The organism is Candidatus Corynebacterium faecigallinarum (assembly GCF_052264515.1).
In the GTDB taxonomy this organism is placed as follows: domain Bacteria; phylum Actinomycetota; class Actinomycetes; order Mycobacteriales; family Mycobacteriaceae; genus Corynebacterium; species Corynebacterium faecigallinarum.
The window spans coordinates 112387-165758 of record NZ_JBQQOC010000004.1 but is presented as its reverse complement, the minus strand read 5'-3'; the positions used below and the strand labels follow the sequence as shown (position 1 = coordinate 165758).

Annotated in this window: 59 protein-coding genes and 1 pseudogene (1 of these 60 running past the window's edge); 41 read left to right on the top strand and 19 right to left on the bottom strand. The window is 67.1% G+C overall.

The features are described from left to right. Positions 1 to 116 precede the first annotated feature (116 nt). From ACTXPP_RS03605 to guaD, 4 genes are all read left to right on the top strand, one after another. Positions 117 to 689 carry a 2-oxo-4-hydroxy-4-carboxy-5-ureidoimidazoline decarboxylase gene (locus tag ACTXPP_RS03605; protein ID WP_301498843.1) on the top strand — a complete coding sequence of 191 codons (573 nt, stop codon included), beginning with the start codon at positions 117 to 119 and terminating at the stop codon, positions 687 to 689. Then, positions 686 to 1042: a hydroxyisourate hydrolase gene (gene uraH / locus ACTXPP_RS03600; protein ID WP_301498841.1), complete on the top strand. Its 357-nt coding sequence runs from the start codon at positions 686 to 688 to the stop codon at positions 1040 to 1042. The genes ACTXPP_RS03605 and uraH overlap by 4 nt, the downstream gene beginning before the upstream one ends. Before the next feature lie 167 nt (positions 1043 to 1209). Further along, a complete protein-coding gene (locus ACTXPP_RS03595; RefSeq protein ID WP_443340925.1) occupies positions 1210 to 2601 on the top strand; it encodes a nucleobase:cation symporter-2 family protein in 1392 nt (463 codons plus the stop codon). 269 nt (positions 2602 to 2870) lie between these two features. Further along, a complete protein-coding gene (gene guaD, locus ACTXPP_RS03590) occupies positions 2871 to 4229 on the top strand; it encodes a guanine deaminase (RefSeq protein WP_443340923.1) in 1359 nt (452 codons plus the stop codon). 61 nt (positions 4230 to 4290) lie between these two features. Here guaD and ACTXPP_RS03585 read toward each other — a convergent pair whose 3' ends face one another. Next, the gene (locus ACTXPP_RS03585; protein WP_441583291.1) at positions 4291 to 5094 is read right to left on the bottom strand and encodes a hypothetical protein; all 804 of its coding nucleotides are present in this window, start codon (positions 5092 to 5094) and stop codon (positions 4291 to 4293) included. A 160-nt stretch (positions 5095 to 5254) separates the two neighbouring features. Between ACTXPP_RS03585 and ACTXPP_RS03580 the strand changes: the two genes are divergently transcribed. Together ACTXPP_RS03580 and ACTXPP_RS03575 are read left to right on the top strand one after the other, a co-directional pair. Beyond that, positions 5255 to 5722, top strand: a complete 468-nt coding sequence (locus ACTXPP_RS03580) for a pyridoxamine 5'-phosphate oxidase family protein (RefSeq protein ID WP_301498752.1) — start codon at positions 5255 to 5257, stop codon at positions 5720 to 5722. Positions 5723 to 5750: 28 nt separating this feature from the next. Beyond that, positions 5751 to 6815, top strand: a complete 1065-nt coding sequence (locus ACTXPP_RS03575; RefSeq protein WP_443340921.1) for an MBL fold metallo-hydrolase — start codon at positions 5751 to 5753, stop codon at positions 6813 to 6815. Positions 6816 to 6818: 3 nt separating this feature from the next. Here ACTXPP_RS03575 and ACTXPP_RS03570 read toward each other — a convergent pair whose 3' ends face one another. Then, the gene (locus ACTXPP_RS03570) at positions 6819 to 7850 is read right to left on the bottom strand and encodes a hypothetical protein (RefSeq protein ID WP_443340919.1); all 1032 of its coding nucleotides are present in this window, start codon (positions 7848 to 7850) and stop codon (positions 6819 to 6821) included. On the opposite strand from ACTXPP_RS03570, the gene ACTXPP_RS03565 reads away from it, so the two are divergent. Continuing rightward, a complete protein-coding gene (locus ACTXPP_RS03565) occupies positions 7836 to 8078 on the top strand; it encodes a CocE/NonD family hydrolase C-terminal non-catalytic domain-containing protein (RefSeq protein WP_301524765.1) in 243 nt (80 codons plus the stop codon). The genes ACTXPP_RS03570 and ACTXPP_RS03565 overlap by 15 nt on opposite strands. On the opposite strand, the gene ACTXPP_RS03560 is transcribed toward ACTXPP_RS03565, so the two are convergent. Together ACTXPP_RS03560 and ACTXPP_RS03555 are read right to left on the bottom strand one after the other, a co-directional pair. Then, positions 8075 to 8659 (bottom strand): NADPH-dependent FMN reductase, encoded by a 585-nt coding sequence (locus tag ACTXPP_RS03560; protein ID WP_301496561.1) that lies wholly within the window; start codon positions 8657 to 8659, stop codon positions 8075 to 8077. The two genes, ACTXPP_RS03565 and ACTXPP_RS03560, sit on opposite strands and share 4 nt — an antisense overlap. Before the next feature lie 55 nt (positions 8660 to 8714). Next, entirely contained in the window at positions 8715 to 10826 is a 2112-nt protein-coding gene (locus tag ACTXPP_RS03555) for a PhoX family protein (protein ID WP_441583292.1), read from the bottom strand. Between the two features lie 309 nt (positions 10827 to 11135). Here ACTXPP_RS03555 and ACTXPP_RS03550 point away from each other — a divergent pair, with 309 nt between their 5' ends. From ACTXPP_RS03550 to ACTXPP_RS03540, 3 genes are all read left to right on the top strand, one after another. Continuing rightward, positions 11136 to 12692 carry an MFS transporter gene (locus ACTXPP_RS03550; RefSeq protein WP_441583293.1) on the top strand — a complete coding sequence of 519 codons (1557 nt, stop codon included), beginning with the start codon at positions 11136 to 11138 and terminating at the stop codon, positions 12690 to 12692. Beyond that, entirely contained in the window at positions 12670 to 13248 is a 579-nt protein-coding gene (locus tag ACTXPP_RS03545; RefSeq protein ID WP_367618727.1) for a TetR/AcrR family transcriptional regulator, read from the top strand. Before ACTXPP_RS03550 ends, ACTXPP_RS03545 begins: the two co-directional genes overlap by 23 nt. 261 nt (positions 13249 to 13509) lie before the next feature. Continuing rightward, on the top strand, positions 13510 to 14409 hold the full coding sequence (locus tag ACTXPP_RS03540; RefSeq protein ID WP_301496566.1) for a thioredoxin domain-containing protein: 900 nt from the start codon (positions 13510 to 13512) through the stop codon (positions 14407 to 14409). Between the two features lie 7 nt (positions 14410 to 14416). Here the strand turns inward: ACTXPP_RS03540 and ACTXPP_RS03535 are convergent, their stop codons facing one another. Then, a complete protein-coding gene (locus ACTXPP_RS03535; RefSeq protein ID WP_301496568.1) occupies positions 14417 to 15496 on the bottom strand; it encodes a GTP-binding protein in 1080 nt (359 codons plus the stop codon). Then, positions 15493 to 16128, bottom strand: a complete 636-nt coding sequence (locus tag ACTXPP_RS03530) for a metal ABC transporter ATP-binding protein (protein ID WP_301496570.1) — start codon at positions 16126 to 16128, stop codon at positions 15493 to 15495. Before ACTXPP_RS03530 ends, ACTXPP_RS03535 begins: the two co-directional genes overlap by 4 nt. A 30-nt stretch (positions 16129 to 16158) precedes the next feature. Here ACTXPP_RS03530 and aztB point away from each other — a divergent pair, with 30 nt between their 5' ends. The 4 genes from aztB to aztD all read left to right on the top strand — a co-directional run bounded on the left by aztB (position 16159) and on the right by aztD (position 20632). After that, complete coding sequence (gene aztB / locus ACTXPP_RS03525; RefSeq protein ID WP_301525428.1) at positions 16159 to 17010, top strand: zinc ABC transporter permease AztB; 852 nt, start codon at positions 16159 to 16161, stop codon at positions 17008 to 17010. Between the two features lie 8 nt (positions 17011 to 17018). Further along, positions 17019 to 18308, top strand: a complete 1290-nt coding sequence (locus ACTXPP_RS03520; protein WP_443340916.1) for a hypothetical protein — start codon at positions 17019 to 17021, stop codon at positions 18306 to 18308. Then, positions 18308 to 19246: a metal ABC transporter substrate-binding protein gene (locus tag ACTXPP_RS03515; RefSeq protein ID WP_301497151.1), complete on the top strand. Its 939-nt coding sequence runs from the start codon at positions 18308 to 18310 to the stop codon at positions 19244 to 19246. The genes ACTXPP_RS03520 and ACTXPP_RS03515 overlap by 1 nt, the downstream gene beginning before the upstream one ends. 78 nt (positions 19247 to 19324) lie before the next feature. Next, positions 19325 to 20632 carry a zinc metallochaperone AztD gene (aztD, locus tag ACTXPP_RS03510; RefSeq protein WP_301497152.1) on the top strand — a complete coding sequence of 436 codons (1308 nt, stop codon included), beginning with the start codon at positions 19325 to 19327 and terminating at the stop codon, positions 20630 to 20632. Here the strand turns inward: aztD and ACTXPP_RS03505 are convergent. Continuing rightward, positions 20613 to 22068, bottom strand: a pseudogene (locus ACTXPP_RS03505) (PepSY-associated TM helix domain-containing protein). The gene aztD and the pseudogene ACTXPP_RS03505 sit on opposite strands and share 20 nt — an antisense overlap. A 280-nt stretch (positions 22069 to 22348) precedes the next feature. Between ACTXPP_RS03505 and ACTXPP_RS03500 the strand changes: the two are divergent. After that, positions 22349 to 22888: a copper chaperone PCu(A)C gene (locus ACTXPP_RS03500; RefSeq protein WP_443340915.1), complete on the top strand. Its 540-nt coding sequence runs from the start codon at positions 22349 to 22351 to the stop codon at positions 22886 to 22888. On the opposite strand, the gene ACTXPP_RS03495 is transcribed toward ACTXPP_RS03500, so the two are convergent. The 3 genes from ACTXPP_RS03495 to ACTXPP_RS03485 all read right to left on the bottom strand — a co-directional run bounded on the left by ACTXPP_RS03495 (position 22885) and on the right by ACTXPP_RS03485 (position 26043). Continuing rightward, a complete protein-coding gene (locus ACTXPP_RS03495) occupies positions 22885 to 23901 on the bottom strand; it encodes an NAD(P)/FAD-dependent oxidoreductase (protein ID WP_443340913.1) in 1017 nt (338 codons plus the stop codon). The two genes, ACTXPP_RS03500 and ACTXPP_RS03495, sit on opposite strands and share 4 nt — an antisense overlap. 68 nt (positions 23902 to 23969) lie before the next feature. Beyond that, entirely contained in the window at positions 23970 to 24113 is a 144-nt protein-coding gene (locus ACTXPP_RS03490) for a hypothetical protein (protein ID WP_301497162.1), read from the bottom strand. A gap of 529 nt (positions 24114 to 24642) precedes the next feature. Continuing rightward, positions 24643 to 26043, bottom strand: coding sequence for a YibE/F family protein (locus ACTXPP_RS03485; protein ID WP_443340911.1), 1401 nt, complete (start codon positions 26041 to 26043; stop codon positions 24643 to 24645). Positions 26044 to 26439: 396 nt separating this feature from the next. On the opposite strand from ACTXPP_RS03485, the gene ACTXPP_RS03480 reads away from it, so the two are divergent. The 5 genes from ACTXPP_RS03480 (at position 26440) to ACTXPP_RS03460 (ending at position 29808) form a co-directional block, all read left to right on the top strand. Next, positions 26440 to 28077 (top strand): ATP-binding cassette domain-containing protein, encoded by a 1638-nt coding sequence (locus tag ACTXPP_RS03480; RefSeq protein WP_443340910.1) that lies wholly within the window; start codon positions 26440 to 26442, stop codon positions 28075 to 28077. Between the two features lie 123 nt (positions 28078 to 28200). Continuing rightward, positions 28201 to 28554, top strand: a complete 354-nt coding sequence (locus ACTXPP_RS03475) for a Fe-S protein (protein WP_301495227.1) — start codon at positions 28201 to 28203, stop codon at positions 28552 to 28554. Positions 28555 to 28915: 361 nt separating this feature from the next. Beyond that, a complete protein-coding gene (locus ACTXPP_RS03470; RefSeq protein WP_301495229.1) occupies positions 28916 to 29383 on the top strand; it encodes a hypothetical protein in 468 nt (155 codons plus the stop codon). After that, entirely contained in the window at positions 29383 to 29574 is a 192-nt protein-coding gene (locus ACTXPP_RS03465; RefSeq protein WP_301495231.1) for a hypothetical protein, read from the top strand. Before ACTXPP_RS03470 ends, ACTXPP_RS03465 begins: the two co-directional genes overlap by 1 nt. 21 nt (positions 29575 to 29595) lie before the next feature. Then, entirely contained in the window at positions 29596 to 29808 is a 213-nt protein-coding gene (locus ACTXPP_RS03460; RefSeq protein ID WP_301495233.1) for a hypothetical protein, read from the top strand. Here ACTXPP_RS03460 and ACTXPP_RS03455 read toward each other — a convergent pair. Genes ACTXPP_RS03455 through ACTXPP_RS03445 form a run of 3 tightly spaced genes read right to left on the bottom strand, consistent with a single transcriptional unit; the run spans position 29777 to position 32675 of the window. Next, positions 29777 to 30598, bottom strand: a complete 822-nt coding sequence (locus ACTXPP_RS03455) for an ABC transporter ATP-binding protein (protein WP_441583296.1) — start codon at positions 30596 to 30598, stop codon at positions 29777 to 29779. The two genes, ACTXPP_RS03460 and ACTXPP_RS03455, sit on opposite strands and share 32 nt — an antisense overlap. After that, positions 30595 to 31572 carry an ABC transporter substrate-binding protein gene (locus ACTXPP_RS03450; RefSeq protein WP_441583297.1) on the bottom strand — a complete coding sequence of 326 codons (978 nt, stop codon included), beginning with the start codon at positions 31570 to 31572 and terminating at the stop codon, positions 30595 to 30597. Before ACTXPP_RS03450 ends, ACTXPP_RS03455 begins: the two co-directional genes overlap by 4 nt. After that, the gene (locus ACTXPP_RS03445) at positions 31569 to 32675 is read right to left on the bottom strand and encodes a FecCD family ABC transporter permease (protein ID WP_301495239.1); all 1107 of its coding nucleotides are present in this window, start codon (positions 32673 to 32675) and stop codon (positions 31569 to 31571) included. Before ACTXPP_RS03445 ends, ACTXPP_RS03450 begins: the two co-directional genes overlap by 4 nt. A gap of 130 nt (positions 32676 to 32805) precedes the next feature. Between ACTXPP_RS03445 and ACTXPP_RS03440 the strand changes: the two genes are divergently transcribed. The 7 genes from ACTXPP_RS03440 (at position 32806) to ACTXPP_RS03410 (ending at position 39336) form a co-directional block, all read left to right on the top strand. After that, positions 32806 to 33168 (top strand): ArsR/SmtB family transcription factor, encoded by a 363-nt coding sequence (locus ACTXPP_RS03440; protein WP_441583298.1) that lies wholly within the window; start codon positions 32806 to 32808, stop codon positions 33166 to 33168. After that, positions 33165 to 34208 (top strand): calcium/sodium antiporter, encoded by a 1044-nt coding sequence (locus tag ACTXPP_RS03435; protein ID WP_301495242.1) that lies wholly within the window; start codon positions 33165 to 33167, stop codon positions 34206 to 34208. The genes ACTXPP_RS03440 and ACTXPP_RS03435 overlap by 4 nt, the downstream gene beginning before the upstream one ends. Positions 34209 to 34390: 182 nt before the next feature. Beyond that, complete coding sequence (urtA, locus tag ACTXPP_RS03430; protein WP_301495244.1) at positions 34391 to 35743, top strand: urea ABC transporter substrate-binding protein; 1353 nt, start codon at positions 34391 to 34393, stop codon at positions 35741 to 35743. A 3-nt stretch (positions 35744 to 35746) separates the two neighbouring features. Further along, positions 35747 to 36631, top strand: coding sequence for an urea ABC transporter permease subunit UrtB (gene urtB / locus ACTXPP_RS03425; RefSeq protein ID WP_441583299.1), 885 nt, complete (start codon positions 35747 to 35749; stop codon positions 36629 to 36631). After that, positions 36628 to 37848 carry an urea ABC transporter permease subunit UrtC gene (gene urtC, locus ACTXPP_RS03420; RefSeq protein WP_441583300.1) on the top strand — a complete coding sequence of 407 codons (1221 nt, stop codon included), beginning with the start codon at positions 36628 to 36630 and terminating at the stop codon, positions 37846 to 37848. The genes urtB and urtC overlap by 4 nt, the downstream gene beginning before the upstream one ends. After that, positions 37829 to 38617, top strand: coding sequence for an ABC transporter ATP-binding protein (locus ACTXPP_RS03415; protein WP_301495250.1), 789 nt, complete (start codon positions 37829 to 37831; stop codon positions 38615 to 38617). The genes urtC and ACTXPP_RS03415 overlap by 20 nt, the downstream gene beginning before the upstream one ends. A gap of 2 nt (positions 38618 to 38619) precedes the next feature. Next, entirely contained in the window at positions 38620 to 39336 is a 717-nt protein-coding gene (locus tag ACTXPP_RS03410; protein WP_301495252.1) for an ATP-binding cassette domain-containing protein, read from the top strand. 10 nt (positions 39337 to 39346) lie between these two features. On the opposite strand, the gene ACTXPP_RS03405 is transcribed toward ACTXPP_RS03410, so the two are convergent. Both ACTXPP_RS03405 and ACTXPP_RS03400 read right to left on the bottom strand, forming a co-directional pair. Continuing rightward, complete coding sequence (locus ACTXPP_RS03405; RefSeq protein ID WP_301495254.1) at positions 39347 to 39685, bottom strand: HepT-like ribonuclease domain-containing protein; 339 nt, start codon at positions 39683 to 39685, stop codon at positions 39347 to 39349. Between the two features lie 13 nt (positions 39686 to 39698). Further along, entirely contained in the window at positions 39699 to 40142 is a 444-nt protein-coding gene (locus ACTXPP_RS03400; protein ID WP_301495256.1) for a helix-turn-helix domain-containing protein, read from the bottom strand. A gap of 152 nt (positions 40143 to 40294) precedes the next feature. Between ACTXPP_RS03400 and ACTXPP_RS03395 the strand changes: the two genes are divergently transcribed. Genes ACTXPP_RS03395 through ACTXPP_RS03365 form a run of 7 tightly spaced genes read left to right on the top strand, consistent with a single transcriptional unit; the run spans position 40295 to position 45909 of the window. Next, a complete protein-coding gene (locus ACTXPP_RS03395; RefSeq protein WP_301495258.1) occupies positions 40295 to 40600 on the top strand; it encodes an urease subunit gamma in 306 nt (101 codons plus the stop codon). 2 nt (positions 40601 to 40602) lie between these two features. Continuing rightward, positions 40603 to 41349, top strand: a complete 747-nt coding sequence (locus ACTXPP_RS03390) for a sirohydrochlorin chelatase family protein (RefSeq protein ID WP_301520452.1) — start codon at positions 40603 to 40605, stop codon at positions 41347 to 41349. Between the two features lie 17 nt (positions 41350 to 41366). Then, positions 41367 to 41783 (top strand): urease subunit beta, encoded by a 417-nt coding sequence (locus tag ACTXPP_RS03385; RefSeq protein WP_301495262.1) that lies wholly within the window; start codon positions 41367 to 41369, stop codon positions 41781 to 41783. Beyond that, the gene (ureC, locus tag ACTXPP_RS03380) at positions 41783 to 43510 is read left to right on the top strand and encodes an urease subunit alpha (RefSeq protein ID WP_301495264.1); all 1728 of its coding nucleotides are present in this window, start codon (positions 41783 to 41785) and stop codon (positions 43508 to 43510) included. Before ACTXPP_RS03385 ends, ureC begins: the two co-directional genes overlap by 1 nt. Continuing rightward, positions 43510 to 44226 carry an urease accessory protein UreF gene (locus ACTXPP_RS03375; RefSeq protein WP_301524672.1) on the top strand — a complete coding sequence of 239 codons (717 nt, stop codon included), beginning with the start codon at positions 43510 to 43512 and terminating at the stop codon, positions 44224 to 44226. Before ureC ends, ACTXPP_RS03375 begins: the two co-directional genes overlap by 1 nt. A gap of 40 nt (positions 44227 to 44266) precedes the next feature. After that, on the top strand, positions 44267 to 44917 hold the full coding sequence (gene ureG, locus ACTXPP_RS03370) for an urease accessory protein UreG (RefSeq protein ID WP_443340904.1): 651 nt from the start codon (positions 44267 to 44269) through the stop codon (positions 44915 to 44917). Then, complete coding sequence (locus ACTXPP_RS03365) at positions 44914 to 45909, top strand: urease accessory protein UreD (RefSeq protein WP_443340902.1); 996 nt, start codon at positions 44914 to 44916, stop codon at positions 45907 to 45909. The genes ureG and ACTXPP_RS03365 overlap by 4 nt, the downstream gene beginning before the upstream one ends. Here the strand turns inward: ACTXPP_RS03365 and ACTXPP_RS03360 are convergent. Beyond that, on the bottom strand, positions 45869 to 47071 hold the full coding sequence (locus ACTXPP_RS03360) for an aminotransferase class I/II-fold pyridoxal phosphate-dependent enzyme (RefSeq protein WP_443340901.1): 1203 nt from the start codon (positions 47069 to 47071) through the stop codon (positions 45869 to 45871). The genes ACTXPP_RS03365 and ACTXPP_RS03360 overlap by 41 nt on opposite strands. 36 nt (positions 47072 to 47107) lie before the next feature. Between ACTXPP_RS03360 and ACTXPP_RS03355 the strand changes: the two genes are divergently transcribed. The 5 genes from ACTXPP_RS03355 to ACTXPP_RS03335 all read left to right on the top strand — a co-directional run bounded on the left by ACTXPP_RS03355 (position 47108) and on the right by ACTXPP_RS03335 (position 50715). Next, entirely contained in the window at positions 47108 to 48445 is a 1338-nt protein-coding gene (locus ACTXPP_RS03355; protein WP_301498074.1) for an adenosylmethionine--8-amino-7-oxononanoate transaminase, read from the top strand. Further along, positions 48442 to 49116 carry a dethiobiotin synthase gene (gene bioD, locus ACTXPP_RS03350; protein ID WP_441583302.1) on the top strand — a complete coding sequence of 225 codons (675 nt, stop codon included), beginning with the start codon at positions 48442 to 48444 and terminating at the stop codon, positions 49114 to 49116. The genes ACTXPP_RS03355 and bioD overlap by 4 nt, the downstream gene beginning before the upstream one ends. A 72-nt stretch (positions 49117 to 49188) precedes the next feature. Continuing rightward, entirely contained in the window at positions 49189 to 49398 is a 210-nt protein-coding gene (locus ACTXPP_RS03345; protein ID WP_301498080.1) for a helix-turn-helix transcriptional regulator, read from the top strand. A 2-nt stretch (positions 49399 to 49400) separates the two neighbouring features. Further along, positions 49401 to 49880, top strand: coding sequence for a hypothetical protein (locus tag ACTXPP_RS03340; protein ID WP_301498070.1), 480 nt, complete (start codon positions 49401 to 49403; stop codon positions 49878 to 49880). Between the two features lie 55 nt (positions 49881 to 49935). Further along, entirely contained in the window at positions 49936 to 50715 is a 780-nt protein-coding gene (locus ACTXPP_RS03335; RefSeq protein WP_301520659.1) for an NAD-dependent deacylase, read from the top strand. 10 nt (positions 50716 to 50725) lie between these two features. On the opposite strand, the gene ACTXPP_RS03330 is transcribed toward ACTXPP_RS03335, so the two are convergent. Both ACTXPP_RS03330 and ACTXPP_RS03325 read right to left on the bottom strand, forming a co-directional pair. Further along, the gene (locus tag ACTXPP_RS03330; protein ID WP_301520658.1) at positions 50726 to 51304 is read right to left on the bottom strand and encodes a gamma carbonic anhydrase family protein; all 579 of its coding nucleotides are present in this window, start codon (positions 51302 to 51304) and stop codon (positions 50726 to 50728) included. 46 nt (positions 51305 to 51350) lie between these two features. Beyond that, entirely contained in the window at positions 51351 to 52070 is a 720-nt protein-coding gene (locus tag ACTXPP_RS03325) for a glutamine amidotransferase-related protein (protein ID WP_301497917.1), read from the bottom strand. A 28-nt stretch (positions 52071 to 52098) separates the two neighbouring features. Here ACTXPP_RS03325 and ACTXPP_RS03320 point away from each other — a divergent pair, with 28 nt between their 5' ends. Further along, positions 52099 to 52578 (top strand): flavodoxin family protein, encoded by a 480-nt coding sequence (locus ACTXPP_RS03320; RefSeq protein WP_301497915.1) that lies wholly within the window; start codon positions 52099 to 52101, stop codon positions 52576 to 52578. 27 nt (positions 52579 to 52605) lie between these two features. Here the strand turns inward: ACTXPP_RS03320 and ACTXPP_RS03315 are convergent, their stop codons facing one another. Beyond that, entirely contained in the window at positions 52606 to 52926 is a 321-nt protein-coding gene (locus tag ACTXPP_RS03315; protein WP_301497913.1) for a hypothetical protein, read from the bottom strand. Positions 52927 to 53011: 85 nt separating this feature from the next. On the opposite strand from ACTXPP_RS03315, the gene ACTXPP_RS03310 reads away from it, so the two are divergent. Then, positions 53012 to 53372 carry the beginning of an NAD(P)H-dependent flavin oxidoreductase gene (locus tag ACTXPP_RS03310; RefSeq protein ID WP_301497911.1) on the top strand. 632 nt of this gene lie beyond the right edge of the window, so 361 of the gene's 993 nt are visible here — the first part of the coding sequence; its start codon is at positions 53012 to 53014; its stop codon lies off the right edge, out of view.

Genomic DNA, 53372 nt, shown 5'->3' with positions numbered 1-53372 from the left:
GGCTCGTCGAGGGAGAACCTCGGGTTGTTGTCGCTGAAAAGCGGGCCCCAGAGGTTTCGTTGCGGAGAAACCACGGGGTCACTAGCCAGAAACACCCCTCCACCACACTGAGGCCCATGACATCCTCAGTGACCTCAACCCCGGTCGGAGTGACGGTGACGCAGTTCAACGCCATGGAGGCGTCCGAACTTGTCGACCAGCTGACCGGACTCTTCGCCAGCCGCGACCTCGCCACCGCCGTGGCCGCCGCCCGCCCCATCGCCACCATCGACGCTCTCTGTGGTGCGGCATCCGTTCTGCTTCACGAGCAGGACGACGAGACCGTCCTCGAGTCCGTCAACGCCCACCCGCCGATCGGCGGAACGGTCGAGTCCGGCTCCCGCTCGGCAGCGGAACAGGCCACTGCCGCCGAGGACCAGGGTGAGAACGGTGAGATGACCTCCATCCGTAATCTGCAACCCGCCTACCGGGAGAAGTTCGGCTGGAACTTCCTCGTCCGGGCCGCAGGGAAGGACTCCCGGCAGATCCTCGACAACCTCGTCGTGCGCCTGGCCCACGAGCCCGAGGAGGAGTGGCCGTTCGTCCTCCGCCACCTCGACGCCATCAATCAACTGCGTCTGCGCGGATTCGTCACCGAGGACGACGGCACGGTGCGTGAGGCCAGCGGAGTCAGCGAGGTGACGACATGAGCCTGTCCACCCACGTCCTGAACACCACCACCGGTCTGCCCGCCGCCGGGCTGGCGTTCGCGCTGTTCAGCGCAGTCTCCAACGCAGCGTCCGACAGTACGTCCGACACGGCACCCGCCATCGAGACCGGTACCACCGACGCCGACGGCCGCTACCGCTTCACCACTCCGCTGGATCCCGGGACGTACCGGATCCGGTTCGCCACCGCCGACTACTTCGATGGCGCAGCGACGCTGTACCCGTACGTCGACATCACCTTCACCATCAGCGACGAGCGCGGCGGGGCCCATGGGCACCTGCACATCCCACTCCTGCTCTCGCCCTACGGATACTCGACCTACCAAGGGAGCTGACCGGCCATGACCACAGACAACACACCCACCCCAGAAGCATCGGAAACCGGAGACGCAACCTGCCCTCCGGAACCATCGGCGCCGTCGCCGCAGACGGCACCCACCCGGTCGACCAGCGACCACCGCTGTTCCGCACCTTCATCCTCAGACCACAGCATGTCCTGGCGATGTACGCCGGGGCGATCGCCGTGCCGCTCATCGTCGGCGGGGCGCTGGTCGCCGCCGGCGAGTTCGAGGCGGAGCACATGCACCACCTCATCGTCGCCGACCTTTTCGTCGCCGGTATCGCCTCAGTCATCCAGTCCCTCGGCTTCTGGCGATTCGGCTCCCGCCTGCCGCTGATCCAGGGCGTGTCCTTCGTCTCGGTCGCACCGATGATCGCCATCGGCTCGGAGCACGGCATCACCGCGATCTACGGTTCGGTCATCGCCACCGGTATCGTGATGATGCTGGTCGCACCGTTCTTCGCCAAGGTCGTGAAGTACTTCCCGCCGCTGGTCATCGGCACGATCATCACCGTCGTCGGACTGTCGCTGCTGGCCGTGGCGGCCGGTTGGCTGTTCAACCAGAATGGCCCGGAGAGTGAGCAGGGCACCGTCGAGAACTTCCTGCTCGCCCTGGTCACCCTCATCGCCGTGGTCTGCATCCACCGCTTCGCCCCGCTGGCCTGGAAGTCGATGGCGGTGCTGGGTGGCATCGTGATCGGTACAGTCATCGGCCTGGCTGTCGGTGCGTCCGACTTCTCCGCCGTGGGGGACGCCGACTGGTTCGGCGTGCCAGCACCGTTCCAGTTCGGCGTGCCGACCTTCGAGATCATCTCGATCCTCACCATGGTCCTCGTCGGCCTGGTCATCATGACCGAAACCGCGGGCGACATCGTCGCCGTCGGCGACATCACCGGACGCCGCGCCACCGGACGCACCCTCGCCGACGGCCTGCGTGCGGACGGACTGGCCACCATGCTCGGCGGCGTCTTCAACACCTTCCCGTACTCGGCCTTCGCCCAGAACGTCGGCCTGGTGTCGTTGTCCCGTGTCGCCAGCCGCTACGTGGTCACCGCCGCCGGCCTCATTCTCATCGTCCTCGGCCTGCTGCCGAAGGTCGGTGAGATCGCCACCGGTATCCCGCAGCCGGTGTTGGGCGGTATCGCATTGTTCGGCATGGTCGTGGCGTCCGGAATCAGGACGCTGTACACCGTGACCTGGAACGAAACCCGTGCATTGATCGTCGGTGTGTCCATCGCGCTGGCGATGCTGCCGACCGCGTTCGAGGGGATCTACGCGAACCTGCCGACCGAGTTGGAGATGATCCTGGACAGCGGCATCACCGTGGGTGCGGTGGCCGTCATCCTGTTGAACCTGCTGCTGAACCGTGAAGGGAACGGGCACTTGGCTGAGCCTGTGGCCACCGAGGCCGACAGCGGGGCCGACAGTGGCCGGGACGCCGCTGAGGCTGAGCTTGTCGCCGGTCTCGACGCCATGCAGACCGTCGAGGTCGAGGACGTGACCGCCCCTGAGGGTGCCACGGCGTCAGTGGCGGTGAGCGGGCCCCGCGTGTAACCGCACCACTCCGGCCGTCGCTGCCCCTGCCCCGTCGCTGCCCCTGCCCCTGCCCCGTCGCTGTCGCGGTCGCAGGCCAGGGACGGCCCCCTCAGCTCGGCCACCGCTTTTCTGCTTTTGCGCTGCATTTTCGGGACTATCGTGCCACGAAAAGGTCGAAAAGTACGCGCAAATGCAGTTCCAGGCCGTTGACTGGAGTCATCTGCCCCACGTATCCAGGAGCGTCCCCGACCCGTCCCTGACCACCCCACGAGGAGTACCACCCACCCATGACCGAGCAGCCCGGCCCGCGCGACACCGGGTCGACCGGAACGACCGGGTCCACCGGCACGACCGGAACGACCATCGTCCTCGGGCACGTCGTCACCCCGGCGTCGCAGACCTCGTCACAGACCCCGGGCCCGACCCACCTCGACATCCCGGACGGTGCCGTCGCCTACGCCGGGGGCACCATCCAGGCGGTCGGCGCCGCCGACGACGTCCGTGCGTCCTATCCGGACGCCGCCATCGTCGACGAGGGTGACCGGCTGATCGTGCCGGGGTTCGTGGACGCGCACGTCCACTTCCCGCAGGTGGACATGATCGCCTCACCAGGGCTCGAGCTGCTCGACTGGCTCGAGAACTACACTTTCCCCACCGAGGCCCGGTTCGCCGACGCCGCCCACGCCGACGCCACCGCGGATTTCTTCACCGACCAGCTCATCGCCAATGGTGTGACCACCGCCTGCGTCTACTCCACGGTCCACCCGGAAAGCGTGGAGGCATTGTTCCGCCGGGCTCTCGAGAATAACCTGCGGATCATCTCCGGCAAGGTCTGTATGGACCGTAATGCGCCCGAGGCGCTGCTCGACACCCCGGATTCCGCCGTCGCCGACAGCGTCGACCTGCTGGAACGCTGGCACCAGGTGGGGCGGTTGGAGTACGCGATCACCCCGCGTTTCGCCCCGACATCGTCGGACGCCCAGTTGGCCGCCCTCGGTGAGATGGCGACCGCATATCCGGACGTGCTGATCCAGACGCATCTCGCGGAGAACACCGGCGAGATCGCCTGGGTCGGCGACCTGTTTCCGGATGCTGTGGACTACACCGACGTCTACGACCGCGCCGGGCTGGTCCGTCGGCGCAGCGTCTTCGGGCATGCGGTCCACCTGAGCGAGCGCGAGCTCACTCGGCTGGCTGCCGCGGAGGCCTCCATCGCGCACTGCCCGACATCCAACTTCTTTCTCGGTTCGGGAATGTTCAGCCTCGCCCGGGCGCAGGGACTCAGTGGCCTCCGTATCGGACTGGGATCGGACGTCGGCGCCGGAACCAGCCTGTCGCCGCTGGTCACGCTCAACGAGGCGTACAAGGTCTCACGGATGCTGGGTACGCCGATGGATGTTCCGGCACTGCTGCGCCTGGCGACGCTGGGTGGTGCCGAGGCATTGGGAGTGGACGCCACGGTCGGTTCGTTGGAGCCCGGCAAGGACGCCGACCTCGTGGTGCTCGACGCCCACGCGGACGCGAACTCGGCGGTGCTGAAGCGACGGGCGGACAACGCGGTCAACACCGGGGAGCTGCTGTTCGCCCTGATGATCCTGGGCGACGAGCGTGCGGTGACCCGTACCGTCGTCGCCGGGGATGGCTGAGCCGCGCCAGCCGCGCCAGCCGCGCCAGCCGCGTCAGTCGCGTCAGTCGCGTCTACTTTGACTAGCCCTCCAGGGCTGCGTCCAGCGCGATCTCGAGCACATCGGCCTGCGGCAGATTGGCCTGGGCGGTGTCCTCACTGACCGCCAGGGACACATTGCCGAACCCGCGGTCCTGGTACCACTGCGAGCCGTCACGGGCGTCGGCCACGTTGTCGTCGTGCGCGCCGACGACCCAGCTCAACGGCAAGGTGTCGCTCTTGTCCCGGGGGTACGGGTGCCGGGGTGCTTCGAGTGTGACGGGGGCGGCGCCGCCGGCCATCATCACCGCACCGGAGGTGACCAGGGGAGACAGGTGGGTGAGGACGCCACGACTGAGCATGTCCGCCCCTCCGGCGTACCCGGACCACCAGACGTTCTCCGCATCGACATTGCGCCGGGAGAGGACGTCGTCCTGCATGAACGCGGACAACCAGGCGACATTCTCGCCCAGGTTCCGCCACCAGGTCCACCCGTTTCCCTGGTCGGGGGTCTGTGGGGCGACCAGCAGCATATTGCGGTCGCGGGCGACCCGGGCCAGGGAGTTCAGTGTGCCCTCGGGGTCCTCCGGGCCGACGAACTCGCCAGCGCCGTCGCCGTGCAGGTGGACCAGGGCGCCGACCGGACGGGACGCATCGACCCCGCAGGAGTAGATGTGGAAGATGCTCTCGCGGTCCCGGTGGCTGAAGGTGCCGGTGATCGGGTCGCAGGCCTGGATGTCCTCGGAGCTGCGTGTCGTGGCGACGACCAGCAGGGACACACTGAGTACAGCCAGCATCGTGGCGGTGATGGCGATGGGCCATGCTCGGCGAAGTCTGCTCTGCGACACAGCTGAATAGTAACTGGAATGAGCGTCACTTTTTGGAAGAAAAGCTCTTGTCGTGGAAATTGCCAGCAATGCCTAGGCGGATATATATGTTGGAACATATGTGTTCAACAAGACAGCACTGATCAATGCGCCGGAGCCGGAACCGGAGAACAATGGAGTCATGAGCGAAAACACCACCGACAGCAACGACACCAACGACGCAGACATCACCCTCGTGAACGACAAGGACGCCCTGGACCTGATGGGCACCACCAGCCTGGGTCGACTGGTCGTCCGCCGTAGCGACGACATGGACCTCTTCCCGCTGAACTTCGTGGTCAGTGACGGCAAGATCTACTTCCGCACCGCGGAGGGCACGAAGCTGTTCACCCTCGCCGAGATCGACGCGAAGGTCCTCTTCGAGGCCGACCACGTCGACGCCGATGCCGAGGGCAACCCGGCCCATGCCTGGTCCGTCATCGTCAAGGGCACCGCCCGTCTCCTCACCGGCTCAGACGAGATCCACGACGCGGAGAGCCTGCCGCTGAAGCCCTGGCTGCCGACGCTGAAGTACAACTTCGTGGAGATCACCCCGACCGAGGTCTCCGGGCGACGTTTCGACCTCGGCGAGGAGCCGGAGCGCTACTAACGGGGACACCCGGGTACCCTGACAACACATGGTCGTAGCCCCGAACTCCTCAGGCATCACCCCGGCCTTCCGCAGCCAGTACACCGCTGCGGTCAGGGGTAAGCTGTCCGCGCCGGCGCGAATCAGCAGCACCGACGGTGAACTGTGGATGCGTGCGGTACCGATGCCGGGCGCCGGGGTGATGTCCAGCGTGATGTCGGTCGTCCACCTGGGACAGGACGGGGTCACCATCATCGACCCGGGGTGGGCGGGCAGTAAGGCGCAGGACGCCGAGGGGAACGTCCTGCGTCCCCTCGATGATTTCCTGCGCGAGCGTGGTCGGCGACTCGAGCAGGTCACCGACATCATCGTCACCCACGCCCACCCGGACCACATCGGTGGTGCGGCGGTCCTGCTGAAAGCCACCAGTGCGACCTACCACCTCGGGGCGGTGGAGCAGCGCACGCTGGACGCCGCCCGTACCGGCACCAGTGTCGACGAGTACGCCGTGGATGAGGCGCGGGCCCGCGAGATCGGGGCACCGGACGGTGTCCTGTCGGCGCACCCCTTCCGGACACCGAAAGCGGAACTGCCGGCATTCATCCCACGGCAGCGTCCGGACGCCCTCGTGGCGGACGGCGACACGGTCAGGCCGGACACGGACATCGCGCTGCGGGCCGTGCTGACGCCCGGGCACACCCCGGGTCACCTCGCCTTCGCCGACGACAACCGGCGCATCCTCTTCGCCGCCGACCACATCCTGCCGGAGATCTTCCCGGGCATCGGCCTGGGGGTCGGCAACCTGGGCGGCAACCCGGTGAAGGACTACCTGGCGGCGGTCGAGCGGCTGGCGGAGTTCGACGACTACACCGTGGTCCCGGGCCACGGCTACGCCTTCACCGGCCTTGCCGCCAGGCGTGCGGAGACCCGCGAGCACGTCATGGAGCGTGCCCGTGAGGTGCAGAAGGTGCTCGACTGGAACCCGGAGCTGTCGGTGTGGCGGTTGGCGTCCCGGCTGACCTGGAGCGGCGGATGGGAGGAGTTGTCCTCCTCGCCGATGGTGTGGTCGGCGCTGCGGCAGACCATGATGTACCGCGACCTCGTTCTGGGCTGATACTCAGTATCGCGGTGCCTGCGGGTACCACGCTTCGCCGTCGACGTGACGTCCGACGTTGCCGACCTCCTGATGCTGGAAGGCGGTGAAGGAGTCGAAGAAGTCCGGCCAGTTCTCCCTGGTGATGTCGGTGGCGATGCGGTTGGCCACCCGGGTCAGTCCGGCGTAGATGCCGGACAGCTGGTTGCCGGCCACACCGTGGGACGCGCGCGCGCCGGTGGACAGGTGGAAGAGCTTCGGGATGTAGGACGCCGCCTCCGCGGAGGCCGTGCCCTTCGCCTGGAACTGGAAGCCGTCACCGAGGTACGGGCACTGTCCCATCGGGTGCTCGGCGGCGGGGCCGAACTCCTCGGACCACAGGGCGATGTCGCCGAGGAACTCGTCGAGTTCGGGGCGCAGCCCCAGGTCCACGGCATAGCTGGTCGCCGAGATCACGTAGTCGCCGACATGCTCCACACCGTGCTCGTCGGTGATCACGACTTCTGCAGCGCCAGCACCAGTACCAGCGCCAGCACTGGCGCTACCGCCACCCCGCATCTCGGCGGCGGACCACCGGGTGTCGGTGAGCATGGTGAAATTGGCGTGGTTGAATGCGCGCCACACCGAGGCCTGCGTCGGCGGCTGGGGAAGACCGCCGTTGAATAGGGAGAACTCCCACTTCTGTTCGTCGGTGAGGTCGTAGTAGTGCTCCTGCATGCCCGGAAACTCCATCCAGCGCAGTGAGTTCTGGCGCGGGATGTCGGGCCGTCGCACGTGCATTTCCACGCTCGCCGCGCCAGCTTCAAGTGCTGCGGAGGCGTTGTCGAAACCGGAGGCACCGCCACCGAGCACGATCACCCGACGCCCCTGGAGTACGGAGAAGTCGATGTCGTCCTCGGTGTGGGCCCGCAGTTCGGCAGGCAACTGCTGCACCAGAGGGGGAAGGAAGATCCCGCCGCCGCCCTTCAGACCCAGGGCGAAGACGATGCGGCGGGCACGGTAGACGACCGGTCCACCAATGTCACCGAGACCTTCCGGCGGGTGATCGGTGAGCATGAGGCGGTCGAGCTGGAGTTGCTGGACACCGCCCATGTTTTCGCGGCCGGTCACCGGATCAGGCTCACCGTCGCCGGCGGCTGGTTCCCCTTCTACTCACGCAATCCCGGTACCGGGGAGAATCCGCTGACCGCGGAGACCCTCCACCCGAACCGACACACGGTGACGTTCGGGGAGGGGACGGCGCTGGTTCTGCCGACTCTGCCGACTCCGCCGACGGAGGCTTAGACCTCGACGGAGACGGACTCGGCAGCCTCGGCGACCGCGGTGCCCAGGGCGACGAGGGCCTCGGTGTGCTGCTCGGAGGGGGTGAAGACGAAGTCGGGGAAGGCCTCTGCGAAGGGCAGCAGGACGTCCTCACCGACGAGCTTCATGCCGAGGAAGGTGACCACGGTGTGCCAGTGGGAGATGGCGGAGGACGCACCGGTGACACCCCAGCCGATGAAGCCGACCGGCTTCTCGGTCCACTCGGCGAAGAGGGAGTCCACGGCGTTCTTCATCACGCCGGGGACCGAACCGTTGTACTCACCGGTGGCGAAGAGGAAGCCGTCGAAGCTGCCGACCTTCTCGGACCAGGCGGCGAGCTCGGGCTCCTCGTAGGCCCCCTCGTGCATGCGCGGCGGGGTGGCGGAGGTGAACTTGCCGAGATTCTGCTCGGCGAGGTCCAGGACCTCAACGTCGGCGTCGATGCCGGCGGCCTTCAGGGTCTGGACGGCCCACTCGGCGACCTTGATGGAGTTGCGGCCTTCGCGGACGGTGCCGGCGAAGACGGCGATGCGGGGGCGGGAGTTGATGGTCTCAGAAGTCATGGGAGCCTACTCTATTCCCAATCTAGTTGATGTGTCAATCATGGAGGTCGATGATCTATTCTCCGATGGCTCCACCGGCGAAGTTGTCGCGCCAGGCGACAACGGTGGACGGGCGCGCCAGGGAGTCCCCACCGTCCGGCCAGTGCGAGGACGTGGATTCGGTGGTGGCCTCCTCGTCCTCGCCCGGGTGCTGCACATTGACCAGGACCCGGTTCTCGGTGATGACCGGACCGCAGGTCTCCGCACCGGCCGGGACCGTGAGGAACTGTTTGGTCAGCCCCCGGGTCTCACCCTCCAGGGAGACGGCGAACAGGCCGTCATTGGACTCCAGCGCATTGCCGTCCGTGGAGACCCACAGGTTGCCGAACGTGTCGAAGGCCAGGTTGTCCGGGCAGGAGATCGGGGAGACGCTCGACTTGTCGAAGCCGCCGAAGTAGGTTTCAGCGGTCTCAGGATCGCCGCACACCAGCAGCAGATTCCACGTGAAGTCCTCCCCGGCGTGGTTGTCGTCCATCTCCAGGACGTAGCCGTTCTTGTTCTCCTTGACCGGCGCGTATTCGGTGGTCTCCTCATCGTCCTCGCCCGGGCGGGCGGCACCGCGGTACTGGTTGTTGGTGAGCGCGGCGTAGACCTTGCCGGTCTCCGGGTGGGGCTCGACGTCCTCGGGACGGTCCATCTTCGTCGCCCCGACCTTGTCGCCGGCGAGTCGGGTGAAGATGAAGACCTCCTCGCCGCTCATGCCGTCGACGTGGGACTCCGCCGAGCCGTCCGCGTGGGCGGTGGCCAGCTTGACCCACCTCCCGGTGCCGTCGAAGGCACCGTCCTCCGGCAGGGTGTTCTCCGTGAAATCATCGGAGTTGCCCTCGTAGACCGCGACGTAGAGGGTTCCCTCGTCCAGTGCCTTCATGTTCTCGGCGCGGGCCGTCGCGTCAGTGGGGCCGGAACCTTCGGTGTACTTCCTGGAGGAGACGAACTTGTAGATGTACTCGAACCGGGAGTCGTCACCGGAGTAGGAGACGATGGTGTTGTCGTCGGTGATGTGTACCGCGGCGGCCTCGTGCTTGAAGCGACCCAGGGCGGTGTGCTTCACCGGGGTGGAGTCCGGGTCCCACGGGTCGATCTCGACGACCCAGTTGAAACGGTGTGCCTCATGGGGCTCCTTGGTGATGTCGAAGCGGTCGTCGAACTGCTCCCATTTGCGTGCGGTGTCCTCGTCCTCCATGCCGTAGCGGGAGAACCGGTCTTTCGCCTCGTCGCCCCTGGCCTTCCCGCCGCCGGCGAAGTACTGGTCCACGTTCTCCTCGCCGGAGAGGATGGTGCCCCACGGTGTCACGCTGCCGGCACAGTTGTTGAACGTGCCGTGGACCCTGGTGCCGGTGGGATCCGCGGAGGTCTTCAACAGGTCGTCCCCGGCCACCGGCCCGGTGACCAGGAACTCCGTCTCGCCGTGGATACGGCGGTTGTACTTGCCGACGACCGGGGCGAGGCGACCGTCGGCGTCATTGCCTTCGACCTCGACGATGGAGAGGCCGTGGTTGGCGATCTCGATGCGGACCTGTTCCTCGGTGGGGTTGTCCGCGTCGTAGCCGGGGAACATCTGCTGTGGGGTGGTGTATTCGTGGCTGGAGACCAGGAGGAAGCGGTTGTCCTCACCGTCGATGGGCAGCAGCTCACCGAAGTCGCAGTTGTAGCCGAACTGCTTCTCGGCGTCCTCGGGGGTTTGGTTGTCGACCGACCATTCCCCGGCGCCGGCTTCCACGGTGTCTCCCCAGCGGATCACGATGTCGCTGCTGTAGCCCTTCGGCACGGTGACGGCATCCTCGGTGTTGGGTGCGACCATCTCGAAGCGCAGGCCGGACGGTGCCTCGGCTGCTGCGCCGCCACCTCCCGAGGATGCGGTGGTGGAGGACGCCGCGGTCGTCCCACTGTCCGACCCGCAGGCGGCAAGCAGGCTACCGCCACCGACGACGACAGCTGCGCTGCCGGCCCCGCGCAGCAGGGCCCGACGGTCGAACTCCTTGCGCACGATGTCACGGAAGTAGGGGTTGTCGGAGGTGTTCGGGACCGGCTTCGCGCAGGCGTCGCCGCATTTGTACACGCAGGTGCGGTGGGAACGGCTCGAGGTGAAGTTGAGCTTGGCGAGCAGGTTCTGGCCGAGTAGTGCCACGGGTGTCTTCTCCGGTTTGTCGGTCGGGGAGCCGCAGGAGTCAGCTGCGGCGATCAGTCGGTGACTGACCGTACTGCGGTGGAATGACGTCCCGTCGACGGAGAAGTGACCGCAGGGCGACGAGGCGGTGGACGGAACGTGAACTCGGCTGACCAGGTGAGAAGGGCCACACGAAGTTGATAACTGTACCGAACGTCCGTTACAGTTACGCGGGTCAGGTGCGGCAGATCGAACAGGTCTGGACCGCGCCGTGAATAAACCCGGCAGAGATCCCAGTAGTAATCCCGGAAGAAGTCCCAGGGGGAAACAATGAGCCACACAACCGTGACCCCGTCCGGCCGTCCCGACCGCCGCGATGAGACCGGCACCGTCGGTACAACATCCGCAGGCGGTCCGACGACCGCTGCCCAGCGTTGGAGCTTCCTCGGCATCATCAGCCTCGGACTGTTCCTCGTGGGGGCGGACAACTCCATCCTCTACACGGCGCTGCCTGTCCTGCGCGATGAGTTGCACACCACCGGGCTGCAGGGACTGTGGATCATCAACGCCTACCCGCTGGTGCTGGTCGGTCTGCTGCTGGGGACCGGCACGCTCGGGGACAAGATCGGCCACCGGGTGATGTTCCTCTCCGGGGTCACGATCTTCGGTCTCGGTTCGCTGCTTGCCGCATTCTCACCGAACGCCTGGGTGCTCATCGGTGCCCGTGCCGCACTCGGCGTCGGCGCGGCCACCATGTTGCCGGCCACCCTCGCGTTGATCCGCCAGACCTTCACCGATGTGCGTGAGCGCAACACCGCCATCGGCCTGTGGGGTTCGGTCGCGGTCGTCGGTGCAGCCTCCGGCCCGGTGCTCGGTGGCTTCCTGCTCGAGCACTTCTACTGGGGCACGGTCTTCCTGATCAACGTGCCGGTCGCCCTCGTCATCGTCATCGCCACCGTCCGTTACGCTCCGGCGAACCAGGCGGACAGGTCGCGGCACTGGGACGTCATCTCCTCGCTGTGGGCGATGGTGATGATGGTCGGCGCGGTCATGGCCATCAAGGAGACCGCCAACTCCGAACGGAATACGACGATCATCCTGGTGGCCGTCGTCGCGATGGTCGTCGGTGGTGCACTGTTCGCCCACCGTCAGGGGCTGCTGCGACGCCGTGGGCTGCAGCCGCTGCTGGAGTTCGGCATCTTCCGTAACCGCATGTTCCTGGGTGGCACACTGGCCGCCGCCTTCGCCATGTTCGTACTCTCGGGTGTCGAGCTGATGACCACTCAGCGTTACCAGACCGCCGGCGGTTTCAGCCCCCTGGAAGCCGGTCTCCTGGTTGCTTCGGCGGCGGTCCCGGCGATCCCGGCGTCCATCCTCGGTGGGGCGAACCTGCACCGTCTCGGTTTCCGCACCCTGATCAGCGGCGGTTTCAGCATGCTGGCGCTCGGTATCGTCATCGCCCTGTGGGCGGTCCCGTCCCAGCCGTTGTGGACGCTGGTCTGCGGTTTGGCCCTGGTCGGCATCGGTGCCGGCATGGTGATGTCGGTGTCGTCCTCGGCGATCATCGGCTCGGCGCCGGTCAGCAAGGCCGGGATGGCGTCCTCGGTGGAGGCGATCTCCTATGAGTTCGGCACATTGGTGTCCGTGGCGGTCCTCGGCAGTCTGATGCCCATGTTCTACGCGATGAACGCGCCGGACGCGGTGGCCCATGATGTCGACCACGGGGTGGATCATGCGCAGTACGGTGCTGCTGCTGTGGAGGCCTATGACACCGCCTACCTGCTGGTGATCCTCATTGCCGGTATAGTGGCCGTGCTCGCGGCCGTGATCACGGCCCGTTGTTTCCGGGGGAACCCGAAGGAGGCTGAGTACTCTGCGCACGAGTAAGAAGGACGTCATCCTGCGCGCCGCCGTCGATCTGGTCGACAGTGGCGGGCTTGAGGCGGTGACCTATGAGTCGCTGGCGGAAGCGTCCGGCATGTCGAAGTCGGGGTTGATCTACCACTTTCCCTCGCGTCAGGACCTGATGCTGGGGGTGCACGGGTACATGGCCGAGGAGTGGGAGCGGGAGCTTGTCGACGCTGCCGGCGGTCGGGCGGACGAGGTGGACGCCGCGACCCGGCTGCGGGCGATCGTGATCACGATGAGCCGCTCGGCGACGCGGGCGGAGCTGGTGATGCAAGTTGACGCGATGACCCACCAGGAGTTCAACGTGCCGTGGCAGGACGTCGACCGCCGGTGGATGCCCTCGGCGGAGGGCATCGTCGGGGACGGTGAGGACGGTGAGGACGCAGCGGTCGCCCGTGCAGCCTACCTGGTGCAGATTGCCGCTGACGGCATGTGGCTGCACGACAAGGTGCATGAGGGGGCGCTGACTCCGGCGCAGCGTACAGCACTGACCGACGCGATCCTGGCGATGATCCCGGAGGGGCCGGTGCGGTAGCCACACCAGGATGGTGAAGGTGAGGCGGACCGGGGCGGACGGTTACGGTGGGAGAGGATGGAGCACTTGCGCGGACACGAGCACAGTCATGATCATGATTCCTGCACGCCGGATCTCGACCGCGACCTTGTCGTCGCAGGGATACGTGACCCGGGACATGCACGAGAACACCACGGTGCTGACGTAGGCGCCCCAGGGAAGGCCGAAGGGTGGGCTGGCGACACAACGTCGATGGTCGGGCCGACCAGCACAGTTGAGCCCGTGTTCACTCTCACACCACTGAATCTGCAGGCCGGGGTCATCGACCGTTCGCAGCAGGTACCGGTGGTGGTGCTCATCGGTTCGCCAGTCGCCCCGGGGATGTCCGCGGTGAGGCGTGAACTCGCCACGCTTGCCACTGCCGCGAACCTGCGGTGGATCCTCGCTGTCGGGGATGTGGACCGCCACCCACGACTGGTCGGTGCGTTCCGCCCCGAAAGTCTTCCGACGGTGACGGTCATCGCCGGAGGCGCGGGTGTGGCGACATGGACACCGGCGGATGCCACGGGCAGCGCAGGAGGCGACGGTGTTGCCTGTGGCGACTTCGTCGAGCAGGTCGTCTCCACTGTCGAGGGGTGCCTCGATGGTCTACCGGAGGACGTGGTCGTCGGTGACGGTGGCATGAGCGAAGCCCGTGACGCGTGCATGGGTCCGGTGCCGCCTGACGATCCTCGGATTCGGGGCGCTGCAGTTCTGGTGGGTGAGGGAGAACCCGCTGCCGCCCTGGCGCTGTACGACGAGATGCTCGCCGAACAACCGGACCCGATGACACTGGCGACGCTTCGTCGCGCCCGTGCCGCCGTCGGTGTGTTGGAACGGGTCGGTCATCTCGACCGTGCTGCTGTGACGGCTGCACTTGTCGACGTGCGTTCGGCGCCCGATGTCGATCTTGACACCTTGCTTCGCGGGGCCGATGTGCTGGTGCTGTTCGACAGGCCCGGGGAGGCGGTCGACCTGTTGTCCGGGTACCTGGGGCACCTGGTTGCGTCAGATCGCGACCTGGACCGGGCATCGCAACTCGAGCTGGTGCGCCAGCGCATACTGGAGTTCATCAACCTGCTGGAGCAGGACGCTCCGGCGGTTGCGCGCGCACGTCGTCGTATCGCCGACGCGGTGTTCTGAGGGGTACCTACTGCACCAGACCATGGGCCTCGGCGTCTGTGATCATGGCGTCGTCGAGCTTCGCCAGTAGTGTCGGTCCGTCCATCTTCACCCCGATGAGGACGATCTCGTTTCCAGGTTCCAGTCCGGTGGCCTGCCAGGTCGAGGCGGGTCGGATGGACAGATCCGGTCCAGCCTGGTGCCACACCTGGGCATACTCCAGTCTGTCGGCGATCCAGCAGTACCCCTTGGACCGGACGAGGCCCCGTGTGGACCGGAGTGCCTCGAGGAGACGGCCACGGTGCAGTGGCCGTGCCCCGCGGAAGAGCACCGAGCTGATCCCGTACTCCTCGGTCTCTGGCGTGTGAGGATTGGCCAGTTCCTCGGTGTACCCCTCGTAGGATCGGGCGGTCGCTTCGCTGAACAGGCGCGCGCCCAGAATGTCCTCGATCACGCTTCTGCCATGCGCCCGTCCATTGACCATGATGTCGACCGATGCCCGCGGATTCAACCGTTTGACCAGACTGATGGTTGTGGCGAGCCGGTCGGCTGTGACCAGATCGGTCTTGGTGACGTAGATCCGGTCGGCGAACTCCACCTGGTCGACAAGCAGATCAGCCACGGTGCGTTCGTCGTCCATGGTGGCGCCACGGTCGGCGTCGGCGAGACGGCGGCGGGCGCCGATCTGGTCGAGGAACTGCACGGCGTCGACCAGGGTGACCATGGTGTCGATCGGCGCGAGGTCGGCGAGTCGGGTGTCGTCGTCCCACCGCCACTCGAATGTCGCGGCCACGGGCATTGGTTCGGAGATGCCGGTGGACTCGATCAGAATGTGACCGTAGAGATCGCTCCGCGCCAGACTTCCGACGGAGTCTACGAGGTCCTGCCGCAAGGTGCAGCAGATGCAGCCGTTGGTCAGTTCCACAAAACGGTCCTCACCACGGGTGAGATTTCCCTCGCCGGCGATGAGTGCTGCATCGATGTTGATTTCGGAGAAATCGTTGACGATGACGGCGATGCGCCTACCGTCCCGATTCGACAGGATGTCGTTGAGCAGGGTGGTCTTTCCGGATCCGAGGAATCCGGACAGGATGGTTACCGGGGTCATGCGGCGATCCTTCCGCGGTCGAGGTTGATGATCTGGTCGGCACTCTCGGCCTGGGACCGGTGGTGCGTGGCGATGACGACCGACGTCCCGGCGACCTTCTCCTCGTGCACGGCACGGTCGATGAGCGTGACGGTGTGCGAGTCCACGGCGGAGAGGGGTTCGTCGAGTAGAAGCAGCGGCGCCTCCTGGGCGAGCCCCTGGGCGATCAGCGTGCGTTGGCGTTGCCCGCCGGAGAGGTCCCCGAGGGTGCGGTCGGCGAGGTCGATGATGTTCATCCGTTCCAGAGACTTCTCGACGATCGCCCGGTCACGCGGGGACAGGGGGCGCATCAGCCGCCAGCGGCCTGTCCTCCATCTGCCCATGGAGACGACACTTCGCACGGTGACCGGGAAAAGGTCGGGCACTGCGGAGTGCTGTGGCACCAGGCCGACGTTGACGGGGGTGTTGCTCACGGTGCCCGCGGAGGGGCGCAGTGTGCCGGCGAGGAGGCCGAGGACGGTCGATTTTCCTGAGCCGTTTCCGCCGGTCAGGGCGGTGGTGCTGGCAGGTGGCAGAGACAGGGTGATGTGGTCGAGGGACTGGATGTTCCCGTAGTGGTGGGAAACGTCGGTCAGGTGTACCGGTTCACGCATGTAGTTCATAGTAATGATAATCATTATCAGATGGAGTTTCTCATTGAGCCCTTCGAGGTGTCCTTTGTTCTGCGTGCGCTGATCGCCGGCGGGTTGGCCGCGGTGCTCTGTGCCTGCATCGGCACCTGGGTCGTGTTGCGTGGCCTGGCGTTCTTCGGGGATGCGATGAGTCACGGCATGTTGCCTGGAGTGGCTGTCGCGGCACTGCTGGGCGGGAACCTGATGCTCGGCGCGGCGGTCAGTGCATTGGTGATGTCTTTCGGGGTGGTGGTGGTCAGCAGGTCGTCCCGCCTGTCGCAGGACGTGAGCATCGGCCTGCAGTTCATCACCATGCTGTCGCTGGGTGTGGTGATCGTGTCGCATTCCGGCTCCTTCGCGGTCGACCTCACCGCCTTCCTCTTCGGTGATGTGCTGGGGGTGACCTCGTCGGACGTCGTGACCATCGGGGTGGCCGCAGCACTCGGCGTGCTCGCGTGCCTGGTGCTGTACCGGCCGTTTCTGGCGCTGACCTTCGATGAGCGCAAGGCGCACACCCTGGGCTTGCGGCCCCGGTGGGCGCACATGGGGATGCTGGTGCTGGTGGCGTTGGCGACCGTGGCGTCCTTCCAGGTGGTCGGGACGCTGCTGGTCTTCGGGTTGCTCATCGGGCCTCCGGCGACGGCGCTGCTGGTTGTGCGCGGGGTGGGGCGGGTCATGGTGGTTGCTGCACTGATGGGGGTGGCCCAGGTCTATGTGGGGCTGCTGGTCAGCTGGTATGCGGAGACGGCGGCGGGGGCGACGATCACGCTGCTGGGTGGGGTGATCTTCCTGGTCGTATTGGCGGCGAAGTCGCTTCTGTGTAAAGTCGTTCCGCATACTGCAAATGACAATCAATACCGTTAAGGGGAGAAATGACGAAGCGACGTGGACTGCGGAGCTGGTTCGCCGTCACGATGATCGTCCCGGTGGCTGCACTCGCCGCCTGCGGTGACGAGACCCAGAGTGATTCCGCTGAAAGCACCGGGGCCACCGGGTCAGGGGACACGCCCCACGGCTACGTCAACGGTGCGGACGAGGCGACTGAACCCCAGTTGCGACTGTCAGTCTCCGACGACGAGTCCGGCGAGACCACGATGATCGACCTGCTCACCGAAGAGCAGGTCGAGGATGTCCCCGAGACCGCCGGGGCCATGGTCGAAGCCGACGGACGTTACCTGTTCACCAGGGACGACTCCTCCGTGGGCGTCGTCGATACCGGGGTGTGGGCGATCGACCACGGCGACCACAACCACTACTACACCTCCGCGCCGAGCGGCGTAGGCAGCGTGGACGGCGACGCCCCAGGTCACATCATCTCCAATCAGTCCCGGGGCGCGGTGTTCTTTGATGGCGGCGACGGCGGCAGCGGCAGTGACGGCGACAGTGGGGATGCCGAGGTGAAGGTCTACCCGCGCAGCGCACTGGATGACGGCGAGCTGACCGAGGAGGTCTCCTTCACCGTCGGTGCCCACCATGGTGCCGCGGTCCCGGCCCGCGACTACGTCCTGACGACGATGCCCGGTGACTCCGCGGACGACCTGCCCGGCACGATCGCCGCATTCGGCGAGGACGGCGAGGAGCTCTCCGGCGACGACGGTCTGCAGGGTGACACCACCTGCCCGGAGATTCACGGAGCCACGGCGAATCGCAGCGGCACCTTCTTCGCCTGCGAGGACGGGCTGATCACCGAGAAGGACCTGGACGCCTCGCTCGTCGACTACCCGGAGCAGGCCCAGGGTCGTGCCTGGACTCTCGAGGTCGGACGCGACCTGGTCGCCGCACCGTTCGAGGACGGGGGTGTGGGGCTGTTCGACCCGTCCTCGGAGGAATGGACGGTCGCCGACACCGATGCGCCGGTGACCTCCGTGGCGGTGGCGCCGGACGATTCCGTCCTGCTCGCCCTCGACGAGAACGGCACCGGCTACGCCATCGACCCGGAGACCGGGGAGGTCACCGCCCAACGTGAGCTGGTCTCCACTGACTCTGACTCAGACTCTGACTCGCCGGCCCCGGCGGTGGCACTGACCCGTGAACGCGGCTATGTCTCCGACCCGTCCGCTGGCGCGGTCCTGGAGATCGACGTTCGCGACGACCTGCGTGAGGCCCGCCAGTTCGACACCGGCGGCACCCCCACCGGGATCGCTGTGACGGGAGGTCTCTGATGGCCACGCGCACCAGAACCAGACGCACGACCGGTGCGGTCGGCGCGCTCGTTGCCTCACTCGTCGCATCCGTGCTGGTCGCCTGCGGTAGCGCTGGTGAACGACCGAATATCGTCGTCACCACCAACATCCTCGGGGACGTGGTCACCCGCCTCGTCGGGGACGCTGCGGAGGTCAGCGTCCTGATGAAACCCAATGCCGACCCACACTCCTTCGGCATCTCCGCCAGGGAGGCAGGGGACCTGCAGACCGCAGACCTCATCGTGGCCAACGGCCTCGGGCTGGAGGAAGGTCTGGGCTCGAACATCGACAATGCGAAGGACGAGGGCGTGGAGGTGCTCGAGGTCGGCGAGGAGATCGAGGCACTTCCCTATGCCTCCGGGGCGGACTCCGGTGACCCGGACCCGCACTTCTGGACGGATCCGGGCCGGATGGTCACCGCGGCCGGAATCGTCGAGGAACGGTTGCTGGAGGTGGTCGGGGATGACCCGGACACCGCCGACAGTATCCGCGGATCCGCCGAGGAATACCGTGGCGACCTCGAGGATCTCGACGCGGAAGTCACCGACCTGCTCGAATCCGTTCCGGAACCTCGTCGCAAACTGGTGACCAACCACCACGTCTTCGGCTATCTCGCCGACCGGTTCGACTACGAGGTCATCGGCACGGTCGTGCCCGGCGGCACCACCCTCGCCGCACCGTCCGCCGCCGACCTGAACGACCTCAGTACGGCGATCCGCGACAACGGCGTCCCGGCGATCTTCGCCGACTCGTCCCAGCCGCAGAAGCTCTCGGACGTGCTTGCCGACGAGGCCGGGATCGACGTCGACGTGGTCCCGCTGTTCACCGAGTCGCTCACCGAGCCCGACGGTGAGGCGGGGAACTACATCGACATGCAACGCATCAACACCGAACGCATCGCCGATGCCCTCGCCTGAGGTTTCACCCGGCGTTTCACCCGGCGTTTCACCCGAGATTTCACACTGACCGATCATTCACAGATCAAGGAGAATACCATGTCCCACCTGCCCACCACGTCCCTGAGAAACCGTGGCGTCCGACCCTCCCGACGACTCCGGCGCAGCGCCACCGCCGCCGTCGCAGCCAGCTTGTCCGCGGTCCTCGTGCTCGCCGGCTGCTCCACGGACGGGGACGATGACAGCGATGCCAGCGGCTCCAGTGAGGCCGCCGTCGGCGAGGAGGTGGACGCTCCGGAGCCGCGTCTGCTGACCACCTACGACGGTGGGTTCTACGTCCTCGACGCCGAGACCCTCGAGGTGGTCTCGGACGAGAAGATCGACGGTTTCAACCGCCTCAACCAGGTCGGCGACGGGCGCCATGCACTGCTGTCCACCGGTGAAGGTTTCCAGCTCATCGACGCCGGGGTATGGACCGAGGATCACGGCGACCACGGCCACAGCTACGCAGGTGACCCGGTATTCACCGACACCGTCTTCAGTGCGGACACCCCCGGTCACGCGGTGAGCCACGACGGCAACCTCGTCCTGTTCGGTGACGGCGACGGCACGATGCAGCGCTTCTCCACCGATGATTTCCTGGCGCTCTCCGGGGACGACCCCGCCCCGGAGGCCACCGTGGACGAGACCGAACCGCACCACGGTGTGGCCGTGGAACTCTCGGACGGCACCTTCGTCCACACCGAGGGCACCGAGGAGTACCGCGACACCGTCACCGCCGTCGACGCGGACGGGGAGGAGATCGCCTCCTCCAGCGACTGCCCCGGTGTCCACGGTGAGGCCGCGGCCGCCGATGATGTCCTGGTCTTCGGCTGCGAGGACGGCATCCTGATCTTCGACGACGGTGAGTTCACCAAGGTCGACGCCCCGGACTCCTACGGGCGAATCGGCAACCAGGCCGGCTCGGAGGTCTCCCCGGTGGTGCTCGGCGACTACAAGGTCGAGGAGGACCTCGACGACGATGAGATCGAGCGTCCGGAACGGGTCAGCCTGACCAACACGGCCACCGGTGAGCTCCAGCTGGTGGACCTGGACGCGTCCTACTCCTTCCGGTCATTGGGACGCGGCCCGGACGGTGAGGCCCTGGTGCTGGGAACCGACGGCAAGCTGCACGTGATTGACCCGGAGTCCGGGGATGTCACCGACTCCTGGGAGGTCATCGACCCGTGGGAGGAGCCGGTGGAGTGGCAGGAGCCCAGCCCCACACTGTTCGTCCAGGGTGACCGGGCCTATGTCACCGAGCCAGAGACCAACGAGATCCACGCCGTGGACCTGTCCACCGGCGAGGTCGTGGGCAGTGTCGAGCTGGACGAGGTGCCCAATGAGCTCACCGGCGTGACCGGCTGAACCGTGACCACAGCGCGCTGAGCACCACGAACGCTAGGCAGGTGACGCCGAACAGCGGTGCCACCGCGGCGTAGGCCACCAGGGCGACGGCCAGGGTCACGGTCCCGGCGTTCCAGGAACTGCCGGGGGCCGACGCCCGTGGTGGCGCGGATGCGAGCACCTGGTTCCGGCCGCGACGTCGGAACCACATCGTGTAACCCCACACCACCATCACCACGATCGCTGCCGCCAGCGCGGCGAGCACCAGCTGGTTCGGCAGCCCGAACAGGGTGCCCATGTGCAACTGGATCAGCCAGGCCGACAGCTGTGCGGCCACCGGCCAGTCCCGGAAGTCGACCCGGTCGGTGACCTGCCCGGTCGCCCAGTCCACCGAGATGGCGTCGTTGGTCAACCGGTATGCCGCACGGTTCTCCTTCACCGTCCAGGCCTCACCGTCGGACGCGGGCGGGGTGAGCGTGACCGGGGCGCGCAGTTCCTCGACGGCGGTGGCGGCGACCCGGTCGACCGAGCCGGGGTTCAGGCCCCGGACGAAACCGCCGGACCCGCTGGACGCTCCGGCCCCGCCGTGGCCACTGTGCCCCCTCGTGTCCCTCGTGTCCGGCATGTTCTTCCGCCGCCCCGGCGTCCCCACTGGTGCCGGACGCCCCGGCAACCCCGGGGATCGAGGTCGACACCGCAGGCTCCTGCCAACTCAACGCCGAGCGCATCTGACCGATGTTCGCCCCCGCCACCGAAGACCAGGTCAACCCGGTGACGGTGAGGTAGACCAGGCCCACGGCCACGACCGTTCCCGTCGCCCCGTGCCGCCGCATCGTGCGGGTGCGTCCCCGGCCACCGGTGCGCAGCATGCGCTCCGGGTGTTTCCGGTGGCGCTGTCACCACATCACCAGTCCGCCGACAGCCAGCACCCCCAACCAACTGGCGGCCAGTTCGGAGTAGATCCGCCCCGGTTCGCCGAGCCACAGCATCCGGTGGCCCTGGGACAACCAGTGGCGCAGCGGGAGGGCCCCGGAGCTGCCGTACTGGGTGGAGTCGCCGACGACCTCCCCGGAATACGGGTCGACGAACACCGCCCGGGTGGTGGACTCCGGTAGATCGGCATCGTCGAGCAGGACGCGGGTGGTCTCGTCGTCCTCCCCGAGGCGCACCCCGGCCAGCGGTAGGTCAGGGAACTCGGCGCGCGCGGCGGTGACCTGGTCGCTGACCGGGGCGGTCGGTGCGTCCTGCACGGTGGCGGTGAGCAGGTCATGGTGGACGATCCGCTCCACGGTGGGGGAGACGGCGTAGAGGAAGCCGGTGACCGCGGCGACGAGGATCAGCGGCGCGCACAGCACCCCGGCGAAGAAGTGCAGGCGCTTCAGTAGGCGGGGGAGGGATTGGTCACTGGCAGTTCTGGCCCCGGACGGCGGTGAGGGGCGCTCGGTCGTTGTCGTCACGCAGTACTGGTCGGCGGCTGTGGTCGGGTTCCCGGCAGCCTCTGACGGGGGTGATTCCGTGGGTGCGGGGAACCGTGGCACCCTGGTGTCCGACTAGTAAAGCAGTGGTGAGTGGTGGTGAATGCCTCGCACCCTCGCCCGAGACAACCGCTCCACGAGACGATTCCAGGAGAAGACCTTGTTCCTGTCCCAGACTGCACGTTCTGCGCGTTCTACTCGATCCGCACGCCTGTCTCGCCGGCTGCCGGCGGCCCTTGCCGCAGCGTCGCTCTGCCTGGGTATGGCGGCCTGCAGCGACGATGACACGGACGCCGACAGCGCAGGCAACGCCGACAGCACCGCGACTGCCGGGGCTGACGCCGGAGCCTCAGACGCCTCGGACGCGGACCTGACCTTCTCCGAGGGGTACGTGGGTGCGAAGGACGCCGACACGATGATGACCGCGGTCTTCGGTGAGCTGACCAACACCACCGACGAGGACATCCACCTCACCCGGGTCGAGGGTGACCTGGAGGGGGTCTACGAGTACCACGAGGTGGTCGACGGGATGATGCGACAGACCGATGACGGCCTGGTCGTGCCGGCGAACGACAGCGTGATGATGGAGCCGGGCGGGCACCACATCATGATCATGGAGAACTCCGACGACATCGAGGCCGGTGACGTGCTGACCCTCACCCTCACCGCGGAGGACGGCTCGACCTACCAGCTCGAGGACATCCCGGTGCGGGTGCAGCAGTCCGCGCACGAGGACTATGCGGACGACAACGGCGGGGATGACGCTGACCACGGCGACCACGGCGACCACGGCGACCACTAGTCGCGCAGCGCCTGCTCGGCGTCCTCCTGGACGAGGGCGAAGTTGACGAAACCGGCGGTCATGGACGCCTGTCCGACGGCGGCGGGAACATTGAGACGGGGATCGATGACGTTACCCGCGGCCCAGATGTGGGGATGGCTGGTACGCCCGGCGTCGTCGGTCTGCAGGAAGGATCCGACTCCCGGGGCCTCGTACCGGTCGAGGTTCAGCCCGGCGAGGAACCTGTCGCGTGGGCGCGGGGTCGGTGACAGGGCCAGGGCGTCCAACTCATGGGTCTCGCCGTCTTGCGTGCGCAGGCCACGGAAGGCTGACTCTGTGGCACCGGATTCGGTGAGCGCCTCGGTGACAGTGGAGGAGACCAGGGTGACGCCGCGGGCGGTGAATCGTGCCCGGGTGTCATCGTCGAGCTCGTCGATCAGTGAGGCATCGGTGGTGAAGACGGTGAGCGAGTCGGTCCACTGGCGTACGAGCATTGCATGGTGGAAGGACATCGGGGAGGTCGCCAGCACACCGATGCGGGAGTCCCGGACCTCCCATCCGTGGCAGTAGGGGCACTGGAACACGGAGGTCCCCCAGTGCTCCGCCAGTCCCGGGATCTCCGGGAGTTCATCCTCGATACCGCTGGTGACCAGGACGGACCGGGTGAGCAGCTCGGTGCCGTCAGTACAGGTGACCTTGAGAGTGGCGGTCTCTGCGGCCTGGTCGATGCTGTCCACGGTGTCCACGGTGTCCACGGTGTCCACGGTGTCCACGGTGTCCACGGTGTCCACGGTGTCCACGGTGCCGGTGGTGACGGTGACCCCGTAGTGCTCCACCTCCTCGCGGCCGCGTGAGAGGAGGTCCAGGGGAGGAGTCCCGTCATGTCCGAGAACGCCGTGCATATGGGGTGCGGTGCGGTTGCGGGGCGTCTCCGCGTCGATGACCAGGACAGTGCGGCGGGCCCGTCCGAGCATCTGTGCGGCCTCGAGCCCGGCGACACCGCCGCCGATGATGATGGTGTCGTAAAGTGTCATGCCCCCAAGCTAATGAAAAAGCTTTTCAACAGAAAGGGGGCATATCGGTGGCGGCGGGTGTCAGCCGATCAGTGCTCGTCCCAGTGTCCGTCGTGAGCGGCGTGGCGGTGGCCGTCGTGGATGTAGTCGACGTGGTCGCCGTGGGGGACGGCGACGTGACCGCAGCCCGGGCCGTGCTGGTGGTCGTGGTCGTCGTGGGGCTGGTGGCTCATGCGGGTCCTCTTCGATGTGAGGGGTCGTGGTAGTTCCGGGGGAAACACCACGCATTTTCAATAGGTTTTCAATAACCTCGTTTCTGCAGCGCACGAGGGGAATGAAACTCATTGGCGGTAATGGCCGACATGCCTTGTGACGGTGCGGTCGGAGTCTTGGTCGGCAATGATCTCCAATTCGACATCGCCCTCATATGGGGGTGGTTGCGCTGCGCTCGTCACGCCCGGCATCTTTCCCGGGGTTGCCCACGGACTGCGACCGTGCCATAATGACAATGACTCCCAATAAGGATTTGGGGGATCAGGTGAAGGGACAACCGTGATGAGTGTCCCGCCCCGAGGTAGAGAACCGGACGCCAGCGGTACCCGCCAACACCGGTGGGTCCAGGTTCGCGGGACGGAACGCTGGTCAGGTTGGTCACAGGCCGCCGTACTGAACGCAGCTGACTGCTTCGGTGACGGCGGCTTTCCCGTGTCCTGCACGCCAGCGCCGTCAGTGCCGCCGCCAGCGCTGCTCCTCTCGCTCCCGCTACACCGTCTGCTTGCTCCGCCACACCGCTGAGGTCGTCACCGCGGCGATCGCGGTAGTCAGCGGCACCGCGGCGACCAGGGCCAGTGAACCGGTCGCCGAACGCAGGAGCTCGGTGGCCATGATGTCCGAGGTGAAGATCATGCCGAACTCGCGCCCGGACACACTCAGCAGCACCAGCAGTGGTAGGGCGGCACCGGCGTAGGACAGCACCAGCGTGTAGACCGTGGATGCCAGGTGGTCGCGTCCCACCCGCATCGCTGTGGTGAACAGTTTCAGGTTGGACGCCCCGGGTACCGCCTCGCGCAGCTCGGAGATGGTGGACGCCTGCGCCACCGTCACATCGTTGAGCACGCCGAGGGTACCGATGATGAACCCGGCCAACAGTAGTCCGCTGATCGACAGTCCCGGCAGATACAGCATGATCTGCATGTTGTTCTCGTCGGCCAGGCCACGGAGCTCATTGGTGTCGATCGCCAGCCATGCCAGCGCGGTGCCGACCGAGAGTGCGGCCAGGGTGCCGCCCAGCGCTGAGGCGGTCTTCCAGTTCATCCCGTGCACCAGGAACAGCACCAGGTACAGCACTGCCGAACAGGCCGTGACGGCCAGCAGGACCGGATCGCCGCCGCGGGCCAGGGCGGGCAGCAGGAATACGCCGAACACCCCGAGGGTGATCACCAGGCCGACGATGGCACGCACACCACGCCACGCGCCGACGGCCACGATGGCGATCAGGGTGATCGCCAGCCACAGCCACACCTGGGTGGAGCGCTCGTAGTCCTGGAAGGTGTAGGTGTAGCCGCCGTCCTCGGCGGAACCGGTGGTCAGCAGGATGTCCTTGTCGACGGGCAGCTCGGGTGAGCCCGGGGCGTCGGTGACGGCGAGCAGGGTGCGTTTTCCCTCCTCCGGACCCGAGGTGATCTCCGCGATGACCTGCGGGCAGGATGTGGAGCCGTTGTCGGAGCCGGGGGCGGGCTGGGTGCTGGGATGCTCGGCGGGAGGGGAGGTGTCGAAGGAGCGTCCGATGTGCGGGGAGTTGCACGATCCGGTGGTCTCCATCAGGACAGTGCCGTGGGAGACCTCCTGCGACAGGTTCGAGGTCTGGTGGAAGCTGTCGTCGCTGACGACCTCGCCGCGCGGCCACTGCACGACGACGGCGACGGTGGTGGCGAGGAAGCCGACGACCAGGGCGATGAACAGGATCGCCCGGGGCAGGGTCCAGGTCACCTGGCGTGGATCGAGGTTGCGCGGTTGGATGCGTTCGCGCAGCGGGCGGTGGTCGACGGAGCCGTGGCCGTGGCCGTGACTGTGTCCGTGGGCTGCCGCGGCGTCCAGCTGTGCACTGGCGGCGCCGGTGTCGGGCTTCTGTCGGCCGGGGGAGGGTGCGTGGTGGCGTCCCAAGACGGGGCTGCCTTCCTTGGTCGGGGTGGTCGGGGTGGACGGGAGAGAGCGAGGTCAGGCTGGGGGCAGGAGCAGAGACCCCTGGAGTATATCGACTGCCCCTGTACCACCCGAGTTTTTTCCTGATACCGTGAGGAGCATGTACAAAGGCACCAATTCGGGCATTGCATCCATGAGGCTCCGGACCCGCCGCTGACGGCGGAGAGATCCCCTCGACACGTCACCGCGTCGCTGAGCTACCAGCCACTGAGCTACCGGCCGCCGCGCCGCTGACGTCTCCCGCCGTCCTCCCGGCATACACAGCACACCCACTGTGGAGCCGGGCGGCGGATTCCTGCGTGCTTTCACGACAAAGCCCACGGCTGCCCGGCTCCGGAAAATTTCTGGAGACCACCTATGTCCCGTGTTCGTACACACACCCCTACCGATAGTTCCCACGTCCGTACCTCGGACGTCCACGTCACCATCGGCGGACGCACCGTCCTGACCGGTGTGACCGTCACCGTCGCCGCCGGACGACGCGTCCTCGTCGTCGGCGAGAACGGTGCCGGCAAGTCCACCGTGCTGCGCGTCCTGGCCGGTGAGCTCGTCCCGGACTCCGGCACGGTCGACCGCGCCGGCAGTCTCACCCTGGTCCACCAGGGAATGGACGATTCGCCGGGCCAGACCGTCGGCGATCTCGTCGCTGAGGCCACCGCGGCGTCCGATAAGGCACTGGCCGATCTGGACGACGCTCTGACCAGCGGTGATCTTGGCGATGCTTACGAGGAGGCCCTTGATCGGGCGACCCTGTTGGACGCCTGGGACGCCCACCGCCGCGTCGATGTCGCGCTGGAGGGCCTCGGCGCCTGCACCGACCGCGAGCGTGAACTGCTCACCCTCTCGCACGGACAGCGATACCGCGTCCGGCTGGCCTGCGCGTTGGCATCCGGCGCGGGCACCCTGCTGCTCGACGAACCGACGAACCACCTCGACGCCACCGCCCTGACGTTCCTCACCCGCGCGGTCCTGGACTACCCCGGCGGTGTCGCCGTGGTCACCCACGACCGGGCGTTGCTGCGCGACCTGTCCGCCGACGGTAACGCGACCTACCTCGACCTCGACCCGACGTCCGACGGGACGCCGCGGACCTTCATCGGCACCTACGACGACTGGGCCGACGCCCGCCGTGCCGACCGGGCGCGCTGGGAGCAGGAGTACAGCGCCCAGCAGGCCGAACACCGTCGGTTGTCCGCGGCGGTGGAGGATGCCCGTGGCCGCGAGGTCACCGGTTGGCGTCCCGGTAAGGGCGCGCCCAAGCACGGTCGGGCGACCCGTGTGGACGGGGTGGTGCAGACCCTGCACCGCCGACAGGAGGCGTTGGACGCCCACGCCGTCGACGTGCCCGAGCCGCCACTGGAGTTGCGGTGGCCGGACGTCACGGTGGAGTCCGGACGCTCCCTGTTCCGCTGCGAGAACCTCACCGTGCCGGGACGGTTGGACGCTCCGGTGACCTTGTCGATCTCCGGCGGTGACCGCCTGCTGCTCACCGGGCCCAATGGTTCGGGGAAGTCGACGCTGATCGGCGAGATCGCTGCGGGCAACGGAGCCGTCGGCGAGCACGTCCGGATCGGCGTGCTGACCCAGCATGAACCGCAGTGGGACAACCCCGACCTGGTCGCTGCGGAGGTCTACGACCGGCACGTGCTGGCACTGGGGGAGAGCAACGGTGTCAGCGCGCCGGGTCTGTCGTCCCTTGGCCTGCTCGACCGTGAGGCACGGTCCACCCCGGTGTCCCGGATGTCGCAGGGGCAGCAACGCCGCCTGCACCTGGCGCTGGTGCTGGCGGGCCGTCCGGACCTGTTGGTCCTCGACGAGCCGACGAACCACCTGTCTGCCCCGTTGGTCGACGCGATGACCGAGGCCTTGACGTCCACGCAGGCGGCGGTGGTGGTGGCCACCCACGACCGGCAAATGTTGCGGGACCTCGGTGAGGAAGCCGGCTGGCCACGACTGGAGCTGGGATCGTCACGACCGTCGATTCCGACCGCATGATGCCGACCGTCGTGAATGACGGTAACCGACTCCATGAGTGTTAGGCTCTGGCGGGTGACCGGCTGACTACCGTTGACATCTCACCGACGACGACAACTGCCTACTGACAGGACTGACTATCCCATGGAGATCGTGCGCGACATCGTCATTGTGCTCCACCTCATCAGCTTTGCGCTGCTTTTCGGCGCCTGGTTGGTGGAGGCCATTGCACGCAGAGTCCGCATTACTCGAGCAATGCACTGGGGACTCGCGGCTGCGCTGGTGACAGGTCTTGCCCTGGCCGCCCCCTGGGGGCTCGGAGACGGCGAACTGAACTACATGAAGATAGGCATCAAGCTGGTCGTACTGTTGGCCATAGGTGCCGTCCTCGGAATCGGCGCTGCACGACAGAAGCGTGACGGCGCTGTGCCGCCGGTATTGTTCTGGGTGGCGGGAGCCCTCACCCTGGTCAACGTGACGATCGCCGTGCTGGTCTAGTTTCGGTCGGCAAGAATCTGCACCGCAGGGGGCGTGGGGTGCCGACCTGACCCAGGTGGATACGGCCTGATTCTCGGCCATGATCTGGGCAACCCGCTGGTGGCTCAAGCCCAGGAGTGTGCACAAGCGCTCGGGACGACGGAGGCGGGGAACGCATCGGGCAGACCCCGACGTCGACCTGTTGGTTGTCCATGGGGGTACTGGTGACGTCGCAGAGCTGACCTACTCTGCCGCCAGGAACTCCTGGATCTGGACATCAGGAAGTGTAGGTGACCGACCGGCCCGACATGAAGGCATCGGTCCCCATTCTCACCGGTCACACGGTTATGACACGGGCCGCGGCCAGTGCTAGCCTGGTTCCATGACCACACTCAGCCACGTCGCCCCGGCTGCTGGCGCTGATGTCGAGGCCGTCGGTGACTCCGACGCGCGCGCCGCGCAGATCCAGCGCGGGCAGGACGTGAGCGCAGCCGACCGTTTCATGCTGCGCCTGCTGCGCATCAAGCAGGTCGACCCGATCGACATCGAGGGCGTGAAGAAAGCGCACCGCGCTTTCCGTTGGGCGATCGTCTTCTCCGCGATCCGGTGCACCATCACCTACCTGGTGATCCCGATCCTCATCCCGATCATCAGTGTCGCCGGTGCTGTCGCGACCCCGGTGAGCATCGGACTGTGCGTGGCGGCCGGCATCAACGGTGTCATCGGTGTGCGCCGGTTCTGGAAGACCGACCACGTGGGCAAGTGGAAGTACACCTGGTTCATGGCGTTCGTCTTCCTCATCCTCATCGGCACTCTGGTCTTCGAGTTCACCAGGCTGGTGACCGGGTAATGACCATGAAGAACGCTGAATCCCAGAACACCGGATCACAGGACGCTTTCGAGCCCGAGGTGACCGAGGAGGAGATCCGAGCGCACCTGCAGAAGGACGTCCCCGGCTCCTCCAGCCAGGATGTCATCACGCTGATCTTCATTGCCGTGATGATCATCGCCACCGTCGGATGTTTCGTCTTCCTGATCTAGAAGGGCTGAGAGGGACAGATCATGTCGACCACCGATCACGAGCTGGGTAACGCTGAACGGAGTGACGCAGAGCGGGAGCTGCAGGACGCCTACGACGCTCACGAGGCCTACTCCACCAGTGACAAGTCCGTGTACGACGAGGTCCCCGGAACGACCTCCGCCGACGTGGTCACCTGGATCTTCGCCGGTGTGATGGTGGCCTTCACCGTCTGGTGCATCCTCTTCGTGATGTGACCGCCCGCTCGGTCCGGCGGGGGAAGACCAGCGTGATCTCCCCGTCCACATCCACGCGCGTGACGGCGCGGCCGTAGACCGGCTCCAGGATCTCAGGGGTCAACACCGCATCCGGTGACCCGTGCGCCACGACCTTCCCATGGTCCATCACCACCAGCTCATCGCAGTAGCGTGCCGCGAGATTCAGGTCGTGCAGCACCACCACAGAACCAGGCAGCCCACTGACCAGCTCGAGGATCTCATGCTGGTAGCGTACGTCCAGATGGTTCGTCGGCTCGTCCAACAGCACATGGCGGGCCTGCTGCACCAGCGCCCGGGCGATCAACGCGCGCTGACGCTCACCGCCGGAGAGGGCCGACAGATCGCGGGTGGCCAGTGCCGTCATGCCGACGGCATCCAGGGATGCCTCGACGATCAGCTGGTCCATGGAACCGCCGGTGCCGAAGCGTCCGCGGTGCGGCAGCCGGCCGAGCATCGCCAGCTCAGCGACGGTCATCGGCATGCCGGCGGACGAGACGTCGCGTTCCTGGGCGACCACCGCAACCGTCCGGGCGACATCCCGGCGTCGGACGTCCGACAGATCCTCACCGTCCAGCAGGACGCGCCCGCCGGTGAGCCCCACCGCCCCGTACAGGGCGCGCAGCAGCGTCGTCTTGCCGGAACCGTTCGGGCCGACCAGCCCGACGGTGCCCTGGTCAGGGACGGTGAGGGAGACACCGTCGACGGCGGGGACGGACTCCCCGCCCGACGCGCCACGGAAACTGACCTGCACATTCTCTGCGGTGATCATGTCAGTCCCTCCAGGTAGGTGGTCAGCATCTCCAGGCCGTCGAGGGCCAGGGGAGTGGGCGGGTCAGCGAAGTTCAGCAGCAACGGCAGGACGTTCTGCTCGCGTCCGGCAGTCGTCGTCCCGATGCCGGGCAGGTCATTCACCGCGTCCACGAACTGCTGTTCCTCACCGCCGGGGTACAGGGCGAGAATCACATCCGGGTTCCGCTCCACGACGTCCTCGGTGGTCACCTCGAAGACCCGTTCATCCTGGTCACCGTAGATGTTCGTCGCGCCGGTCCGTTCGATCAGCGGGGTGGCCATCGACTGTGAGCCGTAGGCGTAGGTCACGCCGCCGCCGAGGGTGGGGAAGAGTGCGGCGATGGTTACACCACCCGCACCCGCGGTGTCGGTGAGTTCTTCCAGCCGCCCCTGCAGCTCCTCGATGGTGGACGCGGCGGCATCCTCGCGTCCGAAGACGGTGCCGTAGAGCTCGATCTCGTCCCAGATATCGTCCCAGGTGACCGGCCTGTCGATGTCGCCGCAGAGCGCGGGTTCCTCCAGCTGCGGGACATCCGAGCTGGCCAGGGTCTGCCGGTTGACGGTGTCGGTCTCGCCGAGCACCAGGTCCGCCCCGGCGGCGACGACCTCCTCCCGGGAGATCTGCAGATGACCGGAGGCATCGGTCTTGTCGGTGAGTGAGGGGATGGCGTCTAGCTGCTCATTGGTGGCGTCGTCGTAGTACTCGGCGGGGTACTGACCGGCGCGGGTTGTCACCCGGTCCAGCACACCGAGCGCGCTCAGCGTGGGGATCGACGCAGGACGTAGGACGGTCACGTTCTCCGGCGGCGTGTCGAAGGTGACGCTGTCGCCGCAGTTGTCGACGGTGATCGGTGCGCTCTGCGCCGTGTCCGTGGTACCTGCGGTGCTGCACGACGCCAGGACGAGCAAGGAGGTCAGAACGGCACCGACGGCTGACGTCTGCGGTGTTCTCATGCGGCGACTCCCTTGTGCATGCGGTGGACCAGTAACAAAAGGAACGGGGCGCCGACGATGGCGGTGATGATGCCGATCGGGATCTCCTGTGGGGCGAGCAGGGTGCGCGCACCGATGTCCGCCCAGCACAGCAGGACCGCGCCGAGCAGGGCGGACACCGGAAGTACCGCCCGGTGCGAGCCACCGACCAGGCGCCGGGCCAGGTGGGGGACGACCAGGCCGACGAAGCCGATGGACCCGGCCATGGCGACGACGGTGCCGACGAGCAGGCAGGACAGCACCAGCAGGAGGATCCGCATCCGGTCCGGGTTCACACCCAGGGCGAGGGCGGTGTCGTCGCCGGCGGCCAGGGCGTCCAACCGCGGGGCGATGACCAGCAGGACGGCGGTGATCGCCAGGACGGTGACGACCACGGCGAGCAGTGGACCGGACCAGGATGCCAGGCCGAGCGAGCCGAGCAGCCAGAACATCACCGAGCGGCTCTTCTCGGCGGAGTCGGAGGCGAAGATCATGAAGCTGGTGAGTGCGGAGAGGGCGTAGCCGACGGCGACGCCGGCCATGATCAGCCGGGTCGCGGTGATGCGTCCGGCGGCTCCGGCGACGCCGAAGACGATGAACGAGGCGAGTATGGCGCCGAGGAATGCGCTGGTCTGCAGGGCGTAGTCGCCGAATCCGGCGCCGATGCCGGTGAGGATGGCGGCTGCCGCGCCGACGGAAGCGCCGGAGTTCACGCCGAGGACGTAGGGGTCGGCGAGGATGTTGCGGACGCAGGCCTGCAGGATCACGCCGGCTACAGCGAGGCCCGCACCGACGGCTGCGCCGAGAACCACCCGCGGTGCGCGGATGGTCCAGATGACGGCATCGTGCCGGGGGAGGTCGCCGGAAAGGTCCAGTGTGCTGCCGAAGAGGTGGTGGGCGAGTATGCGGGCGGAGTCGACCGGGGATACGCTGACCGAACCGACGCCGACGCTGAGGACGAGGGTGACCACCAGTACGACGGCGAGAATCCCTGTCCAGGTCACTGCCCGACGACGGGACGCGGTCAGGCCCAGGGTGTCGGAGTGGGCGCCGGGGTGGGTACGGCGGCGGTCAACGAGGGTCACGCAGGATCACGTTAGGCCCCCGACGGCCCGGGCGCACATTCAAAGAACCGTTTGAATGAAGGTTTTACCTGCACGAAATCTGGGGGATCGTCCATGGCGTTCGGAGGGACTCACGCTAGAATACGGAGGTATGACCGCGACAGGTGAAGGCGCCGAGGCCGACGTCGCGCGTATGTGCGACCTGTCCGACGACTGGTCAGAGACCTTCCGCCTCCTCGGCGACCCCACGAGGCTACGACTGCTCACCGTCCTGCACTATGTAGGCCCCGGCGCACTCAGCATGTCCGAGCTCGCCGAGCGTGCGCAGGTGAAGACCGCGACGGCGTCGGCCGCACTGCGCCTGTTGACCGGTGCCGGGATCGTTACGGCGACACGGGACGGACGCATGATGCGCTATGCACTGTCGGATGAACGGGTCCACCGGCTGCTCCACCATCTCGGCGGGACGCACGGTCACGTGCAGCCTCACCCCCACACAAAAGGAACTTCATGAGCTGGCTCCTCCTGCTCCTCGGATTCGCCGTCCTCGTCGTCGGTGGTGAACTGCTGGTCCGGGGTGCGAGCGCACTGTCAGAGCGCATGGGCATTTCGCCGATGGTCGTCGGAGTGACGGTGGTGGCGATCGGCAGCAGCCTGCCGGAACTCGCCGTCGGCATCGATGCCGCGCTCCGCGGAAATACTGGACTGGTCACCGGAAACATCGTCGGTACGAACATCGTGAACCTCCTGCTGATACTGGGCATCAGTGCCACACTGCGTCCGATCCTCACCGGACGCCAGATGATGCGACTGGACCTGCCCATGGTCGCCGTCGTCGCCGCCCTCCTGTTCCTCCTGTCTCTCGGCGGGTCCCTGAGCTGGCCGGCCGGGATCGTGCTGATCGTCGTCGGCATCGTCTACACCGTGCTGATCCTCTGGTACACCCGCCGTACCAAGGCGCAGGAGATGTCACGGCGGGCGCAGGAGTTCCGGGTCGGACACCAGGACGGATACCAGGTCGGACAGCAGCTGACGGTCGACACACCGGACAGCGCACAGGACGCTCCGCAGCCCGCCAACCGTCCCGGCTGGCTGCCACTCCTCCGTGACATCGCCTACCTGGCCGGTGGGATCGCCCTGGTCATCGTCGGTGCGGACCTGCTGGTCAGTGGAGCGGTGGACATCGCCACCGCTCTCGGCATCTCGGACACGCTGGTCGGGCTCACCGTGGTCGCCGTCGGTACCTCCGCCCCGGAACTGGTGACCTCTGTCGTGGCCACCATCCGTGGCCAGGCGTCCATGGCGGTCGGCAACCTCATCGGGTCCAGCGTGTACAACGTGGTGTTCATCCTGGGGTTGACGATCGTCGTCGCCCCGGACGCCATCCCAGTGCCCGCCGAGGTGTTGTACGTGGACATGCTCGTGATGGCGGCAGTGTCACTGCTGGTGGTGCTGCTCTTCCGTACCGGACGCAGGATCACACGCAAGGAGGGCATCGTGCTGGTCTTGCTGTACGCGGCGTACCTGACGTATCTCCTGCTGGCCCGCACGTGAGACCCGCACAAGAGATCCGGACATGAGATGTAAACATGACTGGGTCCCTGTAAACATGCGTGAATCACGCGGGAGAAAACCGGGGATAATGGAAAATGCGCGGAAACACCGGCCACACAGCCAGGTAATTCTGACTCCCTAGATTGAACGGGTACTTAAGGACACGTTCAAGAGGAGAAGATATGTCCCTGTTCCGCAACAGCCGGTCCACTGGAGCCCGAACCAGGGGTCGTTCCGCCTGGTCACGACGGGCTGCAGTCGCCACGGTCGCCGGACTGAGCCTGGTTGTCACCTCATGCTCCGGATCCCGCGCCGGTGATGACGTCGCCGATGCAGAGTCCTGCCTCGACACCTCGGGCGACTCGGTCAAGATCGGCCTGATCAACTCGCTGTCCGGCACCATGGCCATCAGCGAGACCACCGTCAACGAGTCCCTGAAGATGGCGGTCGAGGAGATCAACGACGACGGCGGTGTGCTCGGCAAGGAGCTCGAGATCAAGGAGGAGGACGGTGCGTCCGAACCCGCCACCTTCGCCGAGCGTTCCCAGCGACTGATCCAGCAGGAATGCGTCGCCGCCGTCTTCGGCGGCTGGACCTCGGCGTCCCGCAAGGCGATGCTGCCGGTCTTCGAGGGCAACAACTCGTTGCTGTTCTACCCGGTGCAGTACGAGGGGCTGGAAGCGTCCGACAACATCTTCTACTCCGGTGCCACCACCAACCAGCAGATCATCCCCGCACTGGACTACCTGCGGGAGGAGGAGGGCGCGGAGTCGCTCTTCCTGCTCGGCTCCGACTACGTCTTCCCCCGCACCGCGAACCTCATCATCAAGCAGTACGCCGAGGAATACGACATGGAGATCGTCGGCGAGGACTACACCCCGCTGGGCTCCACCGACTTCACCACCATCGCCAACCGCATCAAGGGTGCCGGGGCGGACGCGGTGTTCAACACCCTCAACGGTGACTCCAACGTCGCCTTCTTCCGCCAGTACAACAGCATCGGGTTGGACGCTGCGACCATGCCGGTCATGTCGGTGTCCATCGCCGAGGAGGAGGTCGAGGGCATCGGCGCGAACAACGTCGAGGGCCAACTGACCGCCTGGGACTACTACCAGACCGTGGACACCCCGGAGAACGAGGCCTTCGTCCAGCGGTTCAAGGACAGGTACGGTGCCGACCGGGTCACCTCCGACCCGATGGAGGCCGCCTACACCAGCGTCTACCTGTGGAAGGAGATGGTGGAGTCCGCCGACTCCTTCGAGGTCAACGATGTCCGTGACGCCGCGGACGGTACGTCATACGACGCGCCGGAAGGCACCGTCACCGTCGACGGAGACAATCAGCACATCACCAAGACCCCGCGTATCGGACGCATCAACGGCGAGGGCCTGATCGACACCGTCTGGGAGGCGGACGAGGCTGTGGAGCCGGACCCGTTCCTGGACACCTACGACTGGTTCGACACCAGTGAGGCCACCGAACAGGTCGAGGCTGACGAGGCTGAAGACTCTGAAGACACCGAGGACGAGAGCTGACCCATGGACGTACTGCTCTCCCAACTTGTCGCAGGGTTGAGCGTCGGCTCGGTGCTGCTGCTGGTGGCGGTCGGTCTGTCGCTGACATTCGGGCAGATGGGCGTGATCAACATGGCCCACGGCGAGTTCATCATGGTCGGCGCGTACACCGCGTACGTCGTCCAGAGCATCCTCGGCGACGCCGGACTGTCCCTGCTGGTCTCCCTCCCGGCCGGATTCATCATCGGTGGACTGCTCGGTGTGCTCCTGGAACAGGTGCTGATCAGGCACATGTACCACCGGCCGTTGGACACATTGTTGGCCACCTTCGGTGTGGGGCTGATCCTGCAGCAGATTGCCCGTGACATCTTCGGTGCACCGGCGGTGGACGTCCGCGCCCCGGAATTCCTCCGCGGCAGCGTCAGCTTGCTGGGCACCACCGTGCCGACCTCGCGCCTGTTCATCCTGGCACTGGTCCTCGCCGTGGTCGTCCTGCTGGGCCTGTTCATGACGAAGACCCCGGAAGGACGCCGTATCCGGGCCGTGGTGCTCAACCGCGACCTCGCGGAGACCAACGGCATCAACACCCGCGCGACCGACCGGATGGCCTTCTTCATCGGTTCCGGCCTTGCCGGAGTGGCCGGTGTGACCATCACCCTGATTGGCGCGACCGGCCCGACCATCGGCCAGAACTACATCGTCGACGCCTTCCTGGTCGTCGCCGCCGGCGGCATCGGGAAGATCAAGGGTGCGGTCATCGCAGCCTTTGCCTTGGGGCTCATCCAGGCATTCGTGGAGTACTCCACCAGTGCCAGCATCGCGAAGTTCGTGGTGCTGATCGTCGTCGTCGCCTTCCTCCAGTTCCGACCACAGGGCCTGTTCCAGGCCCGGACGAGGAGCCTCGCATGAGTGCCCCGACACTCCCCGCACCGCAACCCGGTGCCGCCTCCGGGATTACACCCGGTGGATCAGAAAAGTCTCCGCGCTCGCAGCTGCGCCGTGCGACCGTCGTCGTCGGCGCCCCGCGGGCCCGATGGGTCGGGATCGGCCTGGCCGCCCTGGGTATCGCCCTGCTCGCCGTCGCTCCTGCGGTGCTCAGCCCTTTCGGGCTGAACCAGTTGGGACGCTTCATCTGCTACGCCATCGTCGCCGTCGGCATCGGTATCGCGTGGGGACGAGGCGGCATGCTCACCCTCGGCCAGGGTGCCTTCTTCGGACTCGGTGCCTACATCATGGCGATGCACATGCAGCTCGCCGACGCCGAGTTCGACGGCAACGGTGTGCCGTCCTTCATGTCACTGTCGGGCATCCACCAGGTTCCGGCCTGGTGGGAGCCCTTCCGCAGCCCGGCGGTGACGATCATCGCCATCATCGTCCTGCCTGCACTGGTGGCGTTCGCCCTCGGGTTCTCGATCTTCAAACGGCGGATCAAGGGCGCCTACTTCGCCATCCTCAACCAGGCACTCGTCGCCGCCACGGTGGTGCTGCTGGTCGGCCAGCAGGACACGCTCGGCGGGTCCAACGGACTGTCCGGCTTCCGCTACTTCATGGGCTTCAACCTCAACGACCCGGTGAACAAGCAGATGCTCTTCACCATCGCCGCGGTCATCCTGCTGGCGATGCTGGCGGTGGCCTACTGGCTGATGCGCAGTCGCTACGGCGAGCTGCTCGTGGCCACCCGTGACGCCGAGGAGCGCGTCCGTTTCCTCGGGTACGACCCGGCGCTGATCAAGGCGGCCGCCTACATGATCGCCGCGGTCATGGCCGGTATCGCGGGTGCTCTGTTCGTGCCGATCGTCGGCATCATCTCCCCGGCGGAGATCGGGGTCGTCCCGTCCATCGTCTTCGTCATCGGCGTCGCCGTCGGCGGACGCACCAGCCTCTTCGGCCCCGCGCTGGGCGCGCTGGCCATGGCCTGGATGGAGTCCACCCTGGCGCAGTCCTTCCCCTCCGGATGGTCCTACATCCAGGGACTGCTGCTGGTGCTGGTCATCACCCTGCTCCCCGGTGGCTTGGCATCGACGGCGGGGCTGTTCAAGAAACGCAAGGCAGCGTCCGAGGAGACTGAGGTGTCCGACGACACGGTGACAGCAAAGGAGAAGGCAGATGACCGACAACAGTTCTGACACCGCCTCGACCGGCCTGGTGGCCACGAACCTCACGGTGCGCTTCGGCGAGTTCACTGCCGTCGATGACGTGTCCTTCCACACCGCCCCCGGTGAGGTGCACTTCCTCATCGGACCCAACGGCGCCGGCAAGACCACCTGCGTGGACGCCATCTCCGGACTGGTCCAGGGCACCGGCTCGGTGACCCTCGACGGCCGGGAGATCCTGGGCACCCCGGTGCAGAAGATCGCCCGCCTCGGGGTCGGACGGACCTTCCAGACCGCGAGTGTCTTCGAGGAGCTCAGCGTGCTGCAGAACCTCGACATCGCCTGTGGCCTGCACCGCAAGCGACGCTCCCTGTTCGGTGTGCGCCGTTACGTGGACCCGCGGATCGAGGAGGCCCTGGAACTCACCGGACTCGGGCCGCTGGAGAACCGCCGGGCAGGCATCCTGTCGCACGGTCAGAAACAGTGGCTGGAGATCGCGATGCTGCTGGTGCAGGACGCTCGCGCCCTGATGCTCGACGAGCCGGTCGCCGGCATGAGCGAGGACGAACGCATCGCCACCGGCGAGCTGCTGACCCGTATCGCGCCGGGCCGGATGGTGCTGCTGGTGGAGCATGACATGGAGTTCATGCGGCGCTTCGCCAGCCGGGTCACGGTGCTCAACCGCGGCGAGATCCTCGTCGAGGGCAGCGTCGACGAAGTGCAGTCGCACCCGGCCGTTCAGCAGGTCTACCTCGGGGCCAGCGCCGGAACGGCACCCGAATCCACGATTGGAGCGGAGTAACCATGCTTGAACTCGAGAACATCACCGCCGGCTATGGCCGGACCACGGTGATCCACGATGTGTCGTTGAGCACCGGGGACGAGGGCGTCGTCGCCGTCCTGGGGCACAACGGCGCAGGCAAGACCACCCTGTTGCGCGCCGCCGTCGGCCTGATCAACCCCACCGGTGGCAGGGTGAGATTCGACGGAACCGACATCACCCGTAAGGCCCCGCATGACCGGGTGCGGATGGGCATGGCTTATGTCCCGCAGGGACAGAAGTCCTTCGAGCAGCTCAGCACCATGGAGAACCTTCAGGTCGTCGCTGATCTGCAGGGGAAGGACGGTAAAGCCCGCATCGACGAGGCACTGTCCCGGTTCCCGGCCCTGGAGCCCATGCTGGACCGCCAGGCGGGCCTGCTGTCCGGTGGTCAGCGTCAGCAGCTGTCCATCGCCCGTGCCCTGATCACCCGGCCGCGCCTGCTGGTGTTGGATGAACCTACGGAGGGCATCCAGCCGTCGGTGGTCGCCGAGATCCAGCAGACGGTGCGGGACCTCGCCGCCGAAGGGGTGAGCGTCCTGCTGGTCGAGCACCACATGGATTTCGCGCTGTCGGCCTCCCGCAATTATGCGGTGATGTCGACCGGCCGGGTGGTGCTGCGGGGCGAGACGGGACCGTCGGTCGACCTCGAGACCATGGGTGCGGAAACCGAGAAGGTGAAACAGGCGCTCGCGGTGTGACGGAAGGTGGTCACTCCTCGAGGATCGCGGTGATCATGATCCGCACCTGCGGGATGTCACGGGTCATCGTGTTCCACACGCGGGTGTAGGACGTCCCTTCGTAATGGTGCGCCAGGAGATCACGCATCCGTTTGATCTGGGACCACGGCACCTGGGGGTGCGCGTCGATCGTAGGCGGACTCAGTCGTGCAACGTTCTCCCCGATCTTGACGATGAGGGACTCTGCTGCGAGTCCGGGAACATTGGCCGGATCGCCGAAGAACCACTCGTGTCCTCGTGTGACAAGTTCTGCGGCGAGGTCGCACAGTCGGACGATCTCGCTGAGTGCCTTCCTGTCCCTCCTGTTCACGGTGCTCGGTGGCTCACAGGTCGACGGCTGTGGTGGTGATGGGATGCCCAGGGCGTAGGTCGTCGTCGGAGACGATATCGACGTCTACGTCGAGCAGCTCATTGGCATCCTCCACGAAGCCTGCCAGTGCAAGAAGCCCCATCCCCGATGGCAGGGTTGCCAGGAGGTCGAGGTCGCTTCCGGGGTGGTCTGCGCCCCGGGCGGCGGAACCGAACACCCGGACATTGCTGAGCCCGTAGCTTTGGGCGAGTTCCAGCAGCTCATCCCGGTGGGTGGCAAGGGCTTCGTGGGGCAGTGGTCGAGCCGCCAGCTGTAGTCGTTCGAGCATCTGCTCGGAGGGCTGACGTCGGCCGGACTCGTACGCCGCGATATTCGGCTGTGCGACCCCGGAACGACGCGCCAACTCGCTCTGGGTGAGCGAGGCGGACTGACGTAGGTCCCGGAGTGTATTCGACATGGTCACATTATATCAGGTGATATGACCAACCACCCCCGCGGTGTTTCGGTCCCGTTAAGGCTGCTGCCGCATGCCCCACCAGCACGGGAAGGGCAACTATCGTGGATGCGGTAAGCACGACTGACTCACGCCTGCGAGAAAGGACACCGGCTGTGGACCTCACCCCGAGGGAGCAGGAGAAGCTCCTCATCTTCACCGCGGCCGAACTCGCCCGCCGGCGCCAGACCCGGGGCCTGAAGCTCAACGTCCCCGAGGCCACCGCGCTGATCAGCGATGCGGTCATCGAGGCAGCCCGCGACGGACGCACCGTCGCCGAGGCGATGGAGATCGGCACGCAGGTGCTCGGCGGGGAGGACGTGCTGGACGGCGTGCGTGACATGCTCACCCTCATCCAGGTCGAGGCGACGTTCCCGGACGGCACGAAGCTCGTCAGCGTCCACGACCCGATCGGGCAGTGACCATGGCCTCTTCACACATCACCGTCCTGTACGCCGGCGCCGAGGCGTCCACCCCGAACGCTCTCGCCGAGGCATCCGGCGCGCCCGTGGTCACCGGCCCGCGCGACCTCGCCCCGTTTACCGAGCAGGCCAGGACGCAGGACGCCACGCTGGTCGTGGTCCCCGCCGGGACGAACCGCGACCTCACCTCAATCGCCCAGGCGGCCCAGGCCCTGCAGTGGGCACAGCGTCAGGGGACCAGCGTGGTGCTCGGGCCGTCGTTGATCGACGCGACCCGGGCCATCGCCGAACTGCGCCGTCACCTGCGCGCCGCGGCCGAGGACCACGATGCGGTCCTCTTCATCGCCGCGACCGTGGATCCGTTCGCCGATGCGGAGCTGTTGCGCCGGGTGCGACTGGCCCAGCAGTTCTCCGAGAACCTCCTGGTGGAGGTTGCCTTCGAGGGATCCTGGCCGTCGGTGGACTCGGCTCGGGAGCGACTGCGGCTGCTGGGTGCGACGACTGTCGCCGACATCCGTGCTGATCTTGTCCTCGTTGACGTGACGACACCCCTTTTCCGCCGATCGTCATTGGCCACCGCCGCCGAGCGGGCGTCCCACACCGCCCTGCACCTGGCGAAGGACCACGGTGACGACGGTATCGCCGCCGGACTGCTCGCCGACCACGAGACCGGGTTCGCCCATTCCCACGGCGACGAGGGGCATTCGCACAGCCACAACCATTCCCACGGCCACAGTCACCACCACTAGAAGAACACGGAGAAACCATGTCCGGATCCGCCGCCGGCTACGGCACCGCACCGGGTGCCGAGCCGACCATCGAGCTCAACTCGGGACGTCGCACGACCACCCTGCGCGTGGCCAACACCGGTGACCGCGCGGTCCAGGTCGGCTCGCACTACCACTTCTTCGAGGTCAACCCGGCCCTCGACTTCGACCGTGAGGCCGCGTGGGGAATGCACCTGTCCATCCCCTCCGGCCTGGCGGTGCGTTTCGAGCCGGGTGACACCCGCGAGGTGGAGCTCGTCGACTTCGGCGGCCGGCGCGTCCTGCACGGCTTCGGCGGCATCACCGAGGGGGCGTTGGACGATCCGGCGGTGAAGGCCGCCGCAATGGTGAAGCTGCCTGAGTTTCTCGCCAGCAATGATGAAGTCGACCCGGCCAGTACCGAGGAGCTGAACTGATGAGCACCATCGACCGGCACCGCTACCAGGAGATCTACGGCCCCACCACCGGGGACACCGTCACCCTGGCGGACACGAACCTCACCGTCCGGATCACCCACGACCACCTGGCAGGCGCCTACGGCGACGAGTCCGTCTACGGTGGCGGCAAGGCCGTTCGCGACGGCATGGCGCAGGACCCGGGCGCCACCGCAGCATCCGGCGCACTCGACACCGTGATCACCGGCGTCATCGTGCTGGACGCCGTCGCCGGCGTGGTCAAGGGCGATGTCGGCATCCGCGACGGCCGCATCGTGAAGATCGGTAAGGCCGGTAACCCGAACACCCAGGACGGCGTGGATCCCGAGTTGATCATCGGCCCCGGCACCGAGGTCATCGCCGGGGAGCACCGCATCCTCACCGCCGGTGGCGTGGACTCCCACATCCACTACATCACCCCGCAGCAGGCCGAACACGGCCTGGCGAACGGCATCACCACCTTCTTCGGCGGCGGTACCGGACCGGCGGAGGGGACGCTCGGCACCACCTGCACACCCGGAGCGTCCGGCGTGCAGTTCATGCTGCGCGCCGCCGAGGGCATGCCGGTGAACACCGGCTTCCTCGGCAAGGGGTCCGGTGCGTTACCGGACGCCCTGGCCGAGCAGATCGTCGGCGGTGCCGCGGGCCTGAAGATCCACGAGGACTGGGGTGCGACCCCGGCGAACATCCGTAACGCCATGGACGTCTGCGACGAGTACGACGTGCAGCTCGCCATCCACACCGACACCCTCAACGAGGGCGGCTTCTTCGAGTCGACCGCCCGGGCTTTCGGCGGACGCACCGTCCACACCTTCCACTCCGAGGGTGCCGGTGGCGGCCACGCCCCGGACATCCTGCGGGTCACCGGCATGCCGAATGTGCTGCCCGCCTCGACGAATCCCACGCTGCCGTACACGGTGAACTCGGTGGAGGAACTGCTGGACATGGTGATGGTCTGCCATCACCTGTCGCACAACATCCCCGAGGACGTCGCCTTCGCCGACTCGCGTGTGCGCGCCGAGACCATCGCCGCCGAAACGGTGCTGCACGACCTCGGCATCATCAGCATCTTCAGCTCCGACTCCCAGGCGATGGGACGGGTCGGGGAGTCCTGGATCCGTGCCTTCCAGACCGCGCACCACTGCCGGGAGCAGCTCGGCGAGCTGGCGGAGGATGCGGGCACCGGCGACGACAATGAGCGCGTGCTGCGCTACGTGGCGAAGATGACCATCAACCCGGCGATCGCCCAGGGCATCGGTGAGCACGTCGGGACGATCGAGCCCGGCAAGCTGGCTGACCTGGTGCTGTGGCCGACAGAGACCTTCGCGGCGAAGCCCCGCCTGGTGTTGCGGCAGGGACGCATCGCCTATGCCCGGATGGGTGACCCGAATGCCTCGCTGGCCACCCCACAGCCGGTGTTCTACCGCGACATGTTCGCCAACTACGGCACCGCCCTGCAGGCCACCCGGGTGACGTTCATGTCGGCTGAGGCGATCGAGGCGGGTGTGCCGGAACACCTGGGCCTGACCTCGATGGTCCTGCCGGTGTGCGGTACCCGCTCGGTCGGCAAGAAGGACATGGTGCGTAATGACCGCCTGGCGGAGATCGCCGTGGACCCGGACACCTACGAGGTGACCGTCGACGGTGTCCCCGCCACGATCGACCCGGCGACCACGCTGCCTCTGGCGCAGAAGTTCTTCCTGTTCTGATGCTCCCGTTCCTGCAGGCGTTGACCTACGCCGACTCTGCCTACCCGTCGGGACGCTACACCCTGTCCCACGGGCTGGAAGGCCTGGTCGCCGCTGGTCGGGTGCGTGGGACGGACCAGGTCACCGAAGTGCTGCTGGATCATCTGCGGCACACCGCCGCGCCGGGGGACGGGGTCGCCACCGCGGTGGCGGTGCTGGAAGGGGCCCTGTCCACTCTGATCACCGCCGACCATGAACTCGCGGCGACCAAGGTGACCGGCGAGTTGCGACGGGCCTCTACCCGCGTGGGACGCCAGCTGTTGTCGGTCAGTGGTGATGTCGACACCCGCCTGGGCCACGAGATCCCGTCACTGTTGGCCGCCTACCGGGACGTGGTGCAGGCGAAGGAGACTCCCGGTAACCAGGCGATCGCCGCAGGGTTGATACATGCGTCCCACGGTCTAGACGCGGTGACCGCCGTGGCCACCGAACTCACAGGGCTGGCCGTCGGCTGGGCCGGTGCGGCACTGCGCCTGCGGCAGTGCGACCATATCGGTGCCCAGGTCGCGATCACCGCGGCGCACCCGGTGATCGCCGAGCTCAGCGAAGACTGCGTCCGGACCGCCGAACACCTGCTGGACACCCGACAGTGGCGGTTGCTCGGACGCGCCAGCCCCGGCAGCGACCTCGCCTCCGCCCAGCACGAGACCGCCCCCGCCCGTCTGTTCATGAGTTGAAAGCCCGAAGTAAAAGCCCGAAGTGAGAGAAGGTAGCCCCATGACCACCCCGAACCCCTCCACCCCGGATCCGGTGACCGGTACCGGTTCGCCCTTGCGCATCGGCATCGGCGGTCCCGTCGGCTCCGGAAAGACCGCCCTGATCGAGGCGCTCGTCCCACTGTTCGTCGATGCCGGACGCCACGTCGGCGTGATCACCAACGACATCTACACCCAGGAGGACGCCATCCACGTCCGCCAGGAACTCGAGGGTGTGATCAGCCCGGACGTGGTCATCGGTGTGGAGACCGGCTCCTGCCCGCACACCGCGGTGCGCGACGATCCGACGATGAACCTGATGACCGCCGCGGACCTGCTCGACGAGCACCCGGAGATCGACACACTGTTCTTCGAGTCCGGTGGCGACAACCTCACGCTCACGTTCTCCCCGGCGCTGGTGGATGTCTTCGTCTTCGTCCTGGACACCGCCGAGGGGCAGAAGATGCCGAAGAAGCGCGGTCCGGGGATCACCGAGTCCGACATCCTGGTGATCAACAAGACCGACATCGCTCAGTACGTACGCTGCGATCTAGACATCATGAACACCGATGCCATCGACGTGCGCGACGGAAAGCCGGTCGTGCTCACCGACTGCCTGGCTGGCAAGGGTATCGATGATCTCCGGGTGGCGCTGGAGGGCTTCCGGGCGTGACGGCAGTTCGGACGGACCGCCTCGACCCGACGGCGCTGACCCCGCCGGTGCCGTGGGAGGTCGAGCGGTTCCTTCAGGCGGAGGTGGACGGGCGGGCTGCAGGTGAGTCCGGAAGCAGCGGCGTGATGCCGGTGGGACGTCCCGGAAAGGTCGGCGTCCTGGATGTGACGCTGGACGCTGATGCCCGCGATATCACCGGCCTGACCTCGCGCTTCGTGAAGGCACCGATGCAGCTGACCCGGCCGCTGTACGTGGACCCGTCCGACCCTGGCGAGGCCTTCCTCTACGCCCGTACCACCGGTGGTGGGCTGGCACAGAACGACCGGATCCGCCAGATCGTCCGACTGGAACCCGGGGCGCGGGTGACAGTGACCACTCAGGCGGCAACGCCGGTGCACCGGATGAACGCCGGCATCGCCAGCCAGTGGGTGAGCCTGTATGTGCCCGACGGCGCGGTGTGCGAGTACCTGCCCGGGCAGAGCATCCTCTTCGCCGGATCCCGCCTGGTGCAGGCCACCGATGCGGCCGTCGAACCCGGGGGCACGCTGCTCGCTGCCGAGGTGATGCTGACCGGACGGCTGGCACGCGGGGAACGTGACGGCTTCGACCTGCTGTCCCAGGGCTTCCGCGTGGAACGTGCGGGCCGACCCCTGCTGTCCGACACCCTGTGCGTGGTCGGGGCAGGTCAGGGGCGCAACGAGATGCAGTTGGCGCAGTGGCCGGTGTGGGGCACCGTGCTGGTCGTACCGCCGACCCCGGACGTTGTCCCGGCGCTGCTCACCACCGTCCGGGAACTGTTGGCGCAGCGGTGCGCGGGGGACGACGCCGAGGTTCTCACCGCGGCGTCGTCCACCATGGTCGGTGCGGCGGGGGTCACCGCGCGCGTGGCGGGCGAGGACCCGGTGGCCGTCCGGGCGCTGGTAGATGAAGTCCACAGCACGGCCCGGCAGGTCATGCTCGGACGTCCGGCCGTGGACCTGCGGCGAATGTGAGACCGTACTCCGCCAGCGCGTCCCGCAGTTGGTCGATCTGCTCGACCGAGTGCGTGGCCATCACCGTGACGCGGAGAATCGCCTGGCCGCGCGGCACGGTGGGGTAGCGGATCGCCGGGATGTGGAACCCGCGCCGCCGGAGTCGCCCGGCCACCTCCATCGCCTCCTGTTCATCCCCGACCGGGACCGGGATGATGGGCGTCGCGGGGCTCCCGGCGAGACTTCCGGCCAGCCGGCGGACGTTCTCCTGCAACCGCGCGACGATCCGAGGGTCGTCGCGCACCAACCGCACCGCCGCCAACGATGCCGCCACCGTCGGCGCGGACGACGCCGTGGAGTAGATGAATGACCTGCCCTGATTGCGCAATAACTCGCAGGTGACGTGGTTGGCGCAGATGAATCCGCCGTCGGAGGCCAGTGCCTTGCTGGTCGTGCCGATGAGCACGTCAGCGCGTCCTGTGCCTGCCCCGCCTGTCCCGCCTGCCGCGCACCCGCGCCCGTCGCCGAGGGTGCCGATACCGTGCGCGTCGTCGACGAGCACCGAGCACCCGTGCCGGTGCGCCAGATCGACCAGGTCGGCGACCGGGGCGACCGTGCCGTCCATCGAGAACACTCCGTCGGTGACGACGAGGCCATGTTCGGTTTCGCGCTGGACGAGCAGACCGGACAGCGTCTCCAGGTCGCGGTGCGGGTAGATCACCAGCCGGGCACCGTTGGCCTTGGCGGCACGGCACCCGTCGATGATGCTGGCGTGGTTGCGCTCGTCCGAGTAGATGGTCACCGTGTCATCGGCGAGGACGGTGAGGGCGGCGAGGTTCGCGGCGAACCCGCTGTTGAAGACCACGCAGTCGTCGTAGCCGAGCCAGTCGGCGAGCTCCTCCTCCAGCTCACGGTGCAGGGTGGTGGATCCGGTGGTGAGCCGGGAGCCTCCGGAGCCGGTGCCGAACCGTCGGGTGGCCTCCACCGCAGCCTCGACCACTGCCGGGTGGCGGGAGAGGCCGAGGTAGTTGCTGGAGGAGAAGAGCAGCCTGGACTCCCCGTCGACCTCGGCGACGGGGTCCTGGCCGCCGGCGAAGTCGGCGAGGGTGCGTCCGAGGCCGGCGTCCTGCCAGCGGTGGAGGCGGGCGGAAAGATGTTCTGCGACGTGGGTCTGCGGGCTCATGCCCCCATCCTATTGAACAGTGTATAGGGTGGCCACATGACTATTCTCAACTGGGAAGCGTCCCATATCGCCGAGGTTGACCAACGCCATGTCTGGCACCCCTACGCTCCGCGGAGCGCGGCGCAGCCGAGCGTGCCGGTGAGGGCGACGTCCGGCACCACGCTGCACCTGGCGGACGGTCGGGACGTGATCGACGGCATGAGCTCCTGGTGGGCGGCCTGTCATGGCCACGGCCACCCGCAGATCACGGCCGCAGCACACCGGCAGATCGACACGATGAGCCATGTGATGTTCGGCGGGCTGACCCACCAGCCGGCCGCGGAACTCGCCGAGCGGCTGGTGGCCTTCGCCGGACGCGAGGCTGAGGTTGGTGCGGCGGTCAGTGCGGCAGGTGGGGCGCAGGACGAACCGCTGGACTCGGTCTTCTACTCCGATTCCGGCTCCGTGGCCGTCGAGGTCGCCCTGAAGATGGCCCTGCAGTATCAGCGGGGGATCGGCCATCCGGAGCGCGACCGCTTCCTCACCTGGCGCGGCGGATACCACGGCGACACCCAGGGGCCGATGGGCGTCTGCGACCCGGACAACGGCATGCACGCGCTGTGGGGCGGCGTGCTGAGGCCGCAGGTCTTCGTGCCGGAACCACCGCCGCGCGGCAGCAGTGCCGAGATCATCGAGGTCTACCTCGACGAGGTGCGGCAGGCCGTGGAGAGCCACGACATCGCCGCGATCATCGTCGAACCGGTGGTCCAGGGGGCCGGCGGTATGCGCTTCCACGACCATGCCCTGATCCGCGGGCTGCGCGAGATCTGTTCGGCCACCGGTGCTCTGCTGATCCTCGACGAGATCGCCACCGGGTTCGGACGCACCGGCGACCCACTCGTCGGCGCTGCCGCCGGGGTGGTGCCGGACATCCTCTGTCTGGGCAAGGCGCTGACCGGAGGCTTCATGAGTTTCGCCGCGACGATGTCCACCGCCCGCGTGGCCGCGGCGATTGATGCACCTGACGGGGGAGGGGCGCTGATGCACGGCCCCACCTTCATGGGAAACCCGCTGGCCTGCGCGGTCTCGCTGGCCGCGCTGGATCTGGTGGAGTCGGACTACTGGCGGCCCCGTGTCGCCCGGATCGAGACGCTGTTGCAGGACGGTCTGACGCCCCTGGCGCAGTACGACTCGGTGGCGGACATCCGGGTGCTCGGCGCGATCGGTGTGGTGGAGATGGCCGAACCCGTCGACATGTCTGTGGCGACCCGGACCGTGCTCGACCAGGGGGTGTGGCTGCGTCCCTTCGGACGGCTGCTTTACACGATGCCACCGTTCACCTGCAGCGACAGTGAGATCGGACAGATCATCCAGGCGATGGAGGTGCTCGCATGATCGTCCTGGTGACCGGTACCGGGACCGACGTCGGCAAGACAGTGGCCACCGCCGCGCTGGCCGCGTGCGGCGAATCCCGTGGCCACGATGTCGCGTTGGTCAAGCCGGTGCAGACCGGTGAGTCGCCGGGGTCGGGGGACCTGGCGACGATCACCGCACTGACCGGGATCGCGGACACCCACTGTTTCGCCACCTGTCCGGAGCCGTTGGCCCCGGTGACTGCGGCACAACGCGCCGGGGTGTCGCTCCCCAGTCTGGAGGAGAGCGTGCGCCGGGTACGGGACCTCGACGGCCCGGGACGGCTGGTGCTCGTCGAGGGTGCCGGCGGGGTGCTGGTGCAGCTCGGCGACTACACGATCGCGGACCTGGCCCAAGCGCTGCAGGCACCCGTGGCCGTGGTGACGACGACAGGTCTGGGGAGCCTCAACCATCTGGCCCTCACCCTCGAAGCGCTGGCGCACCGGGACATCCGCTGTCTCGGGGTCATCGGCGGATCGGTGCCTGGACCACCTGATCTCGCGACGTCCTGCACGCTGGACGTCCTGCGCGCCGGGAAGCTCGGCAGTCCGTGGCTGGGGGAGATTCCGGCCGGTGCCGGAGCGCCGACGAGTGTGGCCGCGTTCTGCGCTGCGGCGGTGGGGTGGTTGGACGGTGGCCGTCGCCTTCTCTAGACGCAATGTAAAGTATACTGTACATTCTGACGTGTGAGTGTTACATCGCAGGATGCTGCCGAAGCGTCCAACATGGTCCGCCGCTGGCGACGCTGGGAGGAACTCTCCCAGGCGGAGCTGGCGGAACGGGTCGGTGTGTCCCGGCAGACGATCGCGAACATCGAGAAGGGCAATTACTCGCCCTCGGTCCACCTCGCACTGGCGATCTGCCACGAACTGGGCCGCACCGTGGAGCAGATCTTCGGTGACGAGCAGGAACGAGCGCAGGAACAGGAGCAGTGACCATGAGCTACGGAGATGTTGTCGTCCAGCGGGTGAGGGATTCCGTCGACGACGAGTACCAGGAGCAGATCGCCCACCAGTCGGCCAGTGTCGGGATGCAGTACAACTTCCTCGGTTCGCTGCTGACTGCTGCCGCTCTGGCCTGGATCCTGCCGGGGAACTACTCCTGGTTCAGCATGGCGGTGATGCTGGTCCCGATGCTGATGGGTACGGCCGCTTCCCAGCGATGGATGAAGCGCCGCGCCCCACGGCCCAGGTATGCACGACTGTCGCCGCAGGAATGGATTGTGGGAGTGCCGCTGATCGGTGTCATGCTCGCCGGCATCCTGGTCCGCGCGTACGACGGCGACCTCTGGACCGCGGCCGGAATGGTCACCGGCGGAGTACTGGGAGGATTCGCCGGCGCCTGGTTCGGGAATCGCGCGGCCAACTACACCAGGGCACAGGACGAACGACGACTCGAGGCCGCGCTCGAAGACTGACCGGGGACTGACCGGGAACTGACCCGAACCGCCCCAGGTCACTACCCTGGGAACCATGAGTGAGCTACCGCAGGACCTCGCCACCGCCGTCCGGGACGCCCGCCGAGTCGAAGTCTTCACCGGCGCCGGTATGAGTGCCGACTCCGGACTCGACACCTTCCGGGACGCCACCACCGGCCTGTGGAGCCACGTCGACCCGCAGGCCATGGCCAGCATCGACGCCTGGGCCCGGGATCCCGAACCCATGTGGGCCTGGTACCTGTGGCGCGCGGCGAAGGCCCGCAGCGCCGACCCGAACCCCGGCCACACCGCCATCGCCGACTGGCAGCACGTGGTTGACGGGGCGGACGGGGCCGCGGGCGTCAGCGTCCACGTCACCACCCAGAACATCGATGACCTGCACGAACGCGCCGGATCGTCCAACGTCTCCCACCTGCACGGCAGCCTCTTCGCCTTCCGCTGCAGCATCTGCGAGGCCCCGGCTCCCGAACCCGAGCTCCTGCTCGAACCGGTGGAACGACTCACCCCGCCGTCCTGCACCGTGTGCGGCAACCCGGTGCGTCCCGGTGTCGTCTGGTTCGGCGAGGCACTGCCACAACGCGACTTCGCCGAGGCCGAGCAGTACATGCAGGACTGCGACCTCGTGGTCATCGTCGGCACCAGCGGCGTGGTCTACCCGGCGGCCGGACTGCCGCAGATCGCCGCCGCCCGTGGCGTCCCCATCGTCGAGATCAGCCCCGCCGACACCGACCTCACCCCGCTCACCACCTGGTCACTGCGCACTACCGCCGCCGAAGGCTTGCCGGCCCTGGTGGATGCGCTGGACCAGCACTAACCAGCAGGTTCTAGCTGAACCGCACCTCGTCCAGACTCAGTGCGTCCCCCGGCAGCGACTGGCCCTTGGCGATCTCGACGTAACCGGCCGCATGATGGACCAACCCCCTCTGCTCCTCCTCCGAGAGCTCCCGGCGCACCTTCGCCGGCAACCCGGCGGCCAACGACGCGTCCGGAATTTCGGTGCCCTCCAACACCACGGCACCCGCGCCGACGATCGACCCGGATCCCACAGTGGAGCCACTGAGCAGCGAGGACGACATCCCCACCAGTGTGCCGTCGCCGACGCTGAGACCGTGGACCAGCGCCTGGTGGCCCACGGTCACGTCATCGCCCAGCACGCAGGCGGCACCGGTGTCCACATGGATCACGCTGTTGTCCTGGATGTTCGTGCGCTCACCGATACGGATCGCGCCGACATCGCCACGGACCACCACCCCGTAGAACACCGAGGAATCCGCGCCGATCTCCACATCGCCGATGATCACCGCATTCGGGGCGATGAACGCCGACTCGTGGATCCGGGGCGTCCTCCCGTTGTACGGCAGGATCAGTGGTCCGGTGGTGCGGGGGTTCTGGAAGGTAGCCATATTCCCCACTGTAACTATCTGGCGGGCACGCTGCCGCTAGTCGGCACTAGTCAGCGAGGATCCCGGTGCCGCGCAGCCACTCGACCAGCAACAGTCGGGCCGGTTCCACGACCGCCGGCCCATACGTGGCGGCGTCCTGCCGGAACTGCTGTACATCGACCCCCTGGTCCTCGACATCCGGGGCATAACCGTCCAACCACTGCTGGATCCGATCCGGATCCACCTGCGGGTTGAACTGCAGGCCAAGGGCATGATTCGACTGGAACGCCTGCACCGGCGAATGCTCGTCGAACGCCAAGCGCTCGATACCGGCGCCGATCGCCGCCCGGCCGTCCGGCAACTCGATCCGGTCCCCGTGCCAGTGCAGCACGGGCAGGTCCGCCAGATGACGCAACGGACCCTGCCTGCCCTGCTCGGTCAGCTCCACCGGCGACCAACCGATCTGCATCGGCCCCACCCCGGGGGCGACATCACCACCCAGGGCCAACGCCAACAACTGCGCGCCCAACCCCACGCCGATGACGGGGCGTCCCGCAGCATGCCGGGAGCGGATCAGCTCCACGACCTCCGACATGTAGGGGTTGCGGGGGTCATCCACCCTCACCGGCCCGCCCATCACGACCAGCAGGTCGGCGTCGAGCGGGCCCGGGGGAAAATCAACGCCGACATCGGCGTACGACGGGTTCAGGACGTCCTCCCACACCCCGGCGTCCTCGGTGACGACATGGCGCAGAGCAACGGTACTCAACAAGCTGGTGGTGGTCATGGCTCAAGGATACGTTCATGATGGAACCATGGCCCACCTTCTGATCGTCCACCACAGTCCCACCGAGAAAATCCACGGCATGGCGCAGACCGTCATCGACGCCGCACAGGACGCCGCCGAGCAGGTCAACGCCGAACTGCCCGCCGACCAACACCTGCGCATCATCGAACGCGACGCCCTGCACCCCGACGCCGACGAACTCGCCGAGGCTGACGCCGTCCTGCTCGGCACCACCGCCAACTTCGGCTACATCTCCGGCGCGTTGAAGCACTACTTCGACTCCACCTACGTCCAGAACCAGGGGGTCGACAAGATGTTCAGCTACTGGATCCGCGGCGGCTACGACACCACCGGCGCCGAGAAGGCGATGGAGTCGATCACCACCGGTTTCGGCTGGTCACGGGCGGCCGAGCCGGTGACGTTCACCGGCGAGATAGAACCGCACCAGGACGAACTGGTCGCCCTGGCGCAGAACACCGTCGGCGCGTGGTTCGCGAGTATCGGTTGAGTGGTTGAGCCGTTGAAATGTGGCGCGCTACTTCGCGTCGGACAGGACGTAGGACGCCGCGGCCACCCCGGCGGTCACGGTGAGCACGGCCGGCCAGGAACCGATCTTCTTCGCCAGCGGGTGAGACAGGCCGAAACCGAGGACATAGGCGCTGGTCAGACCGGCAGTCAGTGCCGGGCCACCCTTGGTCATCCAGCTACGTCCGGCATGCACCCCGGCGGCGGCGAGAACCACGCCACCGATCGGGCGGATCCCGGTCTCCCGGGCCGTGAGCCAACCCCCGACCAGACCCAGGCTGGTGACGGCGGCAGTGTTGACATCCTTGGCGTTCTTGAGTTGCATCTCCATGACGGTCAACGGTACCCGGGTACGCTCGGGGAGGGACAACGAACCTGATGATCGACCCCGATGAACGAACCCGACGAAGGACACCATGACACGTAACAGTTCCCTCGGGATGGACACACTGATCACCCGACTGTGGGGGATCGACGTGCCGATCATCGGGGCACCGATGGCCGGACGCGCCGGCGGCGAGCTCGCCGCCGCCGTTAGCGCCGCCGGTGGACTGGGCATGATCGGGGTGGGGGCGAACACCAGCCCGGAGTGGATCACCGAGAACGCCGAGATCGCCCGTGGCGGCGGCAACTTCGGCATCGGCCTGATGGTGTGGGCTCTCGACGACGCCGTCGCCGCCACCGGACATGCCGACCAGTTCGAGGCTGCCCTCGCCGCAAAACCCACCGTGCTCTCCCTCGCCTTCGGTGACCCCGGCCCCTGGGTGAAACGCGCCC

Excerpts from the sequence above, each read along its gene's own strand:
- ACTXPP_RS03605 (WP_301498843.1), top strand. The coding sequence starts at position 117 with ATGACATCCTCAGTGACCTCAACCCCGGTCGGAGTGACGGTGACGCAG.
- uraH (WP_301498841.1), top strand. The coding sequence starts at position 686 with ATGAGCCTGTCCACCCACGTCCTGAACACCACCACCGGTCTGCCCGCC.
- ACTXPP_RS03595 (WP_443340925.1), top strand. The coding sequence starts at position 1,210 with ATGTACGCCGGGGCGATCGCCGTGCCGCTCATCGTCGGCGGGGCGCTG.
- guaD (WP_443340923.1), top strand. The coding sequence starts at position 2,871 with ATGACCGAGCAGCCCGGCCCGCGCGACACCGGGTCGACCGGAACGACC.
- ACTXPP_RS03580 (WP_301498752.1), top strand. The coding sequence starts at position 5,255 with ATGAGCGAAAACACCACCGACAGCAACGACACCAACGACGCAGACATC.
- ACTXPP_RS03575 (WP_443340921.1), top strand. The coding sequence starts at position 5,751 with ATGGTCGTAGCCCCGAACTCCTCAGGCATCACCCCGGCCTTCCGCAGC.
- ACTXPP_RS03570 (WP_443340919.1), bottom strand. The coding sequence starts at position 7,850 with ATGCTCACCGATCACCCGCCGGAAGGTCTCGGTGACATTGGTGGACCG.
- ACTXPP_RS03560 (WP_301496561.1), bottom strand. The coding sequence starts at position 8,659 with ATGACTTCTGAGACCATCAACTCCCGCCCCCGCATCGCCGTCTTCGCC.
- ACTXPP_RS03550 (WP_441583293.1), top strand. The coding sequence starts at position 11,136 with ATGAGCCACACAACCGTGACCCCGTCCGGCCGTCCCGACCGCCGCGAT.
- ACTXPP_RS03535 (WP_301496568.1), bottom strand. The coding sequence starts at position 15,496 with ATGACCCCGGTAACCATCCTGTCCGGATTCCTCGGATCCGGAAAGACC.
- ACTXPP_RS03530 (WP_301496570.1), bottom strand. The coding sequence starts at position 16,128 with ATGCGTGAACCGGTACACCTGACCGACGTTTCCCACCACTACGGGAAC.
- aztB (WP_301525428.1), top strand. The coding sequence starts at position 16,159 with ATGGAGTTTCTCATTGAGCCCTTCGAGGTGTCCTTTGTTCTGCGTGCG.
- ACTXPP_RS03520 (WP_443340916.1), top strand. The coding sequence starts at position 17,019 with ATGACGAAGCGACGTGGACTGCGGAGCTGGTTCGCCGTCACGATGATC.
- ACTXPP_RS03515 (WP_301497151.1), top strand. The coding sequence starts at position 18,308 with ATGGCCACGCGCACCAGAACCAGACGCACGACCGGTGCGGTCGGCGCG.
- aztD (WP_301497152.1), top strand. The coding sequence starts at position 19,325 with ATGTCCCACCTGCCCACCACGTCCCTGAGAAACCGTGGCGTCCGACCC.
- ACTXPP_RS03500 (WP_443340915.1), top strand. The coding sequence starts at position 22,349 with ATGGCGGCCTGCAGCGACGATGACACGGACGCCGACAGCGCAGGCAAC.
- ACTXPP_RS03495 (WP_443340913.1), bottom strand. The coding sequence starts at position 23,901 with ATGACACTTTACGACACCATCATCATCGGCGGCGGTGTCGCCGGGCTC.
- ACTXPP_RS03490 (WP_301497162.1), bottom strand. The coding sequence starts at position 24,113 with ATGAGCCACCAGCCCCACGACGACCACGACCACCAGCACGGCCCGGGC.
- ACTXPP_RS03480 (WP_443340910.1), top strand. The coding sequence starts at position 26,440 with ATGTCCCGTGTTCGTACACACACCCCTACCGATAGTTCCCACGTCCGT.
- ACTXPP_RS03475 (WP_301495227.1), top strand. The coding sequence starts at position 28,201 with ATGGAGATCGTGCGCGACATCGTCATTGTGCTCCACCTCATCAGCTTT.
- ACTXPP_RS03470 (WP_301495229.1), top strand. The coding sequence starts at position 28,916 with ATGACCACACTCAGCCACGTCGCCCCGGCTGCTGGCGCTGATGTCGAG.
- ACTXPP_RS03465 (WP_301495231.1), top strand. The coding sequence starts at position 29,383 with ATGACCATGAAGAACGCTGAATCCCAGAACACCGGATCACAGGACGCT.
- ACTXPP_RS03460 (WP_301495233.1), top strand. The coding sequence starts at position 29,596 with ATGTCGACCACCGATCACGAGCTGGGTAACGCTGAACGGAGTGACGCA.
- ACTXPP_RS03455 (WP_441583296.1), bottom strand. The coding sequence starts at position 30,598 with ATGATCACCGCAGAGAATGTGCAGGTCAGTTTCCGTGGCGCGTCGGGC.
- ACTXPP_RS03450 (WP_441583297.1), bottom strand. The coding sequence starts at position 31,572 with ATGAGAACACCGCAGACGTCAGCCGTCGGTGCCGTTCTGACCTCCTTG.
- ACTXPP_RS03440 (WP_441583298.1), top strand. The coding sequence starts at position 32,806 with ATGACCGCGACAGGTGAAGGCGCCGAGGCCGACGTCGCGCGTATGTGC.
- ACTXPP_RS03435 (WP_301495242.1), top strand. The coding sequence starts at position 33,165 with ATGAGCTGGCTCCTCCTGCTCCTCGGATTCGCCGTCCTCGTCGTCGGT.
- urtA (WP_301495244.1), top strand. The coding sequence starts at position 34,391 with ATGTCCCTGTTCCGCAACAGCCGGTCCACTGGAGCCCGAACCAGGGGT.
- urtB (WP_441583299.1), top strand. The coding sequence starts at position 35,747 with ATGGACGTACTGCTCTCCCAACTTGTCGCAGGGTTGAGCGTCGGCTCG.
- urtC (WP_441583300.1), top strand. The coding sequence starts at position 36,628 with ATGAGTGCCCCGACACTCCCCGCACCGCAACCCGGTGCCGCCTCCGGG.
- ACTXPP_RS03415 (WP_301495250.1), top strand. The coding sequence starts at position 37,829 with ATGACCGACAACAGTTCTGACACCGCCTCGACCGGCCTGGTGGCCACG.
- ACTXPP_RS03410 (WP_301495252.1), top strand. The coding sequence starts at position 38,620 with ATGCTTGAACTCGAGAACATCACCGCCGGCTATGGCCGGACCACGGTG.
- ACTXPP_RS03400 (WP_301495256.1), bottom strand. The coding sequence starts at position 40,142 with ATGTCGAATACACTCCGGGACCTACGTCAGTCCGCCTCGCTCACCCAG.
- ACTXPP_RS03390 (WP_301520452.1), top strand. The coding sequence starts at position 40,603 with ATGGCCTCTTCACACATCACCGTCCTGTACGCCGGCGCCGAGGCGTCC.
- ACTXPP_RS03385 (WP_301495262.1), top strand. The coding sequence starts at position 41,367 with ATGTCCGGATCCGCCGCCGGCTACGGCACCGCACCGGGTGCCGAGCCG.
- ureC (WP_301495264.1), top strand. The coding sequence starts at position 41,783 with ATGAGCACCATCGACCGGCACCGCTACCAGGAGATCTACGGCCCCACC.
- ACTXPP_RS03375 (WP_301524672.1), top strand. The coding sequence starts at position 43,510 with ATGCTCCCGTTCCTGCAGGCGTTGACCTACGCCGACTCTGCCTACCCG.
- ureG (WP_443340904.1), top strand. The coding sequence starts at position 44,267 with ATGACCACCCCGAACCCCTCCACCCCGGATCCGGTGACCGGTACCGGT.
- ACTXPP_RS03360 (WP_443340901.1), bottom strand. The coding sequence starts at position 47,071 with ATGAGCCCGCAGACCCACGTCGCAGAACATCTTTCCGCCCGCCTCCAC.
- ACTXPP_RS03355 (WP_301498074.1), top strand. The coding sequence starts at position 47,108 with ATGACTATTCTCAACTGGGAAGCGTCCCATATCGCCGAGGTTGACCAA.
- bioD (WP_441583302.1), top strand. The coding sequence starts at position 48,442 with ATGATCGTCCTGGTGACCGGTACCGGGACCGACGTCGGCAAGACAGTG.
- ACTXPP_RS03345 (WP_301498080.1), top strand. The coding sequence starts at position 49,189 with ATGGTCCGCCGCTGGCGACGCTGGGAGGAACTCTCCCAGGCGGAGCTG.
- ACTXPP_RS03340 (WP_301498070.1), top strand. The coding sequence starts at position 49,401 with ATGAGCTACGGAGATGTTGTCGTCCAGCGGGTGAGGGATTCCGTCGAC.
- ACTXPP_RS03335 (WP_301520659.1), top strand. The coding sequence starts at position 49,936 with ATGAGTGAGCTACCGCAGGACCTCGCCACCGCCGTCCGGGACGCCCGC.
- ACTXPP_RS03330 (WP_301520658.1), bottom strand. The coding sequence starts at position 51,304 with ATGGCTACCTTCCAGAACCCCCGCACCACCGGACCACTGATCCTGCCG.
- ACTXPP_RS03325 (WP_301497917.1), bottom strand. The coding sequence starts at position 52,070 with ATGACCACCACCAGCTTGTTGAGTACCGTTGCTCTGCGCCATGTCGTC.
- ACTXPP_RS03320 (WP_301497915.1), top strand. The coding sequence starts at position 52,099 with ATGGCCCACCTTCTGATCGTCCACCACAGTCCCACCGAGAAAATCCAC.
- ACTXPP_RS03315 (WP_301497913.1), bottom strand. The coding sequence starts at position 52,926 with ATGGAGATGCAACTCAAGAACGCCAAGGATGTCAACACTGCCGCCGTC.